At 38.4% G+C, this 57,671-nt stretch carries 58 protein-coding genes and 2 riboswitches (2 of these 60 only partly in view); of the genes, 54 read left to right on the forward strand and 4 right to left on the reverse strand.

The genetic code is table 11. The features are described from left to right. From BIV20_RS05720 to BIV20_RS05755, 8 genes are all read left to right on the forward strand, one after another. A protein-coding gene (locus BIV20_RS05720) for a hypothetical protein (RefSeq protein WP_075718930.1) crosses the window boundary here: on the forward strand, nucleotides 1–22 show its 3' portion. Its footprint begins 164 nt before the window's first position; only the last 22 of its 186 coding nucleotides appear in the window; its start codon lies beyond the left edge, outside the window; its stop codon occupies nucleotides 20–22. 11 nt (nucleotides 23–33) lie between these two features. Next, nucleotides 34–306 carry a spore coat protein gene (locus BIV20_RS05725; RefSeq protein WP_075718932.1) on the forward strand — a complete coding sequence of 91 codons (273 nt, stop codon included), beginning with the start codon at nucleotides 34–36 and terminating at the stop codon, nucleotides 304–306. A 401-nt stretch (nucleotides 307–707) separates the two neighbouring features. After that, nucleotides 708–1,457: a response regulator gene (locus BIV20_RS05730; protein WP_075718934.1), complete on the forward strand. Its 750-nt coding sequence runs from the start codon at nucleotides 708–710 to the stop codon at nucleotides 1,455–1,457. Between the two features lie 17 nt (nucleotides 1,458–1,474). Then, nucleotides 1,475–4,354, forward strand: coding sequence for an ATP-binding protein (locus tag BIV20_RS05735; protein WP_075718936.1), 2,880 nt, complete (start codon nucleotides 1,475–1,477; stop codon nucleotides 4,352–4,354). 10 nt (nucleotides 4,355–4,364) lie between these two features. Beyond that, nucleotides 4,365–5,807: an alpha-amylase gene (locus BIV20_RS05740; RefSeq protein ID WP_075718938.1), complete on the forward strand. Its 1,443-nt coding sequence runs from the start codon at nucleotides 4,365–4,367 to the stop codon at nucleotides 5,805–5,807. Between the two features lie 119 nt (nucleotides 5,808–5,926). After that, nucleotides 5,927–6,217: a CD3324 family protein gene (locus BIV20_RS05745; protein ID WP_075718940.1), complete on the forward strand. Its 291-nt coding sequence runs from the start codon at nucleotides 5,927–5,929 to the stop codon at nucleotides 6,215–6,217. 100 nt (nucleotides 6,218–6,317) lie between these two features. Continuing rightward, on the forward strand, nucleotides 6,318–6,863 hold the full coding sequence (locus BIV20_RS05750) for a GNAT family N-acetyltransferase (RefSeq protein ID WP_075718942.1): 546 nt from the start codon (nucleotides 6,318–6,320) through the stop codon (nucleotides 6,861–6,863). Between the two features lie 112 nt (nucleotides 6,864–6,975). Continuing rightward, entirely contained in the window at nucleotides 6,976–7,548 is a 573-nt protein-coding gene (locus tag BIV20_RS05755) for a DUF1062 domain-containing protein (protein ID WP_075718944.1), read from the forward strand. A 131-nt stretch (nucleotides 7,549–7,679) separates the two neighbouring features. Here the strand turns inward: BIV20_RS05755 and BIV20_RS05760 are convergent, their stop codons facing one another. After that, nucleotides 7,680–9,416 carry an IS1634 family transposase gene (locus BIV20_RS05760; protein ID WP_075717394.1) on the reverse strand — a complete coding sequence of 579 codons (1,737 nt, stop codon included), beginning with the start codon at nucleotides 9,414–9,416 and terminating at the stop codon, nucleotides 7,680–7,682. A 202-nt stretch (nucleotides 9,417–9,618) separates the two neighbouring features. Next, a riboswitch (Fluoride riboswitch) is annotated at nucleotides 9,619–9,694 on the forward strand. Nucleotides 9,695–9,746: 52 nt separating this feature from the next. Here BIV20_RS05760 and BIV20_RS05765 point away from each other — a divergent pair. The 5 genes from BIV20_RS05765 (at nucleotide 9,747) to trpS (ending at nucleotide 14,542) form a co-directional block, all read left to right on the forward strand. Then, nucleotides 9,747–10,937 carry a cation:proton antiporter gene (locus BIV20_RS05765; protein ID WP_075718946.1) on the forward strand — a complete coding sequence of 397 codons (1,191 nt, stop codon included), beginning with the start codon at nucleotides 9,747–9,749 and terminating at the stop codon, nucleotides 10,935–10,937. Between the two features lie 93 nt (nucleotides 10,938–11,030). After that, nucleotides 11,031–11,927 (forward strand): DMT family transporter, encoded by an 897-nt coding sequence (locus BIV20_RS05770; protein ID WP_242939782.1) that lies wholly within the window; start codon nucleotides 11,031–11,033, stop codon nucleotides 11,925–11,927. Between the two features lie 128 nt (nucleotides 11,928–12,055). Then, nucleotides 12,056–12,547 carry an Rpn family recombination-promoting nuclease/putative transposase gene (locus BIV20_RS05775; RefSeq protein ID WP_330554497.1) on the forward strand — a complete coding sequence of 164 codons (492 nt, stop codon included), beginning with the start codon at nucleotides 12,056–12,058 and terminating at the stop codon, nucleotides 12,545–12,547. Nucleotides 12,548–12,585: 38 nt separating this feature from the next. Then, entirely contained in the window at nucleotides 12,586–12,801 is a 216-nt protein-coding gene (locus tag BIV20_RS05780) for a hypothetical protein (RefSeq protein ID WP_242939784.1), read from the forward strand. A gap of 655 nt (nucleotides 12,802–13,456) precedes the next feature. After that, complete coding sequence (gene trpS, locus BIV20_RS05785; RefSeq protein ID WP_075718948.1) at nucleotides 13,457–14,542, forward strand: tryptophan--tRNA ligase; 1,086 nt, start codon at nucleotides 13,457–13,459, stop codon at nucleotides 14,540–14,542. 60 nt (nucleotides 14,543–14,602) lie between these two features. Here the strand turns inward: trpS and BIV20_RS05790 are convergent, their stop codons facing one another. After that, nucleotides 14,603–15,241, reverse strand: a complete 639-nt coding sequence (locus tag BIV20_RS05790) for a lactate utilization protein (protein ID WP_075718950.1) — start codon at nucleotides 15,239–15,241, stop codon at nucleotides 14,603–14,605. A gap of 329 nt (nucleotides 15,242–15,570) precedes the next feature. On the opposite strand from BIV20_RS05790, the gene BIV20_RS05795 reads away from it, so the two are divergent. The 22 genes from BIV20_RS05795 (at nucleotide 15,571) to BIV20_RS05900 (ending at nucleotide 39,959) form a co-directional block, all read left to right on the forward strand. Next, the gene (locus BIV20_RS05795; RefSeq protein ID WP_075718952.1) at nucleotides 15,571–17,307 is read left to right on the forward strand and encodes an ABC transporter ATP-binding protein; all 1,737 of its coding nucleotides are present in this window, start codon (nucleotides 15,571–15,573) and stop codon (nucleotides 17,305–17,307) included. A 7-nt stretch (nucleotides 17,308–17,314) separates the two neighbouring features. Then, nucleotides 17,315–18,223: a DUF2156 domain-containing protein gene (locus BIV20_RS05800; protein WP_075718954.1), complete on the forward strand. Its 909-nt coding sequence runs from the start codon at nucleotides 17,315–17,317 to the stop codon at nucleotides 18,221–18,223. A 1-nt stretch (nucleotide 18,224) separates the two neighbouring features. Continuing rightward, complete coding sequence (locus BIV20_RS05805; RefSeq protein ID WP_075718956.1) at nucleotides 18,225–19,298, forward strand: CobW family GTP-binding protein; 1,074 nt, start codon at nucleotides 18,225–18,227, stop codon at nucleotides 19,296–19,298. A gap of 16 nt (nucleotides 19,299–19,314) precedes the next feature. Next, entirely contained in the window at nucleotides 19,315–20,256 is a 942-nt protein-coding gene (locus BIV20_RS05810; protein WP_075719216.1) for a TIGR03943 family putative permease subunit, read from the forward strand. A 10-nt stretch (nucleotides 20,257–20,266) separates the two neighbouring features. Continuing rightward, nucleotides 20,267–21,424, forward strand: a complete 1,158-nt coding sequence (locus BIV20_RS05815; protein ID WP_075718958.1) for a helix-turn-helix domain-containing protein — start codon at nucleotides 20,267–20,269, stop codon at nucleotides 21,422–21,424. A gap of 118 nt (nucleotides 21,425–21,542) precedes the next feature. Beyond that, entirely contained in the window at nucleotides 21,543–22,139 is a 597-nt protein-coding gene (locus BIV20_RS05820) for a GNAT family N-acetyltransferase (RefSeq protein WP_075718960.1), read from the forward strand. Nucleotides 22,140–22,149: 10 nt separating this feature from the next. Beyond that, nucleotides 22,150–23,373, forward strand: coding sequence for an MFS transporter (locus BIV20_RS05825; RefSeq protein ID WP_075718962.1), 1,224 nt, complete (start codon nucleotides 22,150–22,152; stop codon nucleotides 23,371–23,373). A 93-nt stretch (nucleotides 23,374–23,466) separates the two neighbouring features. Then, the gene (locus BIV20_RS05830) at nucleotides 23,467–24,903 is read left to right on the forward strand and encodes an HD domain-containing phosphohydrolase (protein ID WP_075718964.1); all 1,437 of its coding nucleotides are present in this window, start codon (nucleotides 23,467–23,469) and stop codon (nucleotides 24,901–24,903) included. After that, complete coding sequence (locus BIV20_RS05835) at nucleotides 24,896–27,628, forward strand: ATP-binding protein (protein ID WP_075718966.1); 2,733 nt, start codon at nucleotides 24,896–24,898, stop codon at nucleotides 27,626–27,628. The genes BIV20_RS05830 and BIV20_RS05835 overlap by 8 nt, the downstream gene beginning before the upstream one ends. A 16-nt stretch (nucleotides 27,629–27,644) precedes the next feature. After that, the gene (locus BIV20_RS05840) at nucleotides 27,645–29,105 is read left to right on the forward strand and encodes an RNA-binding domain-containing protein (RefSeq protein WP_158024916.1); all 1,461 of its coding nucleotides are present in this window, start codon (nucleotides 27,645–27,647) and stop codon (nucleotides 29,103–29,105) included. An 11-nt stretch (nucleotides 29,106–29,116) separates the two neighbouring features. Further along, nucleotides 29,117–29,794 carry a FadR/GntR family transcriptional regulator gene (locus BIV20_RS05845; RefSeq protein WP_075718968.1) on the forward strand — a complete coding sequence of 226 codons (678 nt, stop codon included), beginning with the start codon at nucleotides 29,117–29,119 and terminating at the stop codon, nucleotides 29,792–29,794. A gap of 81 nt (nucleotides 29,795–29,875) precedes the next feature. Next, entirely contained in the window at nucleotides 29,876–31,543 is a 1,668-nt protein-coding gene (gene ilvD, locus BIV20_RS05850; protein ID WP_075718970.1) for a dihydroxy-acid dehydratase, read from the forward strand. A gap of 241 nt (nucleotides 31,544–31,784) precedes the next feature. Beyond that, complete coding sequence (locus BIV20_RS05855; protein WP_075718972.1) at nucleotides 31,785–33,098, forward strand: hemolysin family protein; 1,314 nt, start codon at nucleotides 31,785–31,787, stop codon at nucleotides 33,096–33,098. Nucleotides 33,099–33,120: 22 nt separating this feature from the next. Then, the gene (locus tag BIV20_RS05860; RefSeq protein WP_075718974.1) at nucleotides 33,121–33,969 is read left to right on the forward strand and encodes a deoxyribonuclease IV; all 849 of its coding nucleotides are present in this window, start codon (nucleotides 33,121–33,123) and stop codon (nucleotides 33,967–33,969) included. Between the two features lie 33 nt (nucleotides 33,970–34,002). Further along, entirely contained in the window at nucleotides 34,003–34,791 is a 789-nt protein-coding gene (locus BIV20_RS05865; protein WP_143524506.1) for a hypothetical protein, read from the forward strand. A 157-nt stretch (nucleotides 34,792–34,948) separates the two neighbouring features. Beyond that, nucleotides 34,949–35,593 carry an HD domain-containing protein gene (locus BIV20_RS05870; RefSeq protein WP_075718978.1) on the forward strand — a complete coding sequence of 215 codons (645 nt, stop codon included), beginning with the start codon at nucleotides 34,949–34,951 and terminating at the stop codon, nucleotides 35,591–35,593. Nucleotides 35,594–36,085: 492 nt separating this feature from the next. Beyond that, nucleotides 36,086–36,278: riboswitch (cobalamin riboswitch) on the forward strand. Between the two features lie 188 nt (nucleotides 36,279–36,466). After that, on the forward strand, nucleotides 36,467–37,213 hold the full coding sequence (locus BIV20_RS05875; protein ID WP_075718980.1) for an energy-coupling factor ABC transporter permease: 747 nt from the start codon (nucleotides 36,467–36,469) through the stop codon (nucleotides 37,211–37,213). A gap of 5 nt (nucleotides 37,214–37,218) precedes the next feature. Further along, complete coding sequence (locus tag BIV20_RS05880; RefSeq protein ID WP_075718982.1) at nucleotides 37,219–37,539, forward strand: energy-coupling factor ABC transporter substrate-binding protein; 321 nt, start codon at nucleotides 37,219–37,221, stop codon at nucleotides 37,537–37,539. Between the two features lie 11 nt (nucleotides 37,540–37,550). Further along, complete coding sequence (gene cbiQ / locus BIV20_RS05885; protein ID WP_083655111.1) at nucleotides 37,551–38,348, forward strand: cobalt ECF transporter T component CbiQ; 798 nt, start codon at nucleotides 37,551–37,553, stop codon at nucleotides 38,346–38,348. A 12-nt stretch (nucleotides 38,349–38,360) separates the two neighbouring features. Continuing rightward, nucleotides 38,361–39,182 carry an energy-coupling factor ABC transporter ATP-binding protein gene (locus BIV20_RS05890; protein ID WP_075718984.1) on the forward strand — a complete coding sequence of 274 codons (822 nt, stop codon included), beginning with the start codon at nucleotides 38,361–38,363 and terminating at the stop codon, nucleotides 39,180–39,182. A 63-nt stretch (nucleotides 39,183–39,245) separates the two neighbouring features. Further along, nucleotides 39,246–39,416, forward strand: coding sequence for an RNA polymerase sigma factor (locus tag BIV20_RS05895; RefSeq protein ID WP_242939785.1), 171 nt, complete (start codon nucleotides 39,246–39,248; stop codon nucleotides 39,414–39,416). Between the two features lie 96 nt (nucleotides 39,417–39,512). Continuing rightward, a complete protein-coding gene (locus tag BIV20_RS05900; protein ID WP_242939786.1) occupies nucleotides 39,513–39,959 on the forward strand; it encodes an RNA polymerase sigma factor in 447 nt (148 codons plus the stop codon). 150 nt (nucleotides 39,960–40,109) lie between these two features. Here BIV20_RS05900 and BIV20_RS05905 read toward each other — a convergent pair whose 3' ends face one another. Further along, nucleotides 40,110–41,426, reverse strand: a complete 1,317-nt coding sequence (locus tag BIV20_RS05905; protein ID WP_075718988.1) for an IS110 family transposase — start codon at nucleotides 41,424–41,426, stop codon at nucleotides 40,110–40,112. Nucleotides 41,427–41,796: 370 nt separating this feature from the next. Here BIV20_RS05905 and BIV20_RS05910 point away from each other — a divergent pair, with 370 nt between their 5' ends. The 18 genes from BIV20_RS05910 (at nucleotide 41,797) to malQ (ending at nucleotide 56,321) form a co-directional block, all read left to right on the forward strand. Continuing rightward, nucleotides 41,797–42,102 (forward strand): carboxymuconolactone decarboxylase family protein, encoded by a 306-nt coding sequence (locus BIV20_RS05910; protein WP_075718990.1) that lies wholly within the window; start codon nucleotides 41,797–41,799, stop codon nucleotides 42,100–42,102. A gap of 107 nt (nucleotides 42,103–42,209) precedes the next feature. After that, nucleotides 42,210–42,350, forward strand: a complete 141-nt coding sequence (locus tag BIV20_RS05915; RefSeq protein ID WP_075718992.1) for an RNA polymerase subunit sigma-24 — start codon at nucleotides 42,210–42,212, stop codon at nucleotides 42,348–42,350. Then, nucleotides 42,335–42,700: a zf-HC2 domain-containing protein gene (locus BIV20_RS05920; RefSeq protein ID WP_075718994.1), complete on the forward strand. Its 366-nt coding sequence runs from the start codon at nucleotides 42,335–42,337 to the stop codon at nucleotides 42,698–42,700. The genes BIV20_RS05915 and BIV20_RS05920 overlap by 16 nt, the downstream gene beginning before the upstream one ends. A 3-nt stretch (nucleotides 42,701–42,703) precedes the next feature. Continuing rightward, nucleotides 42,704–42,910, forward strand: coding sequence for a hypothetical protein (locus tag BIV20_RS05925; RefSeq protein ID WP_075718996.1), 207 nt, complete (start codon nucleotides 42,704–42,706; stop codon nucleotides 42,908–42,910). Between the two features lie 133 nt (nucleotides 42,911–43,043). Continuing rightward, entirely contained in the window at nucleotides 43,044–43,931 is an 888-nt protein-coding gene (locus BIV20_RS05930; protein WP_075718998.1) for a sulfide/dihydroorotate dehydrogenase-like FAD/NAD-binding protein, read from the forward strand. Then, a complete protein-coding gene (gene gltA / locus BIV20_RS05935) occupies nucleotides 43,931–45,316 on the forward strand; it encodes an NADPH-dependent glutamate synthase (protein ID WP_075719000.1) in 1,386 nt (461 codons plus the stop codon). The genes BIV20_RS05930 and gltA overlap by 1 nt, the downstream gene beginning before the upstream one ends. A 140-nt stretch (nucleotides 45,317–45,456) precedes the next feature. Then, the gene (locus BIV20_RS05940; protein ID WP_075719002.1) at nucleotides 45,457–46,623 is read left to right on the forward strand and encodes an FprA family A-type flavoprotein; all 1,167 of its coding nucleotides are present in this window, start codon (nucleotides 45,457–45,459) and stop codon (nucleotides 46,621–46,623) included. A 25-nt stretch (nucleotides 46,624–46,648) separates the two neighbouring features. Continuing rightward, nucleotides 46,649–47,317, forward strand: coding sequence for an L-serine ammonia-lyase, iron-sulfur-dependent subunit beta (gene sdaAB / locus BIV20_RS05945; RefSeq protein ID WP_075719004.1), 669 nt, complete (start codon nucleotides 46,649–46,651; stop codon nucleotides 47,315–47,317). A gap of 21 nt (nucleotides 47,318–47,338) precedes the next feature. Further along, nucleotides 47,339–48,214, forward strand: a complete 876-nt coding sequence (gene sdaAA / locus BIV20_RS05950; RefSeq protein ID WP_075719006.1) for an L-serine ammonia-lyase, iron-sulfur-dependent, subunit alpha — start codon at nucleotides 47,339–47,341, stop codon at nucleotides 48,212–48,214. 128 nt (nucleotides 48,215–48,342) lie between these two features. Continuing rightward, nucleotides 48,343–48,843, forward strand: a complete 501-nt coding sequence (locus BIV20_RS05955) for an RNA polymerase sigma factor (RefSeq protein ID WP_242939787.1) — start codon at nucleotides 48,343–48,345, stop codon at nucleotides 48,841–48,843. Continuing rightward, nucleotides 48,840–49,319, forward strand: coding sequence for a hypothetical protein (locus tag BIV20_RS05960; RefSeq protein ID WP_075719010.1), 480 nt, complete (start codon nucleotides 48,840–48,842; stop codon nucleotides 49,317–49,319). The genes BIV20_RS05955 and BIV20_RS05960 overlap by 4 nt, the downstream gene beginning before the upstream one ends. Before the next feature lie 39 nt (nucleotides 49,320–49,358). After that, nucleotides 49,359–49,895, forward strand: a complete 537-nt coding sequence (locus tag BIV20_RS05965) for a hypothetical protein (RefSeq protein WP_075719012.1) — start codon at nucleotides 49,359–49,361, stop codon at nucleotides 49,893–49,895. Continuing rightward, nucleotides 49,892–50,206: a LiaI-LiaF-like domain-containing protein gene (locus BIV20_RS05970; protein WP_075719014.1), complete on the forward strand. Its 315-nt coding sequence runs from the start codon at nucleotides 49,892–49,894 to the stop codon at nucleotides 50,204–50,206. Before BIV20_RS05965 ends, BIV20_RS05970 begins: the two co-directional genes overlap by 4 nt. A 247-nt stretch (nucleotides 50,207–50,453) precedes the next feature. After that, a complete protein-coding gene (locus BIV20_RS05975; RefSeq protein ID WP_075719016.1) occupies nucleotides 50,454–51,887 on the forward strand; it encodes an ABC transporter substrate-binding protein in 1,434 nt (477 codons plus the stop codon). A gap of 89 nt (nucleotides 51,888–51,976) precedes the next feature. After that, nucleotides 51,977–52,834: a carbohydrate ABC transporter permease gene (locus BIV20_RS05980; protein WP_075719018.1), complete on the forward strand. Its 858-nt coding sequence runs from the start codon at nucleotides 51,977–51,979 to the stop codon at nucleotides 52,832–52,834. After that, the gene (locus tag BIV20_RS05985; protein WP_075719020.1) at nucleotides 52,834–53,739 is read left to right on the forward strand and encodes a carbohydrate ABC transporter permease; all 906 of its coding nucleotides are present in this window, start codon (nucleotides 52,834–52,836) and stop codon (nucleotides 53,737–53,739) included. Before BIV20_RS05980 ends, BIV20_RS05985 begins: the two co-directional genes overlap by 1 nt. 25 nt (nucleotides 53,740–53,764) lie before the next feature. Further along, nucleotides 53,765–54,793, forward strand: a complete 1,029-nt coding sequence (locus tag BIV20_RS05990) for a LacI family DNA-binding transcriptional regulator (protein WP_192848869.1) — start codon at nucleotides 53,765–53,767, stop codon at nucleotides 54,791–54,793. Continuing rightward, nucleotides 54,786–56,321 carry a 4-alpha-glucanotransferase gene (malQ, locus tag BIV20_RS05995; RefSeq protein WP_075719024.1) on the forward strand — a complete coding sequence of 512 codons (1,536 nt, stop codon included), beginning with the start codon at nucleotides 54,786–54,788 and terminating at the stop codon, nucleotides 56,319–56,321. The genes BIV20_RS05990 and malQ overlap by 8 nt, the downstream gene beginning before the upstream one ends. 78 nt (nucleotides 56,322–56,399) lie before the next feature. Here malQ and BIV20_RS06000 read toward each other — a convergent pair whose 3' ends face one another. Then, nucleotides 56,400–56,849, reverse strand: coding sequence for an Lrp/AsnC family transcriptional regulator (locus tag BIV20_RS06000; RefSeq protein ID WP_075719026.1), 450 nt, complete (start codon nucleotides 56,847–56,849; stop codon nucleotides 56,400–56,402). A gap of 246 nt (nucleotides 56,850–57,095) precedes the next feature. Between BIV20_RS06000 and BIV20_RS06005 the strand changes: the two genes are divergently transcribed. After that, on the forward strand, nucleotides 57,096–57,671 hold the 5' end (the start) of the coding sequence (locus BIV20_RS06005) for a Glu/Leu/Phe/Val family dehydrogenase (protein ID WP_075719222.1). The gene runs 681 nt beyond the window's last position; 576 of the gene's 1,257 nt are visible here — the first part of the coding sequence; it begins with the start codon at nucleotides 57,096–57,098; its stop codon lies beyond the right edge, outside the window.

A 57,671-nucleotide genomic window follows, 5' to 3' on the forward strand; every position in this document is an offset into this window, starting at 1 on the left:
CCTGTACTCTCAATTAGGTTAGGAGGAAGAAAAATGCAGCAGCCATTATATTCAGAAAAAGAAGTGTTAGCGGATGCGTTGACAGCAGAAAAAGCAGCAACCAATAATTACAATACCTTTTCCAATGAGTGTGTCCATGAAAGTGTGCGAAATGCTATTTTAGACTGTCTGGAAAAGGAACATGATATTCAGCAGGAAGTATTCAATATGATGCATGACCGGGGATTCTATCCGACTCCGACTGCTGATAACCAGAAAGTAGAAGAAGCAAAACAGAAATATCAGCAGTGTATGCAGAGTTTTTAGGAAAATTTGTGAAATAATTTCCCTAATTCTGAACTCAGTTTTTCCATTCATGCACTAGAGCCTGAATACAAAAAATCGGATTTTCATATGTGGAACACTTTGTGTTCTTCTTACAGCAGCATAAAAGAATGAATGGGTATGCTAGAAAGATGTCTGAGGACAGAGAAACACGTTCTTAAATGTGTATCTGTCCGAGTTCTTTTGGCATACCCTTATCGAACATTCTTGTTGCTGCTGTTTAGAAGAATTAGAAGTGTGGGTTCATATGAAAATCCGATTTTTTGTATCAGGTTCTTTGCATAAGAAGGAAAAAAGTTTTGCAAACATCCCAGTGAATATGATATAATTTTTATGTATATTTACAAACAATGCAAGATAAAGTATGACAAAGAGGAAAAAATATGGAAAATGTACGGCCAAATGTATTGATAGTGGATGATGACATACAGGCATTAGAGACTATGAGTTTATATCTGGAAGATATGGCAGAGGTATTTACAGTAACAGGGGGAAGACAGGCGATAGAATTTGTACAACAACATCACATGGATGTTATTCTTCTGGATGTGGATATGCCAGGTATGAATGGATTTAAAACATTAGAACAGTTCCGAAATCTCAAGGAGTGTATTAATGTTCCGGTGGTATTGGTAACCGGAAAAAGAGATAAGTATACGGTGATGAATTCTGTTGTCATGGGTGTGGATGGTTATCTGGTAAAACCTGTCGATAAGGAAAGTTTGAGTCGAAAGGTGACGGAAGTTTTTGAAAAAAAGAGCAGTAAAGAAAATCAGAAGACGATATTGGCAATAGATGATGATATGTCATATTTAAAAATAATTGATAGCTATCTTCGTGATAATTATAATGTGATTATGATAAATTCGGCTAAGTTGGCTCTGGATTATTTGATAAAGCATACCCCGGATTTGATTTTGTTAGATTATCAGATGCCTCTTTATAATGGGGCGAATGTAATGAATATGATTCAACGAGACCCGGAAGGGGCACAGATTCCGGTTATTATTTTATCAGGTGTTATGGATATTGAGGTTTTAAAACAATGCTTTCCGTGCAATCCGGCAGCATGTCTTGCAAAGCCGGTGAGTAAGGAGGTTTTAATAGAAACTATCGAAAATGCTCTAAAATAGTAAGGGGGCAATGGATAATGAAATATTTTTTTGCATACACATTATTTGCTAGTTGTGTTATGGCATTTTATTTGGCTGTTCGTAACATATATCACAATGGATGTAAGTATTTGGAAAATCGCGTACAGTCTATATTTTGTGTTTCCAGTGCAGTTTGGAGTTTGGGGTTTTGGAGATTGATACTACAGACTGATTCGGAGATGGCACATCGCTGGAGGGCTGTGGGGATGATAGGCATGTTTGCCTATTTGATAACTGCGCAGATATTGGTATGTCATTTATCACGAATAAAAAAGTCTGTTTGTATTTTTATGGAAGGCTTTTCTTTTTTAGGAATCATTATCTATTTTTTTATCATGCAAAGAGACCAGATTATTTATAAACTGGAAAAACAAGGAATGTCTTATTGTTTTAAGGCAGGAATTTGGAATAATATCTATACAGGATATACTGTGATTGTTGCTTTGAATCTTTTAGTGGTCATCATCTATATGATAAGATGTGCCAAGGAAAAACGGCTAAGAGTATTGGGAATCCGGCTTTTTATAGCAGAAATTGTTATTATTTTAGGAATGCTATTGGATACTATTTTTCCATTGGTTGGGATATTTGCGATTCCAGGCAGCACCATTGGACAATTTGCAGGTATGGTCATTATATACTGGGCAGTGGATTTTGTGAATCGTTCCAGAATTACAGTAACGAATATGTCAGAATTTATATATTATTCTATGACAATGCCTATTTTAGTGTATGATTCTAACAGGCAGATTCAGATTTTGAATGATGCGGCGTGTACTCTTTTTGAGGTGGATAGGGAGAATATGCCAAAGGTGCGGATGTCTAACTTATTTGAACTCAAGAATGATGAAGTATTCGAATTTGAAGGAAAAAGTAAGGATGTAGATACGGTATGTCATAATAACCAGTTATATTGTAGTCTTACCATAAATAAGATTTATGATGATTATGGAGATATGATTGGTTATATCATTTTTGTAACAGATTTGTCGGAACGTATGAAGTACATACAGGGCTTGGAGGAAGCAAGAAAAGAAGCGGAATATGCTAATCAGGCGAAAAGTACGTTTCTTGCAAATATGTCTCATGAGATACGGACTCCGATGAATGCCATTATTGGATTTTCAGAACTAGTATTAAAAATGGATATCAGCCCTGAAGTGAGAGCACATGTGGAGGATATAAAATGGTCTTCACACAATCTTCTGGCTATTATCAATGATATTTTGGATATTTCTAAAATAGAGTCTGGAAAAATGGAATTGGTACTTGGAAAATATCATACTTCCGGGTTATTGAAGGATGTTTCACTGATTATTGCCACACAGGCTCAGGCAAAAGGACTGGCATTTCAGATGAAAGCAGACCCGGAAATACCAAACCGTTTGTATGGCGATAAAATAAGGATTCGTGGTGTATTAATCAATATTTTGAATAATGCGGTAAAGTATACAAAAGAAGGAAGTGTTTCCTTTGAGGTATCCGTGTTAGAAAAAACAGATAAAAAGGTAAAACTGGAATTTAAAGTTTCTGATACCGGTGTGGGAATACGTCCGGAGGAACAGGAGCATTTGTTTAAGAGTTTTGAACAACTGGATAGAAAAGTGCATTATGGGATAGAAGGTTCCGGACTTGGACTTGCCATCGCAAATGGCTATGTACAGTTGATGGGGGGAGAGATTAAAGTATCCAGTACATACGGGAAAGGTTCAGTATTTACCGTTATTTTAGAACAGGAAATTGTAGATGCATCACCAATGGATAATGATTATTCCCATGAAGAAGAAAAACAGAATGGAAGTACTCTGGGAATCATGCAAATATCGGATGTGCAGGTTCTTGTAGTAGATGATAATTTTGTGAATCTACGGGTTGCGGACGGAATCATGAAGTCCTATGGTTTAACCGTAGATACGGCATCAAGTGGAATGGAGGCAGTAGAACTGTGTAAGAATAAGCAGTATCAGTTTGTTTTTATGGATCAAATGATGCCGGAGATGGACGGCGTAGAGGCAATGGAGGAAATTCGTAGCATAAGTCCTCATTATGCAAAGGGAGGAGAAGGTAAGATTATCGTACTTACTGCAGATGCTATTAGCGGGGCGCGAAAAGAACTGATGAAACAGGGATTTGACGAATATCTGGGAAAACCGATAAATTTGAAACAGATGGAACGTTTATTTGTGAAATTTTTACCAAAAGAAAAAATAACGATGCAACAACCAAAAGAAGTGGGAAAGGACAGGGAACAGAAGGAAGAAAAAGAAATAAATTATTTGAGAAGTATTCTTTCGGAAGTAGATATTCAAAAGGGAATTGAAAATTGTGGTGGAGAATTAGACGATTATCTTAAGGTGCTTAAGATTGCCTGGGATTATGGAGAAAAACAGCTAGAAGAACTTCAAAATCTGCAAAAACAGAAGAACTATGCGGATTACACCACGAAAGTACATTCTATGAAAAGTACAGCGATGAATATGGGAGCAGTGGGACTTTCTAATATGGCAAAGGAGCAGGAAATGGCAGGTAAGCAAGGAAACTATTCTTACATAGATGCGCATATGGAACTGTTTTGCCAGGGATATCGGACGTTGTTAAAGAAAATAGGAGAGGTACTTAAGAATTATAATATGATTGAAGAAGTGTCTGAAACAGAGGAAATGTTGGAGGAAGATATGATTCTTCAGATTCTGGAAAATATAGAGAAATATGTAGATGACTTTGACTTTTCCAGAGTATTTCAAATTTTAGACGAAATAAAGAAATGTCAGATGCCGGAGAAATATCAGCAGGTGTTTGGACAGATTGGTGTATGGATGGATGAACTTGAAGTAGACAAAATCAAAGAATTGATAGAAAAAACGTTGGAGAAGTGATGAAAGAACGATGAAGAATGAAACTATAATACAGTATTTTGAATGGTATCTTCCGGAAGATACAGGACATTGGAAACGGTGTAAAGAAGCGGCTGCAGAGCTTGCAGAACAAGGAATTACGTTTGCATGGTTGCCACCTGCATATAAAGGGCAGGCAGGAATTCATGATGTTGGATATGGAGTATATGATACTTATGATTTGGGAGAATTTGACCAGAAGGGGACTATTCCTACAAAATATGGAACAAAAGATGAATACATAGAGGCGATACAGGCATTGCAGAATCAGGGAATACAAGTGCTTGCTGATATAGTATTGAATCATCGTATGGGAGCTGATGAACAGGAGCGGGTGATTGCTACAAAGGAAAACTGGGGAAATCGTTTTCAGGATATCAGTGGTGAGGAAGAGATAGAGGTATGGACAAAGTTTACATTTCCGGGAAGAGGGGGAAAATATTCTGATTTCCAGTGGAACTGGACGCATTTTGATGGAACAGATTGGGATGAGGAGCGCAAAGAAAAGGCGTTGTTCCGATTTAAGGGAAAATCATGGGAATCAGGCGTAGATGATGAAAATGGAAATTACGACTACCTAATGGGAGATGACCTTGATATGGGAAATCCAGAGGTCATGGAAGAATTGGAACGTTGGGGCAAATGGTATCTGGATACTACAGGCGTCGATGGAATGCGGTTGGATGCGGTAAAACATATTAATTGTGAATTTTTTCATCAATGGCTTGGCAAAATGAGAGAATACAAGGGGAAGGACTTTTTTGCAGTAGGAGAATACTGGAGTCCGGATAATAGTAAACTTATCAAGTATCTCAATGAAACGGGAAAGTGTATGCAGTTGTTCGATGTGCCTTTGCACTTTAAGTTTTATGAAGCATCTCATGGAGGCGGTAACTTTGATATGCGTAGTTTGTTACAGAATACGCTGACGGAGGCAGATAGCTGGCATGCTGTTACCTTTGTGGATAATCATGATACCCAACCGGGACAAGCGTTGCAGTCTTTTGTAATGGACTGGTTCAAACCGTTGGCATATGGAATTATTTTATTACAGGAGGCAGGAATTCCATGTGTATTTTATGGAGATTATTATGGAATTCCCCATGACAATATTCCGCCTGTACCGGAGCTAAAAACACTGCTACAATTGCGCAGAGATTATGCATATGGTCCACAGCATAGTTATTATGATCATCCAGATGTAGTTGGATTTACGAGAGAAGGAGTAGAAGAAAAAGAAAATTCCGGTTTGGCACTTTTAATATCAGATGGACCGGGCGGCAGTAAACAGATGTATGTAGGAAAACACTTTGCAGGAAAGACATTTTATGATAAAATGAAAAAATGTCCGGAAAAAATTGTAATAGGTGAAGACGGATGTGGAACCTTCCGGGTGGAAGGTGGTTCTATTTCCGTTTGGATAGTAGAAGTGTAAAATACGATAGGAGGCTTGTATATGAGAAGATATGTTATGGCTGCATAGCAATGGCTGATGCAGTTTAAAAGTTGTAGATAGCCATTGTTTTCTAAAAAAATTATTTTTAGGAGGACAATATGGGCTATAAGCGAGCAGAGCAGATTCTGCCGGATGAAATTATTGAATTGATACAGAATTATGTAGATGGTACATATATCTATATTCCGAAAAAGGAAAATACAAGGCGTGCATGGGGCGAAGGAACCACAATAAGGGCAGAACTGTTGGAGCGAAACGAGCAAATTTATGCAGAATACCAACAGGGAAGTACCAAAAAGCGTCTGGCTGAAAAGTATTTTTTGTCGGAAAAAAGCATACAGCGTATTATACGCGAGAGAAAAAGAGAGCACGAGCAGATATCCGCTTAGGGGTATCTGCTCAAACTTTTTTCTAAAAAAGTTTGAGGTAGTGGTAGAAAAGTAAAGATGATAAAATGAAAAAGGTAAAGGCATAATAGGAGTGAAAAATATGAATATAAAAACAAAAAGACTTATGATTCGTGATTTAGAGCGAAAAGACGAGGAACAGTTATTTAAAATTGTATGGCAGAAGAATGTAGTACGTTTTATGAAAGACTGGTCTGAAAATAGTCCATCACCGGAATCTTTTGATGGATATATTGATTGGCATCAGACGCAGAAAGATTCCACTGACGTATATGAAACTAAGAGATATGCCATTGCACTTCCGGATAGCGACTTGTTAATTGGCTGTGTTGGAATGGGATTGGAAGACACGGTGAATGAGGTGGAAATGGCATACTTTATAGATGAAGAATATCAGGGGAATGGGTATGCAACAGAGGCGCTACTTGCCTTGTTTGACTGGTGTATGTCCGTGTCAGAGTTACCATATATGATTTTGACAATAGACTGTGCTAATACTGCATCATGTAGGGTGGCAGAAAAGGCAGGATTTGAATTGTTTGAAAAGAGAACACCAATTGGGCATAAGCAGCCGAATATGGAAAGTGAAAGTTACTATTATTATCGAAAATATCGAGAAACACATTAAGGAGGAAGCGTTATGGGTACACCTTATTATTTTGCATAGCGAAGGCTGTTGCAAATAAAAAAGTATAAGTAACAGCCTTTGCAACTTCTAAAAACGAAAAAGGAGATGCAAAATGAGCTGTTTAAGAAAAAGTGAATATAGAATAGAGCCAACAGAGTCTTATCGGATTCTCCGGAATTGTTCCGGATGTGGCGAGAAACGAAGTTATGTAAACACCGGAAATTTTCGAGTGAATGCCAATGGAAGGCGAATTGACGTATGGTTGATTTATCAATGTGAAAAATGTAAGCATACATACAATCTTACTATCATGGAACGTGTGAGACCGGAGGAAATTCCGGAGGAAACGTATAAAAAATTTCTGGCAAATGACAAGGAACTTGCCTTTCAATATGGATTAGATCATATGCTGATGAATCGAAACAGGGCAGAAATTGAAAGAGACAAGATTACATATCATATTTGTAGAGAAGAAGATTGCGGTGACGAAATAGAGTCTTTATCAGGAGAGTGTGTTGTAGTTTCAAATCCTTATGAAGTAAAAGTACGGGCAGATAAATTACTTGCAGAGATTTTTGAGGTGTCAAGAAGTAAAGTACGTCAGATGGAAAAGGAAGGGGAAGTAAGTCAATTGCCGAAGTATGTTGGAAAAGAAATGGAAGTACAGTGTCAAAAAATAAATTGACATAATTATCTTGTGGATATATAATCCCATCTTTGACACTTGGAAAAGAATAAGACAGTCACAACCCTACTATTTTCAAGGGTTGCGGCTGTTTTTTTGTTCGTAGCGATATGTGCTATTTTTTGATTATGCTATTTAATCTGTTTTGTTTGTTTTATGATGGTTCGCATGAAAGCTTTTGAGAGGAATTCAAAGTCTGTCCTAAATCCGAATGCATTGTGTAAAGCATCGGTAAGTTTTGTGCGTTTATACGATGGTATATATCCACCGTCTTTTGACAACAGTGTCACATTCATATTTCTTAAGGTTTCCAATATCTGGCTGCAGGTGAAGTCTGATTCAAGTTTTTTCTCAAGCAGACGATAGAGAAGCAGGCTGATATAACATGTCATAAAATGAGCCTTGATACGGTCATCTCTTCTAACGTACACAGGCCGTGCTTCGAATTCCGTCTTCATAATACGGAAGTTTTCTTCAATCTCCCAGCGTTGTTTGTTGATCTTTATAATCTCATTGATATCTCCTTCAAGATTTGTGATAACAGCATAGAAGCCATCATATAGCTCTTCTTTTCGAATCAAATCTTCATCAAGCCCATAGACCTGATTTTCAGCAATCTCGCCATCAGTAGTGACTAATGTCTTTTTGACAAAGCGCATAGGGTCGTTTTGATTTTTTCCTTTTCGCTTTGAACCCGGAGAGGCAATAAGCTTTTCGGCACGTTCAATCTGACGGGCACGTACTTTTCTCTGATATGCCTTATATTTAGGAGAGTAGGTGACAATGAGGGTCTCATCCATGTCTCCTGTAACAACGGGAACTTCCTTGTAATAGATAGAGTTGAAGACCTCTTCGTCTGTTTCATCCAAAGTGCGAAGATCAACAAATGAAGTTGTTCCTGTTTTTCGGAACTGTGTTGGATTCATGGCAATATCACGATCCTCTTTTTTCATTTTTTTCAAAGAGTGTGTGATGATGTATGAACGATTTCCAATGCTGTTAAAACGTCGGTTGTCTGCACTGCCGAGACCCGCATCGGAACAAAAGATAAAATCGCTGCAGTTAAAATCCTGAAGAATCTTTTTCTCTAATGGTTTTAATGTTGTCTGCTCATTCTGATTTCCAGGAAAAATGTCAAAGGCTAAAGGAATGCCATCTGCATCCATAAACAAGCCCATAGTAACAATCGGGTTTGGACGGTTTTCTTTGCTTTTTCCATACTTTTTGATGCTGTCTTCTTCTTCAATTTCAAAGTAGTAATTCGTGCAGTCATAATAGAGGATACGTTGATTTCTTGGATGTATGAAGTTAGAGTTCTTGTAGAGCTCTTCTTGTATGAAATCGGATTCCTGTGCAATAACAGAGAGTGCGCGATACAGATTTTGAAGAGAATATTTTGGTGGTTCCAGGAGAGATTGGCAGTAAGAATAGCTGCTCAGTTTACTGGATGGGGAAAGAATTCTGGCATAAATCAAATCTGTAAGGATGGCATGAAAATCATAGTTGAATTTATGGCGGGTACGAATGTTTCTGCAGATGTTATCCAGTCTTAATTCGCTACAGAGCTGCTGTAAAAACAGATATCCGACATTAAAAAATCTATCTTCCTCCAATGGAATGCGTGAAAGAGGTGAAAAAGAAACGGACACTTTCTCTTTTCTCTGATTAAAAAGATTTGTTTCTTTTTCGGCTTCCTTTTTAGCCCATGCCATCATTTCTTTTTCGTCTCCAGAAAACTGTTCTAAAAGATCGTTGTATTTTCCGAGTTTCTTATAGATGCGGGAAGAAGTCTTTCCATTATCTTTGCGGTAAGATTGTTTGATATAAACATCTTTGTTATTTTTGCTGCCAGTAATACATATATACATAAGAATTATCCTCCGATATGTCTTTTCTTATATTATACCACAAAGAGTACAAAAGAGCACGTATAAAATCATAAAATTTGACAAAAAAATAAGCCCAGAATGGCTTAAATAAAGGATTTGTATTAAAATGTAAAAAAATCAAGTGTCAAAGACCCGTGTCAAAAAATAAATTGACATAATTATCTTGTGGATATATAATAGCATCATTGTTGGGAATGAGGTTCTCCCTTAGTGATAACACTAAAACCGCTTATTAAGCTGATGACTTCTGCGAATTATTACGCAGAAATTATCGGCTTTTTTTCATATAATTAACAGGAGGAATTTATTATGTTATTAAGTATTTCATTAATTTTGCTTGTAGGTATGTTGGCAGGATGGCTTTGTACGAAACTGAAACTTCCAAGTTTACTAGGAATGATAGTTACAGGTATTCTTTTGGGACCGTATATGATGAATTGTATTGATAGTTCTATATTGAATATCTCATCCGAATTAAGAAAAATTGCATTGGTAATTATACTGATAAGAGCTGGGCTTACTTTGAATATCGATGATCTTAAAAAGGTTGGAAGGTCTGCTATTATGATGTGTTTTGTTCCGGCAGTCTTTGAAATATTGGGTATGGTTATACTTGCACCTAGGCTATTAGGAATTTCTCTTCTTGAAGCGGCGATTATGGGAACAGTAATAGCTGCGGTATCTCCGGCAGTAATTGTTCCTAAGATGATTAAAATTATAGACGAAGGGTACGGAGTAGAAAAGGGGATTCCGCAGTTGATTCTGGCAGGGGCATCAGGAGATGATGTGTTTGTTGTTGTATTATTTACAGCATTTACAGGACTTGCGCAAGGAGACAACATTTCTGCTATGAGCTTTGTAAATATTCCAATATCCATTTTATTAGGAATCGTGGTTGGAATCATAGTAGGATTTGTATTGGCGAAATTTTTTGAAAAGGTACATATTAGAGATACGGCAAAAGTTCTTATTATTCTTAGTATATCATTTATTTTGGTTACTATAGAAGCTTGTATAAATTTTGCAATCACATTTTCTGCACTGATAGCAATTATGTTTATTGGGATAGCCATGCAAAAACATAGAAATATTGTGGCACAGCGTTTGTCTTTGAAATTTAATAAATTGTGGGTAGGGGCAGAGATACTCTTGTTTGTGCTGGTAGGTGCTACCGTAAATCTTAATTATGTAGCGGTAGCAGGAATGTCAGCTGTTATTTTAATATTTGGAGTCTTAGTCTTTAGAATGATTGGGGTTTTTATATGTTTGTTAGGAACAAAATTGAACCGGTCAGAAAAAATATTTTGTATGTTGAGTTATACCCCAAAAGCCACTGTGCAGGCGGCGATAGGAGGTGTGCCACTTGCAATGGGACTAAGCTGTGGAAACATAGTCCTTGCAGTAGCAGTTCTGGCTATTTTGATTACAGCGCCACTTGGTGCATTTTTCATTGATTTAACTTATAAAAAATTGCTAGTATGTGTTGATAAGAGCAAGTAATAGTTGTATTATATTTTTTTTTAGTTTATAATGTCCATATCCCCCGGTGGGGGATATGGACATTATGTTTTATACTATGAAGGAGATAAAAGAGTGGAAGAAATCGTAACGAAAAAGAAACAAAAACAAGCAGTGTTTTTTGCAATTTTAGCGGCGGCGTTGTATGCTATTAATGCTCCAATTTCGAAGCTTTTGTTGAATAATGTGTCTTCTGCCATGATGGCAGCATTTCTATATCTCGGAGCAGGAATCGGGGTATTTATCGTTCAAATTGTACAAAAAAAGAGAAATAAAGAGAAAAGCGAAAAGTCTTTGACTAGAAAAGAACTGCCCTATACGATTGGAATGGTGGTATTAGATATTGCAGCACCCTTATTTCTCATGGCAGGGCTTACAATGACTACCTCCGCCAATGCTTCGTTACTTAATAATTTTGAAATTGTAGCAACGTCTGTGATTGCTTTGATAATCTTTCATGAGAAGGTATCCAAACGGTTGTGGATTGCCATTGGGCTAGTGACTTTGGCGAGTTTGATTTTGTCTTTTGAGGATGTTAGTAGTCTGTCTTTTTCTATGGGCTCTGTTCTGGTATTATTAGCATGTATTTGCTGGGGATTTGAAAATAACTGCACTAGAATGTTGTCGCAGAAAAATCCGATTGAGATAGTGATTATTAAGGGATTTTGTTCTGGGACAGGTTCATTGGTAATTGCATTGATAGTTGGGGAAAAGTTCCCGGATTGGATTTATATTGCAGGAGTACTTGTGCTCGGATTTTTTGCATATGGCTTAAGTATCTTTTTCTATATTTATGCACAAAGATATTTAGGAGCAGCAAAAACCAGTGCTTACTATGCGGTTTCACCTTTTATAGGTGTAGCTGTTTCCTTTGTGATGTTTAGAGAAGCACCTACGGTATGGTTCGTAGTGGCATTAGTGATTATGGTGGGTGGTACTTATTTTGCTTCTACGGATGATTGTACTTTATAGGTTTGTTCTTGCAATTTAGTGTTGGTCTGTTTATAATAAAATCAAGATAGTTTCTTCTGGACTGTTGGTCAGTTTGGAGGGAATATGAAGAAAGCATTTCAGGAGTTAGACTTAAGTAATTCATTTTTATTTCAGCAGCATTAGAAGATGAAGAGACTTGCCAGCTGGTATTGGAAATTATTTTAGGGGGTAAAATACCAAAGGTAAAAGTACATGCAGAGCATAGTATTCTTGTAAATTCTGAATTTAAAAGCGTTCGGCTAGATATTTATGCCAGTGATGAAATGCAGGTGAATTACAATTTAGAAGCTCAGAATGAAAACGAAGGAAATCTGGCAAAACGGAGTCGTTTTTATCAAGCGGAAATGGATGTTTCATCGTTAAAACCAGGGGAAGATTACCATAATTTAAAGCCAAGTTATGTAATTTTTATCTGTACGTTTGACCCTTTTGGACAAGAATTATATCGTTACACTTTCGAGGAACGATGTTTGGAACGGGATATTGCCCTTGGAGATGGAACAAAGAAAATTTTTTTGAGTACCAAGGGGAAAAACGAGAATGAAGTACCAAAGGAACTAGTACATTCGAATCCATTATTCGTTTACATGGAAAAGTAATGGAGTTAAAGAAGTGGCGGAAACTGGAGGCGAGATATATGACAGTGGAAGAATGGGCGAATATCAGAGCAAACAAGGAAAGAAGAGAGAGAAGAGCAGAAGATATCCTTGTGATATTGTCTGAGTTGGGACATATTCCGGTAGAGGTAGAGACAAGAATCTTTTCTGAAGAAGATGAAGAAATCTTGAAAAAATGGCTAAAGCTTGCTGCTAAAGCAGAGAGTATTGAGCAGTTTCAAAGAGAAATTATGTAATTATTCTTTTATTTCAGTGTAAAAGTGTTTTAAAAAAGCAGAAAGTACAGTGAAATATCAATCGTGAAGTTTGGTTTTGAATGCATATAATAATTGATTTCGAAACTGAAACTTTCCTATCAGAATGCAAATCAAAGTTATCACATTTATAAGACTACAGGCAGAAGAACTATCATAAAGTGAATCAAGGTAGAAATTTAATGTGCCCTTGACAGAAAACTATCAATATATTATAGTATAAAAAGTGAAAACCAATGACTGAGAGTAGTAAGTATGAAGCGGATTTCAGAGAGTTGTCGTTTGGTGTGAGGCAATAATCCAATCATATGGAATGGACTCAGGAGGGCAGCCCGAATTATAGTAGGCGTTGACGGAATCCCTGCCGTTATCGGGGAGACATATGATAGTATGTACATGGTGGCATTTTACTCTTATCCTGTATGGATAGGAGTTTTTTTATATTCTAGGGAAGACCTTGTTACATTAAAGTGTGAAAGAGAATAACTTTCCTAGAATATAAAAAGCGCTCCGCTAAGGATGCGCAGCTCGCGGAGAGGAATTTTGTCGTAAACGACACCGCTCGCGCGCGGCGAATTCCGCAAGCGGAATTCTTTTTTATACCATGGAAATATGGTTAAATATAGGAGGACAGAAAATGAGCAAAATTATATTGACCGGAGACAGACCTACCGGAAAACTTCATGTAGGACATTATGTGGGATCTTTGAAACGAAGAGTAGAGTTACAGAATTCAGGAGAATTTGATAAGATTTTTATTATGATAGCAGATGCACAGGCATTGACGGACAATGCAGATAATCCGGAAAAGGTGCGTCAGAACATTGTAGAGGTTGCATTAGACTATATGGCATGTGGCTTAGATCCGGCAAAATCTACTTTGTTCATCCAGTCCCAGATACCGGAGCTGTGTGAGTTATCTTTTTATTATATGAACTTAGTTACAGTGTCCAGACTTCAGAGAAATCCTACCGTTAAGTCTGAGATTCAGATGCGTAACTTTGAAGCAAGTATACCGGTTGGATTTTTTACATATCCAATCAGTCAGGCAGCCGATATTACTGCATTTAAGGCAACTACCGTTCCGGTAGGAGAAGACCAGATGCCAATGATAGAGCAGACAAAGGAAATTGTACACAAGTTCAATTCTGTATATGGAGATACTTTAGTTGAACCTAAGATTTTATTACCGGATAATGAAGCATGTCTGCGTCTTCCTGGTATTGATGGAAAGGCAAAGATGAGTAAGTCTCTTGGAAACTGTATTTATTTGTCCGAAGAAGCAGATGATATTAAGAAAAAGGTTATGAGTATGTATACTGATCCGAATCATCTTCGTGTGGAAGATCCGGGGTCCTTGGAAGGAAATACTGTATTCATTTATCTGGATGCATTTTGTAAGGATGAGCATTTCGAGCGTTATCTGCCGGAATATGAAAATTTAGATGAGTTAAAGGCTCACTATCAGCGAGGCGGTTTAGGTGACGTAAAGGTGAAGAAGTTCTTGAACAATGTATTGCAGGAAGAATTAGAACCAATTCGTAACCGAAGAAAAGAATTACAGAAGGATATTCCGTATGTATATGAAGTATTGAAAAAGGGAAGCGAAGAAGCAGAAAAAGTAGCAGCACAGACATTAGATGAAGTAAGAAGTGCCATGAAGATTAATTACTTCTCTGATGCTGAACTGATGAAAGAACAGTCAGAAAAATATATGGGATAATAATAGAAAGCAGGAAGGTCAACGGAAAGTGATAGTTGGTTCTTCCTGCTTTTATAAAGTTTAATAACCTAAATTCTCTCCAATTAAAATTACCTTAATACGGTTTGGAATTTGTCCGCGTCTGGTAATGACTGTGTTGGCACAGATACAGTCCGGACTTTGACAGTCATGACAGACACCGGTTGCAGCACATGGTGTATTTTGATTAAGCCTAATAGCATTTGGAGCAGCAGCCACATTTTTTACTCTAGCCATGGCAGAAGCAAGGTCTGGGGTTACTTTATTCATTCCGGCAAGAATAATTACTTGTTTTGGACCGTAAATCAGTGCAGCAACACGATTGCCGTTTCCATCAATATTTACCAATTCGCCGGTGGAGGAGATAGCATTACTGCTCATAAAATAGTAATCAACATTGAATGACTTGTGATAAATATCTGTTGCTTCTTCGGGAGTTTTAGCAGTGCTACGGTCATACAGGGTAATATCTTTTCGGCTGGTAAGTGTTTCCATCATGCCACATTCCGATAAAGTCATGGAACCACCAAAGGATACGGTGCTATTAGAAACAACCATATCATTTGCAAGTTTTACTGCCTCTTTGGATGTGGGGCAGTAGTAGCCGTCTATTTGGCGCTTTTGTAGGTTCTTGATTACAGTATCGGCAAGTTTTTGGTAATATGTTTCTTTTGGGGTCATATAAGCTACCTCCTTGGTTTTGAATTAGTAATTATTCAGCCCGCCACATATATTCGCAAAAACAGCCAGCAAAGCTGTCTGTCGTTTCTTCGAAACTTACCTTTTGCTCATATGTGGAGCGGTGACTCTATTCGAGTCACCTTAAGAATCGGATAAACCGCTTCTTACATGCAAGCATGACGAATCTGTTTATTCGATTCCGAGGGGCTGAATAGTTATCTGAATAGATATAAAAAGAATAGCACAAAAATGAAAAGTGTGCTATAATATTTATTCGGTTTTAGGGTGATTGTACAAAATAATTTTATAAAAAACAGAAAGGGACCGCAATGGGAAAGAAACTTAGAAAATTAGTAACTTATTACAAGCCATATATGTCCTTATTTCTTGCAGATATGTTTTTTGCAATCTTAGGTGCAGCAGTAACGCTGGTGATACCATTGATTGTGCGCTATATCACAGGTAATGTCATTACAATGGAAGCGAATGCGGCACTTCATAAGATTCTGATACTTGGAGTGGTTATGCTTGGACTGGTATTGCTAGAGTGTTTTTGCAATTATTTTATTTCAAATTATGGACATGTAATGGGAGCAAAAATTGAATATGATATGCGTGCTGAGATTTTCGGGCATTATCAAAAATTGTCATTTTCTTTTTTTGATGACCAGAAGGTAGGACAGTTGATGTCCAGAATTACCAATGATTTATTTGACATTAGTGAGTTGTTACATCATGGACCGGAGGACTTAGTGATTTCTATTATTAAAATCGTAGGTTCCTTTATCATATTGATGAGTATAGATGTAAAACTGACATTGATTGCTTTTGCATTTATTCCGGTAATGCTGGTGTATGCAATTTATTTTAATGGCAGAATGAAGCGGGCATTTAAACGAAATCGTGTGAAGATTGCAGAGATTAACAGCCAGATTGAGGACAATCTTTCCGGAATTCGTGTGGTAAAATCTTTTGCAAATGAGGATGTGGAACGTGAAAAGTTCCGTCAGGGAAATGATGGATTCTTAGCCGCAAAAAAGAACAGTTATGTGTATATGGCAGGATACAATTCCGGCTTAGGAGCATTTACCACTATGATTACCATTGCAGTTTTGGTATTTGGAGCGATGTTGATTACAAAAGGAAGCGTTAATGTGACGGATTTGGTAACATTTCTGTTGTATATCAATACCTTCACAGATCCGGTGAAGAAGCTGATTAACTTTACTGAGCAGTTCCAGAACGGTTATTCCGGTTATGAGCGTTTTACAGAGATTATGGAAATTGAGCCGGATATTGAAGATCGAGAAGGTGCAATAGATTTAGAGGAAGTAAAAGGAAACATCAGTTTTGAAGACGTGTCTTTCCAGTACGAAGAAAATACCGAGAAGGTATTGAATCATATCAATCTGGAGGTAGAAGCAGGAGCCTATATGGCGCTGGTTGGTTCTTCCGGTGCAGGAAAAAGTACTTTATGTAGCCTGATACCAAGATTTTATGATGTGACAGACGGAAGTATTAAAATTGATGGAAAAGATATTCGCGACATAAAGTTGAAGAGTTTGAGAGACCATATTGGAATCGTGCAACAGGATGTGTACTTGTTTGTAGGAACGGTTATGGATAATATTCGGTATGGTAAGCCGGACGCTACCCGGGAAGAGGTCATTGAGGCTGCCAAGAATGCGAATGCCCATGAATTCATAATGTCATTGCCAAATGGGTATGATACAGATATTGGGCAGAGAGGTGTGAAACTCTCCGGCGGACAGAAGCAGAGATTGTCTATTGCGCGTGTATTTTTGAAAAATCCGCCAATACTGATTTTTGATGAAGCAACTTCTGCATTGGATAACGAAAGTGAAAAGGTAGTACAGGAATCTTTGGAAAAATTAGCAAAAAATCGTACGACTTTTGTCATAGCACATCGTTTGTCTACCATTAAAAATGCAGAAAAAATTCTGGTGCTGACAGATAACGGCATCGAAGAAACGGGGACCCATAAAGAGTTATTAGAGAAAGAAGGCATTTATGCAAAGCTCTATACCATGCAGTTTGCCGGATAGGAGATTTATGGAGATACCATTTAAAAAAATTGAGTTAGAAGACAGAGAGTTATTGGAACATTATTTACAACAGAAGACTTACCGAAGCTGTGAACTTGTTTTCCCAAATATTTATTTGTGGGGCAGGAAATATCCAGTGGATTATGCTATTGTAGAAGATACACTTATTTTCCGAAGTCTTGCGGAGTGCGATGGAACTAGTATCACGTTTCCGGCAGGTGAGCCGGAGCAGATTCATAAAGCTATGGATATTATGATACAATGGTTCGAGGAGCAGAATCTGGAGATGCATATGCATTTGGTGCAGGAACCGGAGTTTGAATTATTATGTCTTTGGTATCCGGGAATGTTTGAAATAGAATATGACCGGGATAGCGCTGATTATGTGTATGAAACGGAGAAACTCATCACGCTTTCCGGAAAAAAACTGCACGGAAAGCGGAATCATATCAATAAGTTCAAGGAAATGTATCCGGATTGGAGTTACGAAGCAATTACTAAAGATAATGTAGAAGAGTGCTTCAAGATGGCGTTGGAGTGGAGAAACATCAACCAGTGTGAGTGGGATGTAGAAAAAAGGGATGAAATGTGTGTAACTCTAAATGCCTTGCGATTACTGGAAGAATTAAAACTTTCCGGGGGATTAATTCGGGCTGACGGAAGGGTTGTGGCGTTTGCCATAGGAGAACCCTTGAATCCGGATACCTTTGTGGTTCATATTGAAAAAGCATTTGCAGATATTCAGGGAGCATATCCGATGATAAATCAACAGTTTGCAGCACATGTGGCAAAGGATTATTTATATACGAACCGGGAAGAAGATACCGGTTCCGAAGGACTTAGAAAAGCAAAATTATCATACCGTCCCGCATTTTTAGTGGACAAAGGCATGGTTAGAAAAATAGGAGGAAAGTAAAATGACAAAAATTGACATTATTTCAGGTTTTTTAGGTGCAGGAAAGACAACCTTCATCAAAAAGATGTTAGAGGATGTATTCAAAGGAGAAAAAATAGTTCTGATTGAAAATGAATTTGGTGAAATTGGAATTGATGGTGGATTTTTAAAAGATTCCGGTATTGAAATCAGTGAAATGAATTCCGGTTGTATTTGTTGCTCCTTAGTAGGAGATTTTGGGAAAAATCTGCGAGAAGTAATCGAGCGTTTTCATCCGGACCGTATTTTAATTGAGCCATCCGGAGTCGGAAAACTGTCTGACGTTATGAAATCCGTTCAGGATGTGGAAGAAGAGCAGGATGTGAAGTTAAATGGACGTATTACAGTAGTAAATACATTAAAGGCTACCAAGCAGATGAAGGCATTTGGAGAATTTTTCAATAATCAGATTGAATATGCTACTGTTGTAGTGTTGAGCCGTACACAGAATGCGAAGCCGGAGCAGACTGAGGTTGTAGTAAAAGCTGTTCAGGAGAAGAATCCGGAAGCAGCAATTATCACGACACCATGGGATGAAATTGATGGAAAACAGATTTACAAAGTAATCGAGGAAAAGAAATCCTTAGAGGAAGAATTAATGGAAGAACATCATCATGATCATCATCACGACCATGATGAAGAGTGTTGTTGCGGACACGACCATGACCATCATGACCATGATCACGACCATGACCATGACCACCACCATCATCATGAGCATGATGAAAACTGTACTTGCGGATGTCATGACCACGACCATGACCACCACCATCATCATGCGGATGAGGTATTTACAAGCTGGGGAACAGAGACACCTCATGTATTTAAGAAAGAGACCATTGAAAATGCAATGAAGGCTTTCTGTGAAACAGAGGATTATGGGGTGATTCTTCGTGCAAAGGGAATGGTTCCTTCCGAAGATGGTACATGGATTTACTTTGACATGGTAGACGGAGAATATGAACTGCGTACCGGAGAACCGGATTATACCGGAAGACTTTGTGTCATCGGAACCAATGTAGAAGAAGAGAAGTTAAAGACATTGTTTGGAATTTAAGGAAGGTTGTGAAGGAATGGAAATACCTGTATATCTGTTTTCCGGTTTTATGGACAGCGGAAAGACATCCCTGATAAAAGAAACTCTGATTGAGGAAAATTTCGGAGAAGGGGCTAAGACTCTTTTGATTGCCTGTGAAGACGGAGAAGTAGAATATGACGAAGCAGAGCTGGCAAAGGCAAATACCAAGCTGGTAATGATTGAAGAGGAAGAAGAATTTACCGAAAGTAAGTTAAAGGAATTAGACCTACAATATAAGCCGGATCAAGTTTTTATTGAATATAATGGAACATGGGAAATGGCAACGTTATTGGAAATGAATCTACCGAAGGATTGGATTATTGTACAGTCTTTAGCAACTGTAGATGCGACTACCTTTGATATGTATCTTACGAATATGCGTGCAATGATTATGGAACAGATTTTTCAGGCAGATGTAGTTATCATTAACCGTTGTGACGATGATACACCAAAGGGAAAATTCCGTCGTGCTATTAAGGTGATTAACCGAAAGGCGCAAATTGCTTATGAGCGTGCAGATGGAACGGTAGATACCGGAGAGATGGAAGAACTACCTTATGATTTGAATAAGGATATTATTGATATTACGGATATGGACTATGGTATCTGGTATATGGATGCCTTGGATGATCCTAGAAAGTATGAGGGAAAAAAAGTACGTTTTCTGGCATTGGTTTATCGTCCTGAAAAGTTGAAAAAGGGCGTGTTTGTGCCGGGACGCTTTGCTATGACCTGCTGTGCAGATGATATTGCATTTGTAGGATTTAAGTGTAAGTATGATAAAGCATCTGAGATTCCTCATAAATCATGGATTACTATTACAGCAGAGATGCATAATGAATTTGCCATGGAATATAAGGGAAAAGGACCGGTGTTGTATGCAGTGGATGTCCAGCCTGCGGAAAAGCCGGAAGATGAGTTGATATATTTTAATTAAGAGGTAGCCAATGAAATCTTTTATCGGAACACTTATTAAAAGAGAAAGATTGAAGCGAAACTATTCACAGGAGGGACTATGCAGAGGAATCTGTGTAGTCTCTTATCTGTCTAAAATTGAGCAGGGAAAGGTAGAAGCTGGAGAGGATATCATAAGTGCTTTGTTAGAACGCCTGGGGATTTCCTGTGAAACAGATAGGGGATTTTTAAAAGAGGCAGGAAAAAGGATAGAAGAGCTTTATGAAAAACTCTATGCGGGAAGCTTAGTACAGGAAGATGTAGCAGTATTGCAGCAGGAATATAACCGTTATATGGCCAGTGAATATATGTTGGATGTAATGCTTTTTATTCGTCTTTTTTCGGAGAATGAGGATGGAACGGAAACTGAGCTTGCGGAGTATATAGAGTGCATGAGTCAGAGGCAGTATGAACTATACCTGTACAGTACCTGTGAAGAAAATCAGGAGCGTTTGGAATTATTGCTGAAATTAAATCCCAATGGATTTTATTTAAATGTTGCAGGAGTTTTTTACTGGGCAAAAGGAGAATATGTAAAAGCGGTTGAAATTCTGAATCGCGCTTATCAGGTCAGTTGCGAAGAGGGAACGGCAGAAAATATGCTATCTGCCCAGATGATGCTTGGAAATTGCTATTCTTCTATGGAGCAAAAAGAATTAATGATGAAGCACTACATGATAGCAAAGCGTTTGGCAAGAGCACTGCAGAAAACAGAGGATTTGTCCACGATTACTTACAATATAGCCTTTACTTTATTGGAGTGGAATCAGGTAGAGGAGGCTTTGGAATACTTTAAGGAATGTTCCAGAAGAGATGCTTTGTATTATCATAAGTATGCTATTTGCATGGAGCGTCTTGGAGAGAAGCAAACGGCGAGGGAAATGCTTAAAAAGGGCTATGCTACGGAAGATATAGAACAATATCCTATCTATGGGAAAATGTATGAGGTAGTAGCTTATCGATTGGAGCATGAGAATTATCTCGAGGAAACAGAATATGAAGTAATACTTCGTGAATGTATGAAACAGATAAGGGAGCAACGCCCAAAGGGGTATGAGCAGTTTCATGTGCCATATCTGATAGAAGTGTTAGAACACCAACGTAAGTATAAGGAGATTTGTTCTTTGATGAAAGAATTTCCTGCGAAATAGAATATATTACATCTAAGACGGTGATTTGAGTAGTGATTTTCTCAAACACACTGTCTTTTTTATTGCTAAAAACTATGATACCATAAAGGAGAAATATGAAGGATTAGGAGGAAGTAGGATGATAGAGATTAGGGCATACGAGGAAAAAGACGAGAATCAATGGCTGAGATGTCGCGTGGTTTCTTTTTTAGATTGTTCTTATTATAACGATGTATTACAGGAAAAGGAAAAGTATAAGAATGATACTGTTTCATTAGTAGCAGAAGAAAACGGGCAAGTCGTAGGTTTTATTGATATTGAAATAGAATCTCAGGCAGGAGAACTTTGTGTAGCAGGAGAAGAAAGAGGCGCTGTTATCTGGAATCTTGGAGTTCTGCCGGAATATCGAAGAGAAGGAGTGGCAGTACAACTTTGGAATACGGCCAAGGAACAATTGAATAAAAAGGGAATTTCTTATTGTGAGGTGTGGACACAGGAAGATGAGCCTGCAAATCATTGGTATCGAAGTCAGGGATTTGTGAATCAAAAAGAGCATAACTGGCTTCGGTGCTATGCACGACCATCAAAAAAAGAATGGTTCTTAAAAGAAGAAAATATTGGAGAGATTTATGGCGTGGAAGAAATGATTTTTGAGGTAAAAACAGAACGAAGGACAGAGGTAGAACCGTATTGTTATCGAATGGATGAAGTAAGACTTTATACTCAGAAGATTTAGGAGAAAAACAATGAAAAATACGTTATGGACAAAAAATTTCATTATAATAACCATGGGAACTATTATCAGTGCCATAGGTGGAACGGCAATGAGTTTTGCAATGTCTTTTGTTGTGTTTGATAACAGTCAAAGTACCTTATTGGCTGGAATTTTCAGTGCAGTATCTCTGATTCCATCGTTGATACTTCCGGTTGTTATATCACCTTACTTAGATCGTTTTCGGCGAAAACCTGTGATTGTAGGATTAGATTGTCTGGATGGGATATTGTATTTGATTTTTGCGTTTTATTTATTGAAACAACCTTTTAGCTATCCTGTTTATATGGTGTTTTCACTGGTTACCGGTAGTACAGGAACGATTTACAATCTTGCGTATACCAGTCTTTATCCCAATTTGATTGAAAAAGGATTTGCCCAAAAGGGCTATACGATATCAGGGATGATATATCCAACAGCGATGGTCATTATGACACCGATAGCAGGATTTCTTTATGCAAAATTTGGAATGGCTACTATTTGCTTTGTAGAAGGAGGCTTATTATTGCTAGCTTCTGCAGTGGAAACGCAGATTAAAATCACAGAAACTTGTAAAAGAGAAGGAAAGTTCTCGCTTAAGGAATATGTGAATGATTTAAAAGAGGGTTGGAATTACCTGAAACAAGAAAAGGGATTATGCCGGATTTATGCCTATATGTCAATAACGCAAGGGGTAAGTCAGGGGAATAGCAGCCTTATCATTGCATTTTTTCAAACTACACCGGGACTTGGAACAGCTTTGTATGCGTGGTTTACGGTGGCGGAATTTGTCGGAAGGACGATTGGAGGAATTATTCACTATCGTTTCGAAATAAAACCTGAGAAGCGTTTTGGATTTGCGTATCTCGTTTATTTCGTATATAGTGGGATGGATATGATGTTACTGTTTTTAGGATATCCTTTCATGCTTTTCAATCGTGCTGTTTGTGGCTTTTTGGGAATTAATAGTGCTACTTTAAGGGAAAGTAGTGTGCAAAATTATATCCCGGATGATAAAAGGGCAAAATTAAACGCAATATTTAATACAGTTTTTTCCTTATCAGGAATGATTTTTTATCCTTTCATTGGAATGCTTGGTGAGATGTTTTCCTATCGGGTTAGTTTGTTAATGACAGGCAGTCTGGAAATTATTTTTTGCTATTTGATTATGTATCGCGGAAGAAAAGAGGTAAAGAAAATTTATAATCAGAAGTATTAAAACAAATTTTCAAAAGAAAGGTCTAGTGCTATTAATAAAAATGTGTTAGAATCTTCTTTGGGGTATGGCAAAGGAAAGGAAGATTAAGCTGATATGAGATATGTCATCATGGATGATGTAAAACCAGGAATGATTCTTGGAAGAGACATATATGATTTTGCAGCAAGGACACTTTTGTCAGAGGGAAAAGAACTCTCACAAGATTTGATTGAAAGGTTAAAACAGCGGGGATATCCCGGTGTTTATATTGATGATGAATGGTCAAGAGACATTCATGTAGAGGAAATTATATCCATGGAGTTGCGGGCGAATGCCGCTACATCATTGCGAGAACTTGACATGGATGCAACTATGGAGGCGTCTAAGAAAATTGTAGAACAGATATTAGAAGCCAAGGTTATTTCATTAGATTTAATGGATTTAAAGGCATATGATGATTACATTTACCAGCATTCGGTAAATGTAGCAGTATTTTCTACAGTAATTGGAATCGGAGCCGGTTATAGTATTGATGAATTAAAGGATTTGTGTCTGGCAGCGATATTACACGATTTAGGAAAGATAATGATAGATGAGCGTATTTTAAATAAGCCCGGGAAGCTCAATGCTATGGAAAATGAGATAGTAAGGCGTCACCCACAGTTGGCTTATGATATGCTTTATGATAGATGGAATATTCCATCAAGAGTAAAGAATGGCGTGCTGTGTCATCATGAAAATGAAGATGGAAGTGGTTATCCAAATGGGCTTTCAGGAGATAGGATACAGCCGTTTGCAAAAATTATACATGTGGCAGATGTGTATGATGCGCTTTCGTCGAAAAGACCGTATAAGGAAGCATGCTCCTATTCGGAGTCGTTTGAATACCTGATGGGTGGCTGCGGAACGTTATTTAATAAAGAAATTGTAGAAATTTTTGCAGAATATGTAGCAATTTATCCAAAGGGAACTCTGGTAGAGCTTTCGAATGGCGAACAAGCTCTTGTTATGAAAAATAACAAGGATAATCGTCTAAGACCAAAGGTGAAACTAAAAGATGGTACTGTGTTGGATTTACAGGATATGGATAAAAACAGAAATATTACCATAGTGCGTCAATGCGGTATGCATGTCATGGTTGCTGATGAGATAAGTCAGAATGAAAAGGGACGTAATCAGAAGCTGTATCATATTTTGGCAGTAGACGATATGGTGTCAAGCCTTCATCGGATAAAAGAGATTTTGGAAAGCAGATATAAGGTGTCATTGGTAAAGTCAGGACAGCAGGCATTAGAATTTTTGAAAAAGAAAAAGCCTGATTTAATTTTGATGGATGTAGCAATGCCAAACAAAAGTGGGATTGAGACTGTGAAGGAGATAAAAGAAAGATTTCCGGAACAGATACCTGTTATTTTTGTATCGGCACTACATGATATACAAACAGTGTTAGAATGTAGGAACATACAAGCAGCAGATTATATTTTGAAACCGTTTGAACCATCCTATTTAAAGGAACGAATAAGAATTGTATTAGGAGAAGATGATGACTGATATACTGAATGTACTTCAAATGATAGTAGTATTGATTTGTTTGTATGTTATAGTCGCATTATGTTTAAAAAAGCAATGTACGGAACGTGGTACATTGCTTTTAATTATGGGTGCAGTATTTTCTTATAATCTTGTAGGAGCTTTAACGGGGACGATGGCGAGAAATTACCTGCATGAGATATCTGATATGCTATATATGTTGGCAGAGGTCTATTTCTTTTTAGGAATGTGGAACTTAATTGGATATCTGATAGACCGACCGGTGTCAAGAAGGGCTATTAGTTTGGCAACGATTTATTTTTCGGTCCTGTTAATGCTACGTTTTACCAATCATTGGCATTTTCTGTTTTATAAGCAAAAATCAATGGTAGAACGGGATGGACAAATCTATCTGCAGGCGGAGCCTGGTGGGTGGTCTTATGTTTATATGATAAGTATCATGCTGGGTATTTGGGCAATGTTTTTGGTATGTCTGTTTGTATGCATAAAGCGCAGAAAAGAAAACGGAAAAAATGAAGCAATCAAATATCGTCTTATGTTGTTGGGGAGTATGTTGCCATGCATGAATATTATAGGATATTTATTAGGGAATGGTATTTATTATAGGATTGAGCCTTTTGGACTCTTTGCGGAAAGTATGTTAATGCTGTTAGTGGTTAATAGGTATCAGTTCTTGCAGGTGGTAGAGAGTGCAAGGGAACTTGTGATAGAAACTATGGACATAGGACTGATTATTGTGGATTGGGATTATGGATATCTGGATTCCAATGCATATGCTTCTAAGGTATTTCCGGAATTAGCTCAAATGGGACGGGGAAAGAATATTCAGACGGTAATTTCAAAGGACGATGAAATTTTTCGGAATGAATCCGTGGGAGAATTAGAAAAGAACAAAAGATATTATGAATGGAAGAAGTCAGAAGTATATCTGGAAAAACGTCAAAGGGGATATGCTATTTGTCTTTATGATATTACAGAACAAAAAAGAATGATGGAACGTTTAATCGAGATGAAGCGTCAGGCAGAAGAAGAAAATGAGCAAAAGAGCATATTTCTTGCCAATGCCAGTCACGAAATTCGTACTCCTATGAATGTGATTCTGGGAATTAGTGAAGTTTATATGCAAAAAACCCAGGAACCAGAACTGAAAAATATGTTGTATATGATGCGAAATGCAGGACAGCGCTTAATGGAAACGCTTAATGGAATTCTTGATTTTTCCAAAATAGAGGCAGGAAAAACGGCATTACGAGAAGAAGAGTATTCTTTGGAAAGAGTGTTGGAGGAATTCTATTTTCTGATGCAGGAAAGAGTAGAGCAACGAAATGTGGAATTTCAGATTAGAATTGGCAAAGGAGTTCCTAAATTTTTGATTGGGGACAGCGGAAAAGTACGTTCTGTACTGATGAATCTTTTGAGTAATGCAATTAAATATACCAAAGAGGGAAATATTACATTACAAGTAGAGGTGAAGGAGAAAGAAACACCATGGATTCTGTTTCAGGTCAGTGATACAGGGATTGGTATAGCCGAACAGGATGCAGAGCGGATATTTGAAAAGTATACACAGGTAGGAGAAGACAGTGAAGCGAATCGACAGGGAACAGGTCTTGGACTTGCCATAACGCAAAGTTTAGTAGAGTTGATGGGAGGTACGATTCAGGTAGAAACTTCTTTGGGAACAGGAAGTGTATTTCAGATTTATCTGCCATTGGTAAAGACGACGGAAGAGTGTTTTACATGTATGGAATTTGTTCCGGAAGAGGTAGAAGAACTGAAAATACAGGAAGAAGAGACAGAAGGACAGAATTGTATTTATCCGGAGGCAAAAGCTTTGGTAGTCGATGATATGGAAACAAATCTGATGGTAGCGCAGGGAATGTTGGAATTATATCATATAACGACAAAAGGTGTATTGTCCGGTGAGCAGGCGTTGGAAGCAATTTCGGAGGAATGTTACGACATTTTGTTTATTGATCAGATGATGCCGGGGATGGATGGTGTGGAAACATTAAGAAAGATCCGGGAAGCCGGAAACAAAATGCCGGCAATAGCGTTGACAGCACAGAATGTGGGAGAGAAAGTACATGAATTAAAGGAAGCAGGTTTTACAAAAGTTCTGACGAAGCCCTTGAAACGAGGAAAGTTAGAAAAGGTATTGGAGGCATGCCTAAAAGAAAAAATGCAGAAGGGTACCTTGCAAGAAGATAAAAGTCAACAGGATATTTTGAAGAGTTATTACTACCAAGTATCAGAAGTTGCAGAGGAATTATTAGAATTGTATCGGGAGGATTTAGATACTTTCCTAATAAAGATACATGGTATTAAAGGAGCGAGCAGGAATATCGGAGCTGTTATGACAGCAAATTTTGCAGAACAGTTGGAAACTGAGGGAAAAACAGGAAATTTTACATATGTAGAGGAGCATTTGCATGAGTTCTTACAGTCTCTTCAAGAAACGCTTGAATGGGTGAAAAGTAATTTAGAAGAAACAGGAGAGGAAAAGCCCAGAAAAGAGAAAATAGAAACAGAGGCATTAGAATACATTGCAGAAAAGATGGAAGAGTTCGAGTTAGAGGAGGCGCAGGAAACACTGCGTGCATTAATGAGATATTCATATTCGGCTAAAGAGGAGAAATTGCTAGAGCGATTGGAGCGGATGATTATAAATCTGGAATATGAGCAAGCGTCAGAAGCAATTCGCAAGTTTTTGTCAGAGGAGTAGAAGGAAGGGAAGAACAATGGACGGAAGTATTATAAATATGAACCGTTTAGAAGCATATCGTGAGAATAATCGAATTGAGGCGAAGAAAGCATTGGGAGGTTTGCCTCATAGCTTATGGGAGACCTATTCTGCTTTTGCCAACACATTAGGGGGAATTTTACTCCTAGGAGTAGAGGAGCGTAAGGATGGCTCTTTTCTCGTACATGATTTGCCGGACCCACAACATTTGATAGATGAATTTTGGAGTATTATATCAGATTCGGAGCGGGTCAGCAGAAATATTTTAAAGCCGGAACAAGTGAGAATAGAAGAACTGGACGGAAAAAGAATTATAACAATTACAGTTCCAAGAGCAGAACGCAGGGAACGTCCTATATATATAGGAACGGATATTTATACCGGCTCCTATCGTAGAGATGGGGAAGGAGACTATCATTGTTCCAGGGAAGAGATTGAGCATATGAAAAGAGAAGCCGAGGAAGATTCTGGAAGACAGGTGTTAGAAGAATTATCGATACATCAGTTAGATGAGAATACCATAAGTCGGTATCGGAAAAGATTGAGTCAGCAACGTCCGGGGCATATGTGGTTGGAATTACCCAAGGAAGATTTTTTGGAAAAAATTGGAGCTGTTGGGCAAGGGAAAGATGGGAATCGATATCCTACTACAGCAGGATTGTTGATGTTTGGAAAGGAAAGAGATATTGTAAAAAAATATCCCTGTTATGCCGTAGATTATCAGGAACTGCGAACGGATGGTATATGGGTGGATTTGGTGATTTCAGGTACCGGAAACTGGACTGGTAATTTATACGATTTTTTTGAAATTGTATCAGAAAAAATGATAAAGGGTATGAAACTGCCTTATAAAGGGATAGAAACTCCGGTACATAAGGCAATTTGTGAAGTATTAGTAAACTGTCTGGTAAATGCGGATTACGAAGCAAAGCAGGGGGTTTTAGTTCAAAAAGCAGGGAAGCAACTGGTGTTTGAAAATCCGGGGACCTTTGGTGTGGATCAGGAACAGGCAGTAGAAGGGGGCATATCCAGTCCACGAAATCCGGAACTGATACAGATGTTTCATTTAATTAATATTGGAAAAGGAGATGGAAAGGGATTGTCATGCATCTATTCCTTATGGAGAGAGCAGGGGTGGGCAATGCCTGAAATTCGAGAAGAATTCAAGCCGGAGCGCATACAGGTGTCGTTGGTAGTGGAAAAAGAGGAACAGAATACCGGAGGCGGGAAAAAACTGCGCGAAGAGCGGCGTAAAGCAAACGAAGTAATATATGAGAGTCAGAAACAACAGGTAATTGATTGTGTGACTGCTTCCATACAGATTAGCACTGCACAAACAGCAGAACTTTTGGATATTAGTAAGGCTAGTGCAAAAGAGGTACTTAGCAAGATGGTAGAAGAGGGAATTTTGGAACGATGCGGAGATAGACGTAATCGAATTTATCGGTTAAAAGCATAGAAAGGAGAGACATGGAACAGAAAAGTAGGTTATCAGACCGTACGGCAGACAGTATATTATCCATGATTACGGTGGAAAAACGTTTTTTACCGGGAGATAAACTACCGAATGAAAATATATTGTCAGAAGAATTAAAAGTAAGCAGAACAACTTTACGGGAAGCCATTCGTATTCTGGCTACCGGAGGAATTTTGGAAATTAGACGTGGAAGGGGAACTTTTGTAAGAGAGGACTTGGAAATAGATAATCCAAAGGAGTTAGAACCTCTTACTTCTACAGAGGTGAAAGTTCGCGACTTATATGAGATGCGTTTGATTTTTGAACCGGAGGCAGCTTATTATGCAGCACTCCGGGCGACAGATAAGGAAATAGAGAGGATTGTAAGTCTGGGAGCGGAAATTGAAGAAAGGATTCGACAAGAAAAGGATCGGACAGAAGTAGAACAGGCATTCCATAAGTCTATTGCCAAGGCAACGCATAATGAATTCATGAATCAGTTGATGCCTGTTATTTATGAAGGAATCAATAAGGGAGTACGTCTCTCTAAGGTTCATGAGGAGGCAGTGCAGGCAACACTTGTAGACCATAAGATGTTGATGGATTTTTTGAAGGTGCGTAATGCAGAAGGTGCTAGGAATGCTATGCGGATTCATATTCTGCATGCTATGGAGCAGTTGCCAATGGAATAAATGTAATACAACTATATTGACAGCAGACAACTCGAGAGATATAATATAACCAATTAAAACGAAAAGGAAAGAGGTAGCAAAATGAAGAGTGATAATGTAAAAAAAGGAATGCAGCAGGCACCACATCGTTCCCTGTTTAATGCATTAGGATTTACCCAGGAAGAGATGGAGAAGCCATTAGTAGGTATTGTAAGTTCCTATAATGAGATTGTTCCGGGACATATGAATCTGGATAAAATTGTAAATGCAGTAAAAATGGGAGTAGCAGAAGCAGGTGGTGTACCTGTAGTATTCCCGGCAATCGCAGTATGTGACGGAATTGCAATGGGACATGAAGGAATGAAGTATTCCTTAGTAACCAGAGATTTGATTGCAGATTCTACTGAGTGTATGGCTTTAGCGCATCAGTTTGATGCGCTCGTTATGGTTCCAAACTGTGATAAAAATGTACCGGGACTTTTAATGGCTGCAGCAAGAGTAAATGTACCTACCGTATTTGTGTCTGGTGGTCCGATGCTGGCTGGTCATGTGAAAGGAAAGAAAACAAGTTTGTCTTCCATGTTCGAAGCAGTAGGAGCTTATGCAGCGGGAACTTTAACAGAAGAAGATGTATGCGAATACGAACAAAAGACATGTCCTACTTGTGGTTCATGTTCCGGTATGTATACAGCTAATTCCATGAACTGTTTAACCGAGGCACTTGGTATGGGGCTTGGCGGAAATGGAACTATTCCGGCTGTATATTCAGATAGACTTCGTCTTGCAAAACATGCAGGAATGGCAGTTATGGAAATGTACCGCAAAAACATTCGCCCAAGAGACATTATGACAAAGGATGCAATTTTAAATGCATTGACTGTAGATATGGCATTGGGATGTTCTACCAACAGTATGTTGCATTTGCCGGCAATTGCCCATGAAATCGGATTTGACTTTGATATTGCATTTGCAAACGAAATCAGTGAGAAGACCCCGAACCTCTGTCACCTTGCACCGGCAGGTCCTACCTATATGGAAGACTTAAATGAAGCAGGTGGTGTATATGCCGTTATGAATGAACTTTCTGAATTGGGCTTACTGAATCTGGATTGTATGACTGTAACCGGAAAGACTATTGGAGAAAACATCAAGGGTGCAGTGAATAAGAATCCAGAAGTTATCCGTCCATTAGATAATCCATATAGCCAGACCGGAGGACTTGCAGTTCTTAAGGGAAATCTTGCACCAGACGGAAGTGTAGTAAAGCGTTCTGCTGTTGCACCGGAAATGATGGTACATGAAGGTCCTGCAAGAGTATTTGACTGCGAAGAAGATGCTATTGCAGCAATCAAAGGTGGAAAAATCGTAGCAGGTGATGTAGTTGTTATCCGTTACGAAGGACCAAAGGGAGGACCTGGAATGCGTGAGATGTTGAATCCAACTTCTGCTATTGCAGGAATGGGACTTGGTTCTTCTGTAGCACTTATCACGGACGGACGTTTTTCCGGAGCAAGCCGTGGAGCGTCTATCGGACACGTTTCCCCAGAAGCGGCAGTAGGTGGAACAATTGCATTGGTAGAAGAAGGAGATACTATCAAAATCAATATTCCGGAAATGAAACTGGAGTTGGATGTTTCCGAGGAAGAACTGGCAGCAAGAAGAGCAAAATGGCAGCCAAGAGAGCCAAAAGTAACAACAGGATATCTGGCTCGTTATGCAGGTTTGGTTACTTCCGGAGCAAAGGGAGCCGTATTAAATAAAGCACAGTAAATGCTAATATCCTGTTAAGAATGTATCTAGTCGATTGACACAGATTGTCCCTTACCATATAGTAAATCTGTGATGAACTTATGGTAAAGGAGCAGCATAACAGCAGATGAACGATAGCGACAGTGATAGTAACAATTTAAATACCGCTACATATTATAAGAAAAGGGCATACCCATATTCTTTTATAAGGATTATGGGTGTGTCTTTTTGCGTCTAAAAAGATGATTTCAGAGGAGAGAAAATGTTAGGACAAATATTATTACAGATTATTTTAATTGGCTTGAATGCCATATTTGCATGTGCAGAAATTGCAGTGATTTCTATGAATGACACCAGATTAGAACAGCTTACGGCAGAAGGAGATAAACGGGCGGTACGCCTTTCTCGTCTTACCAGCCAGCCTGCAAAATTTTTGGCAACCATACAGGTAGCAATTACATTATCCGGATTTTTAGGTAGTGCTTTTGCAGCAGATAATTTTTCTGACAGCTTGACTTCTTGGCTTTTAGGAATCGGTGTTCCCATTCCTGAAAAAACACTAGACACTATTTCCGTTGTAGTAATTACCATTATCCTGTCCTACTTTACTTTGATATTTGGAGAACTGGTGCCAAAGCGTTTGGCAATGAAGAAAACAGAACAGCTTGCACTTGGCATGTCCACTCTGATTTCTGCTCTGGCACAGTTATCAGCGCCTATTGTATGGGTGTTGACAGTATCCACCAATGGAATTCTGAGACTTTGCGGAATCGACCCGGCAGCAGAAGAGGATGAGGTCAGTGAAGAAGAAATTCGTATGATGGTGGATGCCGGAAGCCGTAAGGGCGTCATTGATTTTGAAGAAAAAGAATTTATCCAGAACGTTTTTGAGTTTGATGATTTGGCAGTAGGAGAATTTGCCACACGAAGAAAAGATATTACTATTTTGTGGACAGAAGAGAGTATGGAACAGTGGGATGAGATGATTCATGAAAGCAGACATACCAGATATCCGGTCTGCGGGGAATCAGTAGATGATGTAGTTGGAATCTTAAACGTAAAGGATTATTTCAGACTAAAAGAAAAAACAAGAGAAAATGTTATGAAGAATGCGGTGAATGCTCCGTTTTTTGTACCGGAAGGAATTCGCGCAGACGTGCTGTTCCGTCAGATGAAAGAGTCACGAAATCATTTTGCTGTTGTGCTAGATGAATATGGCGGTACAGAAGGTATTGTCACTATTAATGACTTGCTGGAACAGTTGGTGGGAGACTTAGAGGATGAAGATTGCCCGGAGGAAAAGCAGGAGGGAATCGAACAGGTAGATGATACCACTTGGAAAATATACGGAAACCTTCCGTTGGAGGAAGTGGCAGAGACAATTAATGTCCCGCTTCCGATAGAGGAATACGATACCTTTAGCGGATTTGTGTTTGCTACTTACGGCTCCGTTCCGGTAGATGGAAGCAAAATTGAAGTAAAAACAGATAAGTTGCAGATTCTGGTAACAAAAATTTGTGAACATCAGGTGGAAGAAGCTATTGCAAAGTGTTATACTGTAGAAATAGAAGAGTAAGTTTAACATAAAGGAGAACCAAATGTTAAGAATCGGATGTCACCTGTCTTCCTCAAAAGGCTATCTGGCTATGGGAAAGGAAGCAGTAAAAATAGGAGCAAATACCTTTCAGTTTTTCACTAGGAATCCCAGAGGCGGAAAAGCAAAGCCGTTGGATATAGCTGATATCGAAGCGTATCTTGATTTTGCAAAAGAGAATGGAATTGAAAGAATTCTTGCCCATGCACCCTATACTCTTAATGCTTGTGCAAAAGATGAAGGTCTGCGTCAGTTTGCATATGAGACTATGTGCGATGATTTAAGTCGGCTGGAGCATTTACCTGAGGGAATGTATAACTTTCATCCGGGGAGTCATGTAAAGCAAGGAGTGGAAGCTGGAATTGATTATATTGTAGAAATGTTGAATCGTATTAATGAAAAGGGCTATAACACCACCATTTTGTTAGAAACTATGGCAGGAAAGGGAACAGAAGTAGGAAGGAACTTCGAGGAATTGCAGAATATTATTGAAAAAGTAGAAGATACTAGTCATCTTGGCGTTTGTTTGGATACGTGTCATGTATTTGATGGAGGGTATGACATTGTTGGAAATTTAGATGAGGTGCTGAAACAGTTTGATGAAGTAATCGGATTGGAACGGTTAAAATCAATACATTTAAATGACAGTAAGAATGAATTGGGAAGTCACAAGGACCGTCATGAAAAAATTGGTGAGGGAAATATTGGACTGGAGGCCTTTCGTAATATTATTAATCATCCTAAACTGCGGGAACTTCCGTTTTTTTTGGAAACACCAAATGAACTGGAAGGATATGCAAGAGAAATTTCTCTGTTAAGAAGTTATTACTATTACCCGATATATAAAAAGTAAATGGAAATAAGTGGAAATCAAGGGGATGAACAGATGAGAAATTTAAATCGTGCAGGGATGAGTGCAGGAAGAATTGCAGGAGAGCGGGCGCTGAATGACGCACGTAGAAGATTAAGTACTAAGATGAGTCGTCAGACCCAAAGTACACGAACCAGCAGGCTTAGCAGTAGTCAGGTAAAAAGTGCAGACAGAAGCAGTATCATAGCAGCTAATTCATTTGCTTCCAAGTATCAGTCATCTTCTCAAAACACTACGTTAGAGAAGAAATACTACACAGAAATGGGAGAAGCGGCAGAAAGTCTTCAAGACAGAGTTTCTTTGTTCCTAAAAAGGGGAGAGAATACACTGTTTGGAAAGCAGACAGAAGTTGCTGATAATGGAGGAACTACTGTAACAGAAGAACAAAAAAATAAGCTTGTAAAAGAAATAGAGGGTTTTGTAGATGACTACAATACCATGAGAAAGAGCATGGGGAATATTGGGGGACAAGTGCGCCAGGTTTATATTCAGCAGTTAGACAAGCAGGTAAACAAACAGGAAAAGACTCTGGCAGAAATAGGAATTAGCAAAGGGAAGGACGGTATCTTGAGTGTCAAGTCCTCTGTTTTAAAGGAATCAGATTTAGAAAAAATCAAATTATTATTTGGTACTGTGGATTCTTTTGCAGATAACATAGGTAATATTAGTAATGCGCTAGAGAAAAATGCAAGAGATAATCTTTATGAGTTGAAATTTAGTAGTTATAGCTCGAATTACAGTCGGAACGGAAGCTACCGTGATAGTTATAGCAGTATCGGAAAACGATATAATGTAAGAGGATAAAAAATTATATTAATCTAAATTCTTTTGGCGAAAACTGAGAAATACGTTTCAGAGGTTAAATGTTTCGTATTTTTCGGTTTTTTGTATTTTTATAGTATTTGTGATACAATGAGTAAAATTTCGGAAAAGAGATGTTAAGTAGAGGGAGAAAAAGATTATGATAAATAAAAGTTATAAGAAATATTTACAATATGTGCGAGAGTATCTGACACAACACAATGGAATAAATTCACCGAATCCATTACATCCATTTCGCTCACGATACCATCATACCATAAGAGTGTTGCATTGGTGCTTTCGGTTGGCGGAAGAACAAACAGGAATTGACGAAGAGGCACTTTATACAGCAGCTATTTTTCACGATATCGGATATACAGATAGGGATAATGAAACACATGCAGAACGCAGTTATCAGGCATTTCTGGAGTATGCGAAAATGCAGAATATGGAGCCGGAATTAGTAGAAAAGGTAGCTGATATGATAGCAAAACATTCGGATAAGAGTCTTTTAAGGTTTCCGGGTACATGCAGAGAACTGATTTTGCTTATGGAGGCAGATTTGTTGGATGAAGAGGGAGCTATGGGAATTGTATGGGATTGTATGACCATGGGAAATGGACATGTTAACAGTTACGGGAATGCTTATACATATATTATGGAAAATTCCAATAAACCGGAGGTAAATCCTATGGTGACACCGAAAGCAATTCAGTATTGGGAGAGAAAAAAGAAGATTGCAGCAGAATTTGCAGAAGAACTGAAAGATGATTTAATGATAGGTAGCGAATACTTCGATTTTTAAGGTTAATATTTTAGCTTTTTTGAACGTGAAAAGCCAGACACACTTTCTAGCATGGCTAGATATTGCATTTGCAGGAATGATATTAATTTCCCTGGTTCGAAACTCGGTTTTTCCCTTCATGCAACCGAACCTAAATACAAAAAATTGGATTTTCATATGTTGAACACTTTGTGTTCTTCTTACAGCAGCATAAAAGAATGAATGGGTATGCCAGAAAGATGTTTGAGGACAGAGAAACACGGGTTTAAATGTGTATCTGTCCGAGTTCTTTTGGCATACCTTTATCGAGCATTCTTGTTGCTGCTGTCTAGAAGAACCAGAAGTGTGGGGTCATATTAAAATCCAATTTTTTGTATCAGGTTCTTTGCATAAGAAGGAAAAACCTCAGACAACGAACTTAGGAAAATACCTTTCCTCCAAATGCAATAAAAAGATTGACAAGTGTTTTCACGTCAAGTAGAATGAAAAAAGCGGTATTCACCGCGAATAAATAAAAATATAGTTACAGAAGGTGCCTGTATTCTCCACAGGATAATAGGGAAATGGGTGAGAATCCCATACGGTCCCGCCGCTGTATGAGTGGAGCCTTATCTTGAATATGTAAGTAAAACCACTGGGAAACCGGGAAGGTGAGATAAGGTGAAGAAACTTGAGTCAGAAGACCTGCCTTTTGTGAAGGAATGCACGAAGTTACGAGAGATGACTGGCTGCAGAGAACCGATTACTGAAGAATATGCTGTGATGTTTGGGATATGTAGGTAATTGGTTGTTTGAAGTACCGGTTTACTGCGTGGGAAAGCAGAAATGCGGTGCTTTTTTGTTCATAAGAAAAATCTTATGAATGTCCCAAGGAGGACGGAAAGGAGAAAATTTATGACAAAACATCAGAAGAAACTAGTTGTATTAAGTATTGCATTTGCGGTAGCATTTGGAATCGTACCACAGGTAAATGCCATGCATATCATGGAAGGTTACCTGCCGCTGTCATTTTGCATTGGATGGGGAGCAATCTGTATTCCATTTTTATTAAGCGGATTCTTTTCCATTCAGAAAAAATTAAAGGAGAATCGGAAAAATATTACACTCTTGGCGATGGCAGGAGCGTTTGTATTTGTAATCTCTTCTTTAAAGATTCCATCTGTAACCGGAAGCTGTTCTCATATGACAGGAACGGGACTAGGTGCTATTTTATTTGGACCTAGTGCAGTCAGCATTCTTGGAATCATTGTACTGATTTTTCAGGCAATTTTGTTAGCACATGGAGGGGTGACCACTTTAGGAGCCAATACGTTTTCCATGGCAATCGCAGGACCTTTTATTTCTTATGGAATCTTTGTATTATGTAAGAAGTTAAAAGTAAATCGTAGAGTCAGCGTATTTCTGGCAGCAACTCTGGGTGACTTGTTTACATATTGTGTAACCAGCGTACAGCTTGCTATGGCGTATCCTTCTTCCGAAGGTGGAGTAGGAACATCTGCAGTGAAGTTCCTTGGCGTATTTGCACCGACCCAGCTTCCATTGGCAATTATTGAAGGTTTTCTGACTGTAATTATTATGGTTACTCTGGAAAATTATGCACAGAAAGAATTGAAAGATACTAAATATTTAAAGGAGGCATAAGAGGTATGAAGAGTAAGGATAAAAAGCTGATAGTAACAATATTAATTGTTGTATTTCTAATGGTTATCGTACCTTTGATTGCTTTAAAAGGTGCGGAATTTGGTGGTTCTGATGATGCAGGAAGCCAGGTGGTAGAAGAAATCAATGGGGAATATGAACCATGGTTTACACCGGTATTAGAGACTCTGATTGATGGAGAACTGCCGGGAGAGGTAGAAAGCCTCATGTTCTGCGTGCAGACCGGAATTGGTGTAGGAATTATTGCATTTGTTCTGGGAAGATTTGTAGAGCGTAAGAAATGGGAAGATAAGAAGCAGGAAGATTAAGAGGAATTATTATGAAAGAGCACAAACATCATTCTCACGGTGTACAGACCATGGACTTTTATGCCTATCAGTCCGGATTACGTCAATGGAACGGCGGATATAAGGTGCTGTCAGCTCTTCTCATTCTTATATTATGCATTGGGCTGGATGATATCTGGGTATCGGTTACAGTGATTGTTACGATAGGAATGTTGAACGTAATAGGAAATCGGGTTCCATTGAGACAATATGTAGAATTGATGAAAATTCCAATTGCTTTTTTGATACTAGGATGTATTGCTATTGCATTTGGGATATCTACCAGACCCATTGGAGATTATCACTTTTCTCTACATTGGTTTTATTTGTATTTTATGAAAGCAGATATCCGAAAGGCAGTAGAGTTGTTTCTCAAGGCGTTAGGAGCAGTCAGTGCCATGTATATGATGGCACTTTCTACCCCTGCCGGAGAGCTAATTAATGTGTTGCGAAAAGCCCATGTACCAAAGCTTATGGTAGAACTGATGAATATGATATACCGTTTCATTTTTATTTTGACAGATGTACAAGGCAGAATGAAGCGGGCAACAGTTTCCAGATTGGGATATGTGGACTTTAAGACCTCCTGTAGTTCTTTTGGAAAAATTGCAGGAAATCTTTTTATCTTGTCTTTAAAAAAGGCAGATACTTATTATGATGCTATGGTTTCCAGAGGATATGATGGAGAAATCATGTTCCTGGAAGAAGAAAAAAAGGTGACATTGGTGCAGATTGCAGGAATGGCGTCTTACTTGTTAATATTGATTCTCATTTGGTATATAGGAAGATAAAGGCGAAGAGAGATGGTAAAAGAAATCATTGAAGTAAAAAATCTGGCATATGCGTATCAGACAGGAACACATGCGTTAGAGCATATTGATATGGTGGTAAAAGAAGGGGAAAAAATTGCAGTGATGGGGTCTAATGGGGCAGGAAAATCTACTTTTTTCCTGAATCTGAACGGTGTATTGCAACCAGACGAAGGGGAAATCAGGTATCGTGGAACTGTGATTAATAAAAAGAACTTGAATGAACTTCGTAAAAATGTTGGTTTTGTTTTTCAGGATGCAGATAGTCAGATGATTGCTTCCGATGTACAGGGAGAAGTATCATTTGGTCCTATGAATCTGAAACTGCCTAAGGAAGAGGTAAAAAAGCGGGTAGAGGAAGCATTGGAGTATATGAATCTTACGGAGTACCGGAATCGTCCGCCTCATTACTTAAGTGGTGGGGAGAAGAAGCGTGTCAGCATTGCAGATATTATTGCAATGAAGTCAGAGGTGGTATTGTTTGATGAGCCAACGGCAGCATTGGATCCATTAAGCGCCGAGATGTTAGAGGAAGTACTGGAAAAAATGTCTGATGAGGGAAAGACATTGCTCATTTCCACTCATGATGTAGATTTTGCATATCGTTGGGCAGAACGAATAGTAGTATTTTGCAGTGGAAAAATAGTTGCAGACGGAACACCATTGGAAATTTTTCAGAATGAAGCAGTATTAGAGCAGGCACATTTGAAGAAACCGGCTATGCTTACGGTATATGAGGCATTGAGGACACGAGGATTAGTAGAGGAAGGAAGTTACCCAAGAGTACCGGAAGAATTAGAAAAGGTATTGAAGTAAAATGAACAAAATAGTAAAATGTGGATATTGAGCCCCTACTATTTGTGATAAAATGGAGAAAGCATGGATATTACAACTATATTTAAGAATTATCATACTTACATATACAACTATGCACTGAAATTAACTTGTCATCCACAGGATGCACAGGACATTACACAGGAAACATTTGTAAAAGCATGGGAAAAACTAGATGAATTAAAAGATGAAAATGCAGTGGCAAAATGGCTTTGAACAATTTGCTTTCATCTGTTTTTGGATAAAAAGCGAAAAGAAAAACAGGTTGACCTTCTGGAAAATATGGAAGTTTTAGAGCAAGAGGGAACTCTCTTGAGAGAAGTATCTCTTATGCCGGAAGATGAAGTAATAGTGGCGGAAGAAGTAAAAAACTTGCAAAATGGATGTTTTCTTGCTATGGTAAGACGACTTTCTTTAAATCAGAGAATTACCTTTTCTCTGGTGGACATGTTTGGTTTAGATATAGAATATGTAGCGGAAGTATTAGGGATTTCAAAAGGTGTAGCAAAGGGCTTGCTGTACCGGGCAAGAATGAATATAGATTATTTCTTTGCAGACCATTGCGCCATCCTTTATGAGAAAAATCCCTGCTCCTGTCAGGCGTGGATTGCATTTTCGACCAAGCGTGCCGGAATGCAAAAACAGGCAAAGAAGTTGGTAAATAAATTGGACTATAAGGAAAAAAATTATGTGTATCGGGAAGAAGTGCGAAAAAAATTAAAATTTGCGTATCTTGCATCTTTTTTTACGTCTATATAAATGTAGAACAAAAAAGAAAGTCCAGCTAATAAATGTCAATAAGAAATTTAAAAAATATTGATTATATTTTAGGACTAAAAAAGGGCGCACTTATCCCTTGGTGAAAATATCTTGTTTTAAAAAAGATATAGATTTGGGTAATTCAGTATTTTATGCAGCTTCGTCGCATTTAGCCGCATTGTATTGTTTTATGTGCTCCTGTGGAGTGATGATTTCAAAAGGTTTGTTATCTCTGAGTATGGCAAATATCATGTTGCATACTTTATGTGAGACAGCTCCCATAGCAACAAGTTTAGGCTTTGATTCACATTTTTTGAGGTAGTAATCCCTTAATACAGGATTTTTAGCCTCCCCAGTTCTGGAAGTACTGATGCTCTGAAGTGTTAATACATGAATTACTCTTCTAGCAATAGCGGAACCTCTTTTTGACATTTGTACTTTGGTTCCTTCAAATTTACCAGATTGTTTGACAGCTGGATCAAGACCAAAGTAAGCAAAGAGTTGTTTTGGCTTTGTAAATGCTGAAAAATCACCAATCTCGCCCATGAGAGATACCGCAGATAAGAAACCGGCACCTTTAAATGTTTCTATCAAGTGGATTTGTTTCACAAAATCAGTATCTTCGTTGGAATCTACAAGATTATGCAAAGCATCCATGATGCCTGCGATTTCTTCATCATACTTGCGGATGAAACTTATGTAGAGACGGATACGTTTGATATTACTATCAATGATGTAACCGAATTCATTGGCATCATGTGCAGCTTGAATAATGGCATTATACTTCTTTTCGGCATATGTAAGTCCAAAGCGAGCTGTAGATTTAATGGTATCAATAATCTCTTGTTTGTCAGCTTCAATAAAAGCGTTTGGAGATGTATAAGTCTCCAATAAAGTGAGAGATGTATTGATAGTTACTTTGGAAAAAATACCAAGATATTGTGGGAATGCCATACGTAATTCACCTTGCAGTTTATTCACGTAAGCACTGCGGTTATCCATTAAGTCGTAGTATTCACGACACAGATTACGACAGTTTAAGGCAAGGTCAGATGGCATAAGAGAAACCTTTAAATCAGGTTTCAAACCAACTAAAGCAGCCTTTTTAGAATCAAAACGGTCATTATGTACTTTTCGTATATTCATATTTGTGCTATTCTTAGTGATGATAGGATTTATAACCGAGCAGTTAAAACCCTTATCACGAAGATAGCAGAAGAGTGGGTAATGATAAATTCCCGTGGATTCCAGGAAAATGCGACTTTCCAAAGAATACAACTCTTCTGCTTCTTTTATTTTAGAAACAGCGGTTGTAAGGGAATTCATACTACTATGTAGGATTTTATAAGGCTTTCCTACTAACTGTTGGTTTGGAAGTGCAATAGACATCCAGGAGAAGTCAGCACCGACATCAATACCAACAGAGATGAATAATTCATCAAGATAAAAAATAACATTGTTTGACATGAGCAAAAGCTCCTTTCTGATAGGAATCCATTTCCAATCTGGCAGGTACACAACCTAGCGCGTTATTCGGGTATGGCCTTCCGGCTCCCAACCAGCTAAAACATAAAACCCTGTCGAATGGACTAATTGACTTTCTTGTAGGTATCTGCTGATGATTCAGCATCCCAAGGAGGCGAACATTCTTTGTCCTATCCTACGAGATAATACCTTATGTTATAACTGGTGTCTATCAGGAACCGTCAGACATGATAATTATTTAAGATAACATCTGATGAAGGAAGAACACCTTCTTCTGTTATCTGATTTATAGAAACTTGTTAATCAAGTAGTCTTCATTGACTACATCATTATTATACTAGGATGCGATATTATGCAAAAAGTAACAAATGGATTTGAAATGTTGATGAAGGAGACCGGTGCGGTCGGACCAGGCTTTATGGAAGCAATCATGAAAATTTCAAAGGAAAGTGCATTGGAAGAAAGGGTACATGAACTTGCTTATATTTCTGTGCTCGTGGCGACAAAAATGTATGGGGGACTCCCGTTCCATATTGCACATGCAAAAGAGTTAGGAGCAACAAAGGAAGAAATAAAAAGTGCTATGCTTGTTCCAATGCCGATTGTGGGAATTCAAGTAGCAGATGCGTTACCTTACTTAGAAGGAAAAGATATATGAAGACAATGCAAAAGCAGTCTATAAATATCTGTTCTGCCTGACCCATGATGCGGATATCTCAGAAGAACTCACGCAAGAGACCTTTTATCAGGCGACCAAAGGAATTTATGTATCTTAGATTGGCCGGAGAACTGAACTTTGCAGAAATCGGAAACATCATGGGAAAAACAGAAAACTGGGCGAGAGTTACATTTTATCGAGGAAAACAAAAATTAATGAAAGGAAGAGAAGAATGGAACAGAAATTAACATGTGATACTATAAGAGATTTGCTTCCTATGTATGTGGATGATATGACAAGTGAAGCAACCAATGAATTAATCAAAGAACATCTCAGTGAATGTAAAGAATGCAATCAGATATTAGAAAATATGAAGCAGCCTGTGGTTGTAGAAACGGCACCGGAGGTAAAAGATTTTAAAAAGTATCTGAAAAAGTCAAGAGCCAGTATACTTTACTGGATTATGGGGGTTCTGACAGGATATTTACCTATTTATGTAATGGTAAATTCGGAAAAACATCCATTTGTAAAAGGGATTGCCGTAGCGAATGGATGCACATTTTTGTTAGTGGCAGTCGTTCAGGTGGTTTTGTATTAACAGATGGGAATAGGGGAATTATGGTTCCTTTCTATGGCAGTTCCGGCAAATTTTCTTACGAACTGGATTGTGGGAGATGTTGAGAAACTAACGGATTATTTTAATACATTTGTATCAAATGGTCTGGGAAATTTGATAGTAGCCATTATTTTACTAATAATCGGGATTACTATAAGTATAAAGAATAGCAAACATAAAGCCGAGGAATAGAACATATGCTTCATTAAGGTAACGTTGTCACGTTTTGTAGAATTTTTCACAAATTGATTGAATTTTCAAAAGAAGTATATTAGAATAGAAACGTTGAATAAAAATGTACGAACATTAGGGCGGAGGTTTGAGTATGTACCCAATCGTGAAAAAGAAAAAACTGGCTGACAAGATATATCTTATGGATGTAAAAGCACCTCGTGTTGCTAAGTCCTGTCTGCCTGGACAATTTGTAATTGTAAAAATGGATGAAGAAGGAGAACGTATTCCTCTTACCATTTGTGATTATGACAGAGAAGCAGGAACGATTACCATTGTGTTCCAGACAGTAGGTGCGTCTACTGAGAGAATGGTGAATCTTGAGGAAGGAGATGCATTCCGGGATTTCGTAGGACCTTTAGGATGTGCATCTGAATTGACAGAGACACCAATTGAAGAATTAAAGAAAAAGAAAATCGTGTTTATTGCCGGCGGTGTTGGTACAGCTCCGGTATACCCTCAGGTAAAATGGCTCCATGAAAACGGTGTAGATTGTGATGTTATCATGGGATCTAAGACAAAAGACCTGTTGATATTAGTTGATGAAATGGAAAAGGTAGCAGGAAATCTGTATGTAACAACAGATGATGGTTCCTATGGATTCCATGGTATGGGAACCAATCAGTTAGAAGAGCTGGTGAATGCAGGAAATAAATATGACTTATGTATTGCTATCGGACCGATGATTATGATGAAGTTTGTCTGTCTGCTTACTAAGAAATTGGAGATTCCAACGATTGTTTCATTGAATCCAATTATGGTAGACGGAACCGGAATGTGCGGTGCATGCCGTGTAACTGTTGGCGGAGAGGTTAAATTTGCTTGTGTAGATGGACCTGAATTTGATGGACATTTGGTCGATTTTGATCAGGCGATGAAACGTCAGCAGATGTATAAGACAGAAGAAGGAAGAGCTATGTTAAAAGTGCAGGAAGGCGATACACATCACGGCGGCTGCGGACATTGCGGAGGTGACAAATAATGGATGTAATGAAGAAAGTACCAGTAAGAGAGCAGGAACCACAGGTTCGTGCTAAAAACTTTGAAGAAGTATGTTTAGGATATAATAAGGAAGAAGCTATGGAAGAAGCTTCCAGATGCTTAAATTGTAAAAATGCACAGTGTGTAAAGGGATGTCCGGTTTCCATTGATATTCCGGGATTCGTTTCACAAGTAAAGGAAGGAAACTTTGAAGAAGCATATCATATAATCAGCAAGTCCAGTGCACTTCCGGCAGTATGTGGTCGTGTCTGCCCACAGGAAAGCCAGTGTGAAGGAAAATGTATCCGTGGTATCAAGGGAGAAGCAGTTTCCATTGGTAAGATGGAACGTTTTGTAGCTGACTGGGCAAGAGAAAATGGAATTAAGCCACAGCCGGCAGCAGAGAAAAAGGGACACAAGGTTGCTGTTATCGGTTCCGGTCCTGCTGGTCTTACATGTGCAGGAGATTTGGCAAAAATGGGTTATGATGTTACTATTTTTGAAGCACTCCATGAAGCAGGTGGTGTGTTGATTTATGGTATTCCTGAATTCCGTTTGCCGAAGGATAAAGTAGTGGCAAAAGAAATCGAGAATGTAAAAGCGTTGGGCGTTAAGATTGAAACCAACGTAGTAATTGGAAAGGCAACTACCATTGATGAACTGATGGAAGAAGAAGGATTTGAAGCAGTATTTGTAGGTTCCGGTGCAGGACTTCCGAGATTTATGGGAATTCCGGGAGAGCAGGCAAATGGTGTATTTTCTGCGAATGAGTTCCTTACCAGAAATAATCTGATGAAAGCATTTAAGGATGAATATGATACACCTATTATGAAAGGAAAGAAAGTTGCTGTAGTAGGTGGTGGTAACGTTGCTATGGACGCAGCAAGAACAGCCTTAAGACTTGGAGCAGAGGTACATATTGTATATAGAAGAAGTGAGTCTGAACTTCCGGCGCGTGTGGAAGAAGTTCATCATGCGAAGGAAGAGGGAATTATTTTCGACCTCTTAACCAATCCTACTGAAATTTTAGTAGATGAAAATGGATGGGTAAAAGGAATGACTTGTATTCGTATGGAATTAGGAGAGCCGGATGAGTCTGGAAGAAGAAGTCCGGTAGAAGTAGCAGGCTCTGAATTTGATTTAGAGTTGGATACAGTTATCATGTCACTGGGAACATCACCAAATCCATTAATTTCCTCTACTACAAAGGGACTGGAAATTAATAGAAGAAAATGTATTGTAGCAGAGGAAGAAAATGGTGCTACAAGTAAGCCAGGCGTCTTTGCTGGTGGGGATGCGGTAACCGGAGCAGCTACTGTAATCCTTGCTATGGGAGCAGGAAAAGCAGCTGCAAAGGGTATTGACGAATACCTTTCTAACAAGTAAAATAAGTGTGACAAAAGATAAGGGGATTACCAAATGAGGTAAATCCCCTTTCTATATAAAAGTTAAAAGCAAAAGGTTGTGCAAAAACAGATGAATATTCCTAAGAAAAGCGGGAATGTTAAAATAAGGAGGAAGAAGATATGAAAGATACTACAGTAACAGAGAGCATTTTGTACATAGGGGCAGATGATAAGGATATTGATTTATTTGAGAGTCAGTATGTGGTACCAAATGGGGTTTCCTATAATTCATATGTGATTATGGATGAAAAAATTGCAGTAATGGATACCGTAGACGCTAGAAGAACAGAGGAATGGCTTGAAAATTTGGATAGAGCATTGGCAGGCAGAACACCGGATTATTTGGTGGTTTCTCATATGGAGCCAGATCATGCATCCAATGTTCAGAAATTGGCAGAGAAATATCCAAATATGCAAATCGTTGGAAATGCAAAGACTTTCCCAATGATTGGTCAGTTTTTTGATATAGATTTATCTCAGCGGTCTGTTGTGGTAAAGGAAGGGGATACCTTAAGTCTTGGAAAGCATGAACTTCAGTTCTTTATGGCGCCAATGGTGCATTGGCCGGAAGTAATGGTTTCTTATGAGAAAAGTGAGAAAATTCTGTTCTCCGCAGATGGTTTTGGTAAGTTCGGCGCATTAGATACGGAAGAAGATTGGGCATGTGAGGCAAGACGTTACTATTTTAATATTGTTGGAAAATATGGGGTACAGGTACAGGCGTTGTTAAAGAAAGCAGCAACCCTTGATATTGCTATGATTTGCCCATTACACGGACCTATTTTGAAAGAAGATTTGGGATACTATATTGGAAAATATAATACTTGGAGCAGTTACGAGCCGGAGGACGATGGGGTCTTGGTAGCGTATGCATCTATTCATGGAAATACAAGAAAAGCTGCAGAAAAGATGAAAGAGATTTTGGAAGCAAAGGGAGCAGCTAAGGTTGCTATTACAGATTTATCCAGAGATGATATGGCAGAAGCGGTAGAAGATGCGTTCCGTTATGACAAGGTAGTGCTTGCAGCTGCAACTTATGATGGAGGCGTATTCCCTTGTATGGAAGAATTCCTGCATCATTTAAAGAGTAAAAACTACCAGAAGAGAAAAATTGCCTTAATCGAAAATGGTTCTTGGGGTCCAATGGCTGCAAAGACCATGAAGGGAATTTTGGAAGGAATGAAGGAACTTACCATCTGTGATAAAACAGTTACAATCAAGTCTTCCATGAAGCAGGAAGATGTAACCAAGATGGAAGAATTGGCTGAGGAACTGTTGGCAAAATAGAAGTAGTAGAAAATAAGGAACGAATATGAATTTATTTGATATTGTAGGACCGGTGATGGTTGGTCCCTCCAGCTCTCATACTGCAGGAGCGGTACGAATTGGATATATTGCAAAATTATTGTTGAATGAAAACGTAAAAAAGGCAGAGATATATCTCCATGGTTCTTTCCGGGCAACTGGAAAGGGGCATGGTACGGATCGTGCGTTGATCGCTGGGCTACTTGGTATGCATCCGGAGGATGAAAGAATTCCGGATAGTTTTCAAGTTGCAAAAGAGCAGGGAATGCAGTTTTCCTTTGAGGGAATTGAACTTCGGGATGCACATCCTAATTCTGTTTTGATGAAACTGACAGGAGTAAATGGACGAGAGTTGGAAATAGAAGCTGCTTCTATCGGAGGTGGAAGAATTAGAATCAGTAAGTTGGATGGTTTGGAAGCTAATTTCTGCGGAGATTATCCAACACTTATTGTACACAATTTAGACCAGCCGGGACATGTTGCAGAAGTCACATCTATGCTTGCCCACAAGTCTGTTAATATTGCTACCATGCAGCTATATCGTGACAGAAGAGGCGGTGATGCCGTTATGATTATTGAATGCGATAAAGAGGTGCCACCAGAATCCGTTGAATGGTTGGAAAAACTGGAAGGGGTTCGAAAAGTCACATATTTAAGTCTGATAGAAAAGCAATAAGTAAAGGTAAGGAGCCACATTATGAGTTTTAAATCATTAAAAGAGATTGTGGATAGTGTAAGAGAGCAGAAGAAACCTTTCTGGAGAATTATCATGGAAGATGATATGTCAGAACGGATGGTATCAGAGGAGGAATCTTTTGGTGCCATGAAAAGAATGTATGATACTATGCGGATGGCAGATCAGTCTTATGATGAAAAGTTGAAATCTGCCAGTGGCTTGGTAGGTGGAGATGGTTGGCAGATGAGGGAAGCAGTTGCAGCTGGAAAAACAATGTCGGGTGCTTTTATTGGCGAGGTTATGGTGAAAGCTCTAAAAATGGGAGAGTCTAATGCCTGTATGAAGCGAATTGTGGCAGCTCCTACGGCTGGTTCCTGTGGTGTGATGCCGGCGGTGTTCCTGACTTATCAGGAGCAATATGGTGTTAAGGATGAAAAAATGATTGAAGCCATGTTTGTGGCTGCAGGGATTGGTACAGTAATAGCGGAACGTGCTTTTATTGCAGGTGCAACCGGAGGATGTCAGGCCGAAATTGGAAGTGCCAGTGCTATGGCAGCCGGAGGACTTGCGTATTTGCAAGGAGGAACAGAACAAGAAATTGTCCATGCAGCGGCGATGGCATTAAAAAGTCTGTTGGGATTAGTCTGTGACCCGGTGGCAGGACTTGTAGAGGTTCCTTGTGTAAAGCGTAATGTAATCGGAGCAGTCAATGCGATTACCAGTGCAGATATGGCAATAGCAGGAATTGTAAGTCGTATTCCACCGGATGAGGTAATTGATGCCATGCGTGCGGTTGGAATAGCATTACCGAGTTCTTTAAAAGAAACCGGAGAAGGTGGATTGGCAGCAACGCCTTCCGGAGAAGAATTTACAAGAAGAATGATGGAAGAGCAGTAAGCCAGTTTTGGTTTACTGCTCTTTTTAAAAAAATTTTAAATTTTTTGAAGACATTTTTGTAGTATACTCGTTATAGTAAATGAACAGATAGTAAAACAGAAAAGGAGGCGGATAAAATCGATAATGAAGTGTATTTTGGTTATCTGTTGGATACATATCAGAAATTAGTATATTCTATTTGTTTTAAATTTACAGGTAACCAGTTTGACGCAGAAGATTTGACCCAGGAAACATTTTTATCTGTCTATAAGAATTTAACTACTTTTCAAAGGGATTATGAAAGGGCTTGGATTTGTAAGATTGCTACGAATAAAGGACTAGACTTTATTAAGAGTGCAGGAAGGCGTAGTGAGCCGAAGGAAGATGCTTATTTTACAGAGGTAAAAGATAGCAGAGACGGACCGGAGGAGGAATACTTACAACAAGAATCCAAAGAATATGTATTTACTATCTGTCAGAGCCTGAAAAGTCCTTATAAAGAAGTGGCTACAGAGCATTTTTATAGGGAAAAATCAGTAAAAGAAATATCAGAAGAAACGGGAAAAGGAATCAAGACCATTCAGACCCAGATATATCGGGCGAAGGCAATGATTAAGAAACTAATAGAAGGGAGGACGACCAAGAGATGACAGAGTTAAGAGAACAGCATATTACAAGGGAAATGTTTGAATGTTGGCAGCAGGGAAAAATGGAAGGCCAGCGAGAGGAAGAATTTTTAAGACATACGGGAACATGTACTTTTTGCGCAGAACAGTTTGGCATATGGATGGAAGAGAATCTGATGGAACCACCGGCATATTTGAAAGAAGAAATTACCAGAAGAACCAGACAGATAGATGTACAAACTGCAGTAAAGGTAAAGCAGACGTCAAAGCAGATGCAGTTGATGATATACAGCTTAAAAGTAGGTCTTGCGGTTGTTGCTTCCATATTTCTATTGACGGTAACTAGCAGTATTCAGAATATGAATATGGAGATTCCGTCTCCTAAGTCGGTTACAACAGAAACTCATCAGGAGAAGGAAAGTATCACAGATAAATTGAATCGTGGCAGTAGTTTTGTTACAGATGCATTAAACCAGATGACCAATGGTGTTTTTAGATAGAACAAAAAGGCTTAGAAGAGCAAAGTAGGAGGAATTGAGATGACAAGAAAGAAAAGTGGATTTTTAACATTCTGTTTCTCGTTAATACCGGGGGCAGGAGAGATGTATATGGGATTTATGAAACAGGGATTAAGCGTTATGGGAGTATTCTGGGGATTGATTTTTGTTGCGGCTTACCTGAATATTGATCAGGTATTGTTTGTGCTTCCTATCTTGTGGTGTTATAGTTTCTTTCATGTGCATAATTTGAGAGGAATGTCAGATGAAGAATTTTATGCCGTAGAAGATGATTATTTGTTTCACATAGAGCAGGTATTACCAAATGGAAAATGGAGCAAAAAGCAGAATAATATTCTGGCAGGAATCTTAATTTTTGTAGGAATTGCAGTATTGTGGCATTATCTATCTGAATATTTGTATTGGCTGTTACCGGATTGGATTTATTGGACGTTTGTAGAGGCTATACCACAAATTATCATAGCAGTTCTTTTGGTTTTTGTGGGAATTATGCTGATTCGGGGAAAAAAGGCAGAGTTAGATAAGGAAGAGGAGAAAAAGAAGGAGGGAACGTTATGAGAACCAGAAGAGTAGGAAGTATTACTTGCGGTTGTATGTTGATTGTATTTGGAATATTATTTCTGATTCATATGGTTTATCCGGCGCTAAGTTTGGCTTTTATTGTAAAGCTGTGGCCGGTTATATTGGTAGCGCTTGGGGCAGAAATGATATTTGCTAATTTGCACCAGGCTTCGGAAGAAAAGGAAGTAGTTAAGTATGACAAGGGAGCGATTTTTATTACTTTTTTGTTGATGTGCTTTGCCATGGGGATGGGAATTGTAGAATACTGTATGGAGTATTATGTGAGATTCGGATATATACACATTTAGAAGAAAAGAGAGCTATTGCAATAAAAAGTTGCATTAGCTCTTTTTTGGTGCATGGAAAATGAATTGTATAAAATGCACAAAAAATAAAGAATTAAAATGTAAAAAACAAACAAAGTAACGGTAAAAATGGAAAATGTTATTGATTTTTTTGGGAATAAGCATTATACTAACACTATCAACTGAAAACGTTACCGGAAACGCTTTCAGAAGAACAATTCATATTACTATTTATAGGAGGATGTATACTATGAAAAGAAAGTTAGTATCACTTATGTTGGTGGCAGCCATGGCGGCATCAATGGTTGTTGGATGTGGCAACAACTCAAATGACAAAGGGTCCAACGACAAGGGCAAGACAGAAGAAGCTGGTGGGGAAAAAGATGAGTCTGGAAGTACAGCAAGTGGTGACGGAAGAGTTTATTTGCTGAACTTCAAACCGGAAACAGACCAGGCATGGCAGGACTTAGCAGATGTTTATACCGACGAGACAGGGGTTGAAGTTAATGTATTAACAGCTGCAGACGGACAGTACAGCACAACAATGCAGTCCGAAATGGCAAAAGATGAAGCGCCAACTATTTTCAATATTGGTAATACAACAGCAGCACAGACTTGGAATGATTACACCTTAGATTTAAAAGATTCTGAGTTGTATAAACATTTAACAGATAAGTCTCTTTCCATTACTTATGACGGAAAGATTGCAGCAGTAGCAAACTGCTACGAATGTTATGGTATTATCTACAATAAGAAAATCTTAAATGACTATTGTACTTTAGATGGAGCAGTAATTGCTTCTCCTGATGAGATTACAAGCTTTGATACATTAAAAGCAGTTGCAGAAGATATCAATGCTAGAGTAGATGAAATCAATGATGAGTTTGGTTATGAACTTCAGGGAGCATTTGCTTCTGCAGGTTTGGATAGTGGTTCTAGCTGGAGATTTTCCGGACATCTTGCAAATATGCCATTATACTATGAATTCAAGGATGATGGATGTGATTTAATCAATGGTGAAGCTACTATTGATGGAACATATCTGGATCAGTACAAAGCAGTTTGGGATTTATATGTAAATACTTCTGGCGCAGATCCAAAAACTCTGAATTCCGGTGCATTAAATGCAGAGAGTGAATTCGGTATGGAAGAAGCTGTATTCTATCAGAATGGTGACTGGGAATTCTCTCCATTAACAAGTGATGAAAATGGTTACCTTGTAACAGCTGATGATATCGGAATGATGCCAATTTACTTTGGTGTTGATGATGAAAATCAGGGACTTTGTGTAGGAACTGAAAACTATTGGGCAGTAAATAGCCAGGCTTCTCAGGAAGATATTGATGCTACTTTAGCATTCCTTGAATGGGTTATCACATCTGACGAAGGTCGTGATGCAATCACAAATACAATGGGATTATCTGCTCCATATGATACCTTTACAGGTGATTATGAATCTGCAAACGCATTTGTTCAGGATTCCAATGCATTGATGTCAGCTGGAAAAACTTCTGTAGCATGGAGCTTTAACGCAACTCCAAACGTAGATGATTGGAGAGCAGATGTTGTTTCTGCATTAACTGCTTATACAGATGGTTCTGGAGACTGGGATGCAGTTAAAACCGCATTCGTTGACGGATGGGCAAATCAGTGGACACTTGCTCATGAAGATGATGCACAGTAATTTTGACAGACTAATAGAAAAGGTCATGTAATTCAAGGGGGAGAGGGCATTTCGATACCTTCTCCCCCGTTTGAAGGAAAGGGGTTATTATGGAAAAAGCAATAAAAAAGTATTTTCCAGTATTTGTGCTTCCAACATTGGTAGCATTTGCAATTGGTTTTATTATTCCATTTATATATGGTATATTCCTCTCATTTTGTAAATTCACTACGGTAACGGATTTTAAATGGGTAGGTTTTAATAATTATAAAAGGATTTTATATGTAAATGGGGTGTTGGATACAACATTTCTTCATTCTTTATGGTATACAGCGTTGTTTGCAATCGTTTCAGTAATAATTATTAATGTTGTTTCTTTTGCCATTGCAATGCTTTTAACAAAGGGAATCAAAGGAACTAATTTGTTCCGAACAGTATTTTTTATGCCAAATCTGATTGGCGGTATTGTATTAAGTTATATTTGGTTAATGCTTTTTAATAGTGTTTTATCCCATTTTTCGAAAACAATTGTCTCATCACAGTGGTATGCATTCTGGGGATTGATGGTTGTTGTATGCTGGCAACAGATAGGATATATGATGATTATATATGTTGCGGGTATTCAGAATATCCCGGGAGAACTGATTGAGGCTGCAAAAATAGATGGTGCAAATGCATGGCAGACATTAAAGTCTGTAACTCTTCCATTATTGATGCCAACGATTACAATATGTACGTTCTTGACGATGTCAAATGGATTTAAGTTGTTTGACCAGAACCTGGCATTGACAGGTGGTAATCCGGGTAAGATGTCACAGCTGTTAGCGTTGAATATTTATGATACTATGTACGGAACGACAGGATGGCAAGGCGTAGGTCAGGCTAAGGCAGTTATTTTCTTCATTCTGGTTGCTGTAATTTCAATGGTACAGAATAGAATAACTACCAGTAAGGAGGTAGAACAGTAATGGCAAAAAAAGCGGACGAAATGACTTCTGTAAGAAGAGCGAAGCACGGAGCTGTATTAAGCGTGATTTTGGCAATTGTATCATTGGTATGGATTTCACCGATTTTGATTGTAATTATGAACTCTTTTAAACGAAAAGCGTTCATATTCAGAAATCCATTTAGTATCAGTAGTAAGTCCATCACGGAAGGATGGGATGCGTTTGTAAAGGGAATTGAGAGGGTTATGTGTGGAACACTCAATTATGCCAATGCAATTAAGAAAACAGACTTCTTTCATGCATTTGGATATTCCCTGTTTATTACAGTAGCATCCGTAGTTGTTATTGTGTTATGTACTTCTATGTGTGCATGGTACATTACAAGAGTACATAGTAAATTCACCAAAGGAATGTATATGTTATGTCTGTTTTCCATGATTGTTCCATTCCAGATGGTAATGTTTACTTTATCCAAATTTGCAAATATGCTTCATTTAGGTAATCCGGTGGGAATTATAGTGGTATATCTTGGATTTGGTGCAGGACTTGCGGTGTTCCTGTTTACCGGATTTGTTAAGGGAATTTCACTTGAGATAGAAGAGGCAGCTATGATTGACGGATGTAATCCATTACAGACATTTTTTAGAGTGGTATTTCCGATTTTGAAACCAACCGCAATTACGGTGGCAATCTTGCAGGCTATGTGGATTTGGAATGACTATTTGTTACCAAGTTTGGTTCTTAATATTAACAAATATAAGACCATTCCAATCGCAATTCAGTATTTGAAACAGAGTCATGGTCAGATTGACTGGGGTGCTATGATGGCAGTACTTGTACTTGCAATTGTTCCAATTATAATTTTTTACTTATTCTGTCAGAAGTATATCATCGAAGGAGTATTGGCAGGAGCTGTAAAGGGTTAAATTTTTAGAAAAGGCAGGAAATGATATGATGACGATTAAAGATATAGCAAAGGAATCCGGATATTCTGTAAGTACTGTATCCAGGGTTTTAAATAATCGTAGAGATGTAAGCCCGGAGGCAAAAAAGAGAATAGAAGAGATTGTTGCTGAACATCATTTCGTGCCAAATAATAATGCAAAGCATCTGAAACAGAACGTTAGCAAGACAATTGCAGTTCTGGTAAAGGGAACTTCGAATATGCTTTTTGCCAGCATCGTAGAAGAAATTCAGAAAAAAATAGAAAAAACAAGATATACAGCAAGTATTACCTATATTGACGAGGATGATAATGAAGTAGAAGAAGCAGTTATTGTATGCAGGGAACGTAAACCTATGGGAATGCTTTTCCTGGGAGGAAATCCACAGTCTTTTGAAGAGACCTTTCAGGAAATAAATGTTCCCTGTGTACTGGTAACGAATCAGGGAAATGCCCTTAAATTTGATAATTTATCCAGTGTTGCAACAGATGATGAAAAAGCAGCAGAATGTGCTATTGACTTTTTGATTGAACAAGGGCATACTAGAATAGGAATTCTGGGAGGAGTACGTAGTTTGTCTCATACCAGTAACCAACGCTATCTGGGATGCTTGAAGAGTTTTGCTAAGCATGATATAGTTTTTGATGAAGCAGTGTACTATGAGACAGCTCGTTTTTCTTATGACAATGCATATTATGCTATGCAGCGTTTATATAAAAGAGCAGGCGATATTACGGCAGTATTTGCCATGAGTGATGTAACTGCAATTGGAGCGATTCGTGCTTTGATTGATATGGGGATAAAAGTGCCGGAAGAGATTTCGGTCATGGGATTTGATGGGATTGCGTTAGCAAAGTATTATAATCCAAAACTAACCACCATTCAACAGCAGTATAGCACCCTGGCATCCAGAAGTGTAGAAATACTATTAAATTATATTGAGTTAAGCACTAGCCCGGTACATGAAGTTATTCCATTTGGACTCATTCAGGGCGAAAGTGTGAAAAAAATAATAGGAGGAACGCAGAATGCGTAGTAGTGGAATTTTAATGCATATTTCTTCATTACCATCCCCGTATGGTATTGGAACCATGGGAAAGGAGGCAAGAAAATTTGTAGACTTTCTCGTAGAATCAGCACAAACATACTGGCAGGTGTTACCAATTTGTCCAACAAGTTATGGTGACTCACCTTACCAGTCTTTTTCTAGTTTTGCAGGAAATCCATATTTTATAGATTTGGATACTTTATGCGAAGAAGGATTATTAGAAAAGAAAGAATGTGAATCTTATGCATGGGGAGATAATGTAGAAGAGGTAGATTACGGTACATTATATGAGAGCCGTTATTCATTGTTACATAAGGCATATGGACGCTTTAAGAAGGATGTTCCGGCTGATTATGATAAATTCTGTAAAGAGCAGGATTGGTTGGAAGATTATGCTTTATTTATGGCATTGAAGGATGCTCATGATGGTGTGGCATGGAGTGAGTGGGAAGAAGAATTAAAACTTCGTAAGCCGGAAGCTATGAAAAAGGCAACATCTGAGTTAGCAGAAGAGATAGAATTTTGGAAGATGCTTCAATACCTGTTTTATAAACAGTGGAATGAATTAAAGGCTTATGCAAATGAAAATGGAATTCAGATTATTGGAGATGTTCCGATTTATGTTGCAATGGATAGTGCTGATGTATGGGCAAATCCGACACAGTTCTATCTTGACAAAAATCTGGACCCAATTGATGTAGCAGGATGCCCACCGGATGCATTTTCAGAAGATGGACAGTTGTGGGGAAATCCATTGTTCCGTTGGGATGTTATGAAAAAAGATAACTTTACTTGGTGGACAAAGCGAATGGAAAAAATGACAAAGCTTTTTGATGTAGTAAGAATTGATCATTTCCGTGGATTTGACTCTTACTATGCAATCCCATTTGGTGATAAAACCGCTCGTAATGGCGAGTGGCGCGAAGGTCCTGGAATTGAATTGTTCCGGACTATGGAGAAAAAGCTTGGTAAGATGAATGTTATTGCAGAAGATTTAGGATTCCTTACTGATTCTGTAAGACAGATGCTGAAGGATTCCGGATATCCGGGAATGAAGCTTGTTCAGTTTGCATTTGATACAAGAGAAGATGGAGACTATTTGCCACATAATTATACGCAGAATAGTGTAGTGTATGCAGGAACACATGATAATGATACGATTATTGGTTGGCTGGATACAGCATCTAAGGAATGTGTAGAATATGCAACAGAGTATTTGAAACTGGACAAGAAAGAAGGATATAACTGGGGCATTATGCGTGGAGTTTGGTCCAGTGTAAGTGATATGGCTATAGTAACCATGCAGGATGTGCTGGGAATTGGTAGCGAAGGAAGAATGAATATACCTTCTACTTTAGGATGCAACTGGAAATGGCGTATGAAGGACGGTGCACTTGATAAGAAATTATCCAAGAAAGTACGTAATTATACAGAAGTATACGGACGTGCGCCAAAGAAGCCAGAGGAAGAAAAAGAAGAAGTTAAGGAAGAAGTAAAGAAAGCAAAAAAGAAATAAAAAGTATGTAGAATAGGAAGAGGCAATTCACGAGGAAAACTTTTGAATTGCCTCTTCCATATATTAAGGGGAATACAATTAATACAAGGTCACCCCTCTATGCTCCACAGAAGTAGAAAACACAATCAGTGTCTTAGTACGTCCATAGGTCTGCAATTCTCCGATAAAGTGATCTAACTCCATAGTGCTTGGAAAAAGAACTTCCAGCAGCATGGAGTAGTCACCTGTTACACAGTTACATTCAATGACGTTAGGACAGGACTTGATATAAGGGTAAAATTCTTTTTTCTCTACTGGTTCTACTTCCAGATTGATAAATGCCTTGATATGATATCCAAGTGCAATAGGGTTAAGAACTGCATGATAGCCTTCAATATATCCTTGTTCTTCCAAGCGGGAAATACGGGAGGACACCGCAGGTGAGGAAAGAAATACCTTTGCTGCGATTTCTTTTATGGAAATTCGTGCATCACGTTGGAGCATATTTAAAATTTCTTTATCGACATAATCTAATTCTTCGTGTTTCATGAAATAAAAATCCTTTCCTGACTACGCCTTCGTATATCATCAATTTATCACTGGTACCATAAAATGTCAATGACTTAATAAAATAAAGTAAAAATAGGAATTTCGTTAAAGAGTTTTGTAAAAATGCTTCATTTCGTAAAGTTTTTTCGTGTTTTAAATGGAATATTGACTTTTCAGAGGGAAAAAGTCTATGATAACCAACAGTTGATGCGCAGAGACAAAAAAAGAAAAGGAGCGGCATATAAAATGTATCATACATATAACCCATACGAGAATGTTGTCAGTGTTATGACAGAAGCAATGGAAAAAGGAAACATTGACAAGACCATGTTTGAAATTATCAAGAACCCACAGAGAGAAACCAAGGTATATCTTCCGGTAGAAATGGATGACGGAACGGTAAAGGTATTTGAAGGCTATCGCGTACAGCATTCCAATATCCGTGGACCATTCAAAGGAGGAATCCGTTATCATCAGGATTGTACATTGGATGAAGTAAAGGCATTGGCAACCTGGATGTCCTTAAAATGTGCAGTTGCCAATATTCCATATGGTGGTGCAAAGGGAGGAATCAAGGTAGACCCGCATACGCTTTCTAAGAGAGAACTTTGTAAGCTTACCAGACGTTATACTTTTGCCATTGCTCCAATCATCGGAGCAGATACCGATATTCCCGCACCGGATGTAAACACGAATGCACAGACGATGGCGTGGGTATTAGATACTTATAGTCAGTTAAATGGAAAGCCTTGCCCGGGTGTAGTAACAGGAAAGCCAATCGAGTTGGGCGGTTCCAGAGGAAGAAAATCTGCAACCGGACGT

It is taken from the genome of Roseburia sp. 499 (assembly GCF_001940225.2).
GTDB lineage: Bacteria > Bacillota > Clostridia > Lachnospirales > Lachnospiraceae > Petralouisia.

Bases quoted from the DNA above. Each gene is read 5' to 3' on its own strand.
- BIV20_RS05860 (WP_075718974.1), top strand. From the start codon at position 33,121: ATGTTAAGAATCGGATGTCACCTGTCTTCCTCAAAAGGCTATCTGGCT.
- BIV20_RS05910 (WP_075718990.1), top strand. From the start codon at position 41,797: ATGCAAAAAGTAACAAATGGATTTGAAATGTTGATGAAGGAGACCGGT.
- BIV20_RS05875 (WP_075718980.1), top strand. From the start codon at position 36,467: ATGACAAAACATCAGAAGAAACTAGTTGTATTAAGTATTGCATTTGCG.
- BIV20_RS05965 (WP_075719012.1), top strand. From the start codon at position 49,359: ATGACAAGAAAGAAAAGTGGATTTTTAACATTCTGTTTCTCGTTAATA.
- BIV20_RS05800 (WP_075718954.1), top strand. From the start codon at position 17,315: ATGGAGATACCATTTAAAAAAATTGAGTTAGAAGACAGAGAGTTATTG.
- BIV20_RS05765 (WP_075718946.1), top strand. From the start codon at position 9,747: ATGTTATTAAGTATTTCATTAATTTTGCTTGTAGGTATGTTGGCAGGA.
- BIV20_RS05795 (WP_075718952.1), top strand. From the start codon at position 15,571: ATGGGAAAGAAACTTAGAAAATTAGTAACTTATTACAAGCCATATATG.
- BIV20_RS05870 (WP_075718978.1), top strand. From the start codon at position 34,949: ATGATAAATAAAAGTTATAAGAAATATTTACAATATGTGCGAGAGTAT.
- ilvD (WP_075718970.1), top strand. From the start codon at position 29,876: ATGAAGAGTGATAATGTAAAAAAAGGAATGCAGCAGGCACCACATCGT.
- BIV20_RS05940 (WP_075719002.1), top strand. From the start codon at position 45,457: ATGAAAGATACTACAGTAACAGAGAGCATTTTGTACATAGGGGCAGAT.
- trpS (WP_075718948.1), top strand. From the start codon at position 13,457: ATGAGCAAAATTATATTGACCGGAGACAGACCTACCGGAAAACTTCAT.
- BIV20_RS05925 (WP_075718996.1), top strand. From the start codon at position 42,704: ATGGGAATAGGGGAATTATGGTTCCTTTCTATGGCAGTTCCGGCAAAT.
- BIV20_RS05920 (WP_075718994.1), top strand. From the start codon at position 42,335: ATGGAACAGAAATTAACATGTGATACTATAAGAGATTTGCTTCCTATG.
- BIV20_RS05980 (WP_075719018.1), top strand. From the start codon at position 51,977: ATGGAAAAAGCAATAAAAAAGTATTTTCCAGTATTTGTGCTTCCAACA.
- BIV20_RS05905 (WP_075718988.1), bottom strand. From the start codon at position 41,426: ATGTCAAACAATGTTATTTTTTATCTTGATGAATTATTCATCTCTGTT.
- BIV20_RS05740 (WP_075718938.1), top strand. From the start codon at position 4,365: ATGAAGAATGAAACTATAATACAGTATTTTGAATGGTATCTTCCGGAA.
- BIV20_RS05745 (WP_075718940.1), top strand. From the start codon at position 5,927: ATGGGCTATAAGCGAGCAGAGCAGATTCTGCCGGATGAAATTATTGAA.
- sdaAB (WP_075719004.1), top strand. From the start codon at position 46,649: ATGAATTTATTTGATATTGTAGGACCGGTGATGGTTGGTCCCTCCAGC.
- BIV20_RS06000 (WP_075719026.1), bottom strand. From the start codon at position 56,849: ATGAAACACGAAGAATTAGATTATGTCGATAAAGAAATTTTAAATATG.
- BIV20_RS05760 (WP_075717394.1), bottom strand. From the start codon at position 9,416: ATGTATATATGTATTACTGGCAGCAAAAATAACAAAGATGTTTATATC.
- BIV20_RS05865 (WP_143524506.1), top strand. From the start codon at position 34,003: ATGAGAAATTTAAATCGTGCAGGGATGAGTGCAGGAAGAATTGCAGGA.
- BIV20_RS05825 (WP_075718962.1), top strand. From the start codon at position 22,150: ATGAAAAATACGTTATGGACAAAAAATTTCATTATAATAACCATGGGA.
- BIV20_RS05780 (WP_242939784.1), top strand. From the start codon at position 12,586: ATGACAGTGGAAGAATGGGCGAATATCAGAGCAAACAAGGAAAGAAGA.
- BIV20_RS05930 (WP_075718998.1), top strand. From the start codon at position 43,044: ATGTACCCAATCGTGAAAAAGAAAAAACTGGCTGACAAGATATATCTT.
- BIV20_RS05810 (WP_075719216.1), top strand. From the start codon at position 19,315: ATGGAAATACCTGTATATCTGTTTTCCGGTTTTATGGACAGCGGAAAG.
- cbiQ (WP_083655111.1), top strand. From the start codon at position 37,551: ATGAAAGAGCACAAACATCATTCTCACGGTGTACAGACCATGGACTTT.
- BIV20_RS05820 (WP_075718960.1), top strand. From the start codon at position 21,543: ATGATAGAGATTAGGGCATACGAGGAAAAAGACGAGAATCAATGGCTG.
- BIV20_RS05835 (WP_075718966.1), top strand. From the start codon at position 24,896: ATGACTGATATACTGAATGTACTTCAAATGATAGTAGTATTGATTTGT.
- BIV20_RS05805 (WP_075718956.1), top strand. From the start codon at position 18,225: ATGACAAAAATTGACATTATTTCAGGTTTTTTAGGTGCAGGAAAGACA.
- malQ (WP_075719024.1), top strand. From the start codon at position 54,786: ATGCGTAGTAGTGGAATTTTAATGCATATTTCTTCATTACCATCCCCG.
- BIV20_RS05830 (WP_075718964.1), top strand. From the start codon at position 23,467: ATGAGATATGTCATCATGGATGATGTAAAACCAGGAATGATTCTTGGA.
- BIV20_RS05840 (WP_158024916.1), top strand. From the start codon at position 27,645: ATGGACGGAAGTATTATAAATATGAACCGTTTAGAAGCATATCGTGAG.
- BIV20_RS05970 (WP_075719014.1), top strand. From the start codon at position 49,892: ATGAGAACCAGAAGAGTAGGAAGTATTACTTGCGGTTGTATGTTGATT.
- BIV20_RS05845 (WP_075718968.1), top strand. From the start codon at position 29,117: ATGGAACAGAAAAGTAGGTTATCAGACCGTACGGCAGACAGTATATTA.
- BIV20_RS05880 (WP_075718982.1), top strand. From the start codon at position 37,219: ATGAAGAGTAAGGATAAAAAGCTGATAGTAACAATATTAATTGTTGTA.
- BIV20_RS05815 (WP_075718958.1), top strand. From the start codon at position 20,267: ATGAAATCTTTTATCGGAACACTTATTAAAAGAGAAAGATTGAAGCGA.
- BIV20_RS05890 (WP_075718984.1), top strand. From the start codon at position 38,361: ATGGTAAAAGAAATCATTGAAGTAAAAAATCTGGCATATGCGTATCAG.
- BIV20_RS05975 (WP_075719016.1), top strand. From the start codon at position 50,454: ATGAAAAGAAAGTTAGTATCACTTATGTTGGTGGCAGCCATGGCGGCA.
- BIV20_RS05895 (WP_242939785.1), top strand. From the start codon at position 39,246: ATGGATATTACAACTATATTTAAGAATTATCATACTTACATATACAAC.
- BIV20_RS05960 (WP_075719010.1), top strand. From the start codon at position 48,840: ATGACAGAGTTAAGAGAACAGCATATTACAAGGGAAATGTTTGAATGT.
- BIV20_RS05915 (WP_075718992.1), top strand. From the start codon at position 42,210: ATGTATCTTAGATTGGCCGGAGAACTGAACTTTGCAGAAATCGGAAAC.
- BIV20_RS05755 (WP_075718944.1), top strand. From the start codon at position 6,976: ATGAGCTGTTTAAGAAAAAGTGAATATAGAATAGAGCCAACAGAGTCT.
- BIV20_RS05990 (WP_192848869.1), top strand. From the start codon at position 53,765: ATGATGACGATTAAAGATATAGCAAAGGAATCCGGATATTCTGTAAGT.
- BIV20_RS05730 (WP_075718934.1), top strand. From the start codon at position 708: ATGGAAAATGTACGGCCAAATGTATTGATAGTGGATGATGACATACAG.
- BIV20_RS05735 (WP_075718936.1), top strand. From the start codon at position 1,475: ATGAAATATTTTTTTGCATACACATTATTTGCTAGTTGTGTTATGGCA.
- BIV20_RS05725 (WP_075718932.1), top strand. From the start codon at position 34: ATGCAGCAGCCATTATATTCAGAAAAAGAAGTGTTAGCGGATGCGTTG.
- BIV20_RS05985 (WP_075719020.1), top strand. From the start codon at position 52,834: ATGGCAAAAAAAGCGGACGAAATGACTTCTGTAAGAAGAGCGAAGCAC.
- BIV20_RS05790 (WP_075718950.1), bottom strand. From the start codon at position 15,241: ATGACCCCAAAAGAAACATATTACCAAAAACTTGCCGATACTGTAATC.
- BIV20_RS05750 (WP_075718942.1), top strand. From the start codon at position 6,318: ATGAATATAAAAACAAAAAGACTTATGATTCGTGATTTAGAGCGAAAA.
- gltA (WP_075719000.1), top strand. From the start codon at position 43,931: ATGGATGTAATGAAGAAAGTACCAGTAAGAGAGCAGGAACCACAGGTT.
- BIV20_RS05855 (WP_075718972.1), top strand. From the start codon at position 31,785: ATGTTAGGACAAATATTATTACAGATTATTTTAATTGGCTTGAATGCC.
- sdaAA (WP_075719006.1), top strand. From the start codon at position 47,339: ATGAGTTTTAAATCATTAAAAGAGATTGTGGATAGTGTAAGAGAGCAG.